This window comes from Vibrio sp. 10N.261.51.A3 (assembly GCF_041471965.1).
GTDB lineage: Bacteria > Pseudomonadota > Gammaproteobacteria > Enterobacterales > Vibrionaceae > Vibrio > Vibrio crassostreae_C.
In genome coordinates this window covers 1-57,671 of the sequence record NZ_JBFRPK010000052.1, presented here as the reverse complement: position 1 = coordinate 57,671, position 57,671 = coordinate 1, and the positions used below count along the sequence as shown (strand labels likewise).

Here is a 57,671-nt window from a genome sequence, read left to right as displayed (position 1 = left end):
TCGCCAGCACGTAGGTCTCGGCTAAAGTTCAGCTTATCTTTAAGAAGAGTCACAATATGGTCAATCTCAAGACTGCTCAGGCCAACCTTGTTCGCCGACATAGAGAAGCTGCCTTGAATATCACCCACTAAAGGTTTTTGCTTCCATTCACCAGGAATAGAGATGTCTTCGAATTCGTAGCTGCCGTCATCAAGTAATCGGTAAACCACTTTGTCCGCGACGCTAAATTGAAGTTCCATTTTAGAAAGGTCGCCGGTCGCTTCATCACGCCAAAAGCGTAATGTATTACCCGGACGAAGCGTATCTAAAGCAAGGAAGTTCAAATCAGTTTCCATCACGCTCATCATCGATTTGTAAGAAAATCCAAGCTGAGTGAAGATGCTACTCAAGTTATCGCCAGATTGAATTTGATACTCAAATGTCGGCGGCTCAATAACGGTAACAGAAGATGGTGACAGAATTGACTCAATAACGGTTGAGTCGGGCAAATCAAGATCGATCGTTTTCGTCAGATCCGATTGTGACGATTGCAAAGCAACACCAATCGCAGCAATAAGTGGCAGTCCCAAAATAGCTACTTTTTTTACAGGTGAAAGCTCAGCAAACGGAGAGGGAAATATTTTTGAATACACGGTAAACAGGTCTTTCTACGATATAAAGGCATAGGATATGCTTTTCAAACGCATAAATCATCAATGCATTGTCATAATATGATGTGAATCTTCCCAACTTAGCCTAAGTCATTGAGTTGCCGTAGATGAAGAGCCACTAGATAAGAAATAAAATTAACCGCTAAATTTAAAAATAAAAAAGCAGAAACGGCTAGTTTCTGCTTTCTATTGGTTGACGTTATTCCGTTTCGAATAATTAATAAACGAAGCGAATTAGTCGCTGGTTTTAAGAAAAGATTATGCGTTTACCGTCGACACTAGGCAGTTGTCTTCACCAAATTCATTTGGGATGTAACGATCGGCATTAGCATCGTTCACCCATTGTTGGTCATCAACTAGGTAGCGGAATTGAAACTCGCCATCTTTAGGTAGACGAGTTTTAAACTTGTAAACCTTCCCTTTGGCCAGTTTTTTCATTGGGGTGGCTTTCCAATCAAGAAAGTCAGCAACGATGGATACAGAGTTCGCTTCTTGAGCTTCTAGCTCGAAGGTCACTTCAACTTCATCTTTCGTCTTAAAAAAACGTTTATTAATCATTCGCAAGCTCCATTTGTAATAATAAGCGGACACAAAGCTAACTGTGTCTAAATTTCATTCATCTAACTAAGATAATATGTAATTTGGCTCACATAAACAACAGATCCTTACATTCACGAAAACGTTATTGCTTACCAATTGATTGCGTATCAAAAGAAAAACTCATTAACACCTTTTCAGAAGGGGGTTCTGCAAATGATTGTTCCGCAGAATGCTGAGTAAAGCCGATAAAACCTTCCCCAGTAAGTTTATTCTGTGATTGCGAACCTGGCTGCTGAGCTACCTCCAATGTCTGAATTTGTATACGATCACCCAGTAAAAGTTGGTCGACTAACACCAAACGGCTTCGTTGCTGGTCATGCTTAAACAGGCCTAGATAATAGAAAACACCGCTGCCTTGGTTAGATATCCACATCGGCGCGACAAAGAAACTCGCCTTGCCCAACGTGGCGGCTGAAAGATTATTTGTGTCTACCGTTACCACACCGCGCTCAACACCTGAGTCATAGCGTCCAAACGCGATGGCTCTAGGCTCATCAACTTCATTGATAAAAGCGTAGGCGTTAGTCTCAGGAACTTTAATTGTCCATGGATTGGTCGTCTTCAAATCAAAAACGGTTTCTACGACTGGATCATAACTCACTTGAGAAGAAGGAAACTTCGCCAAGATCTCTTCATCACTTAAGCTAAAGCGATAAATACCCGCTACTATCACCACAACCAGCATGACAATTGGAATCAGTAGAATCAGAGGGATAGGTAAGATTTTCTTTTTCATGGGCAATTATATTCTTTTGTTTTCATCCAGTTGTGCAGACCATAAAGGGCTTTAGTATAATTATCAATACAGGGTTAACCAGAAGTGGAGCATGGATGGATATCAATCATATTAAAGATAGAAATATCAGAAGTTGCGAATGCCGCTGTGGAGCAGTCAACCTAGTATGCCGCGGTGAACCTCAACGTACATCTGTCTGCCATTGCTATGAGTGTCAGAAACGCACCGGAAGTGTGTTCGGCGTTCAGGCTCGGTTCCCAATAGAACAAGTTACACTCAGCGGTGAAGTGACCTCTTTTTCACGCATCAGCGATACGGGTAATGAAGTCACCTATCAGTTTTGTCCCAAGTGTGGCACCACCATGCTTTTGCAGTCGGTTGCCGCCGCTGATTTTTATATCGTCCCGCTCGGATTATTTAAAGAGCAAGACTTCCCACTGCCGACCTTTTCGGTTTATGAAGAACGCAAACACGGTTGGGTTAAGTTCGACCACCAAATGAGCCATTACAACTAGTTCGTCATTGAGCGTTATCTTTATATAGCAACAGTATTAAAACAAACTGCAATACTGTTGCCTAAGATCAAATATCACCGCTTCACAGCGCTAGCGTATCTTTTGTCTAGCGTTATAATCTTGCTCCTCTATTTAACCCAGGGTGAACCACATGATTTCTAAGTTACCTCGCTGGGTTGAAGGAGGCGCCCTTTTGTTAGCTGGTCTTGCTGGCAGTGTTAATGCTATCGGCTTACTTGGCTTCCAACATCAAGCTATCTCCCATATCTCCGGCACCATGTCTTTGCTAGGCAGTAGCCTGCTTACACCGACCTCGGCTTCTGTTCACCTCCTATTGGTGATCATGAGCTTCATGTTAGGTGCGGCGTTCAGCGGGTTCTTTATTGAAAACCAAGCATTGAAGTTAGGACGCCGTTACGGTGTTGCACTATGTATTGAGGGTGGATTGCTGTTTTTGGCGCTGTGGACACTGTTGCAAGGCTATACTTCAGGTCAGTATTTCGCTTCAGCCGCGTGTGGTTTGCAGAACGCGATGATCACCACTTACAGCGGGGCAATCATTCGAACAACACACATGAGCGGGATCATTACCGATCTTGGGATCATGATTGGCGCTCGCTTAAAGGGGATGCCTTTTGACTGCCGTAAAGCCAAACTGCTAATTTTCATTGTGGTTGGCTTCCTGTTTGGCGGCTTAATTGGCGCTTGTCTGTTCCAACGCTTCGAAATCTTGGCATTGGCTTTCCCTGCCTCTTTTGCTTTCATTATTGCGTTTAGCTACTGGTTATACTTGACCTATCGAACTGAAACCCCAGTCAATTTATAAATATCTGGCAATATAACCTCAAACTACGTAACATCCGCAACACTTTATTCTAAACTCTTAATACGTTGCAGAATAACCAGTATGAATATTTAGCGATATTTGATGAATAGTATTGCAAGCGATATTAATACTGGGTAATCTTGCACCCAATGAGAAAATACGGACGTTTAGTGAATAAAAATGCCAAGGATGTGGCTTTTTTACGTGTAGAAATTCGAGAACAATAACATGTCTAACAACAAGAATACTGCTCAAACAGAGAAATCTAAAGGCAGTTTCTGGGTTTTCTTAATCCCATCATTGATTGGTTTATTCCTTTTCATGGCGCCAATCAGCTATCAAGGTGATCTAACCATCCCTGTAGCTATCTTAGCCAAATCAATTCAAGCGGTTTTCGGTGAATATCTAGTCCCTATCATCACTGCGATCGTTGCTTTCATGTCTGTAGCTTCAGTTTTAAGCACCATTTTTAAGCCTACATTCATTACATCAAATTCATTTTTAAACGGCCTTTTCAACCCATCTCCACTGTGGTTGCTGGTTCGTTTAATTGGTGGTGCTGCAGCCGTTATGGCTTTCTTCCAAGTTGGCCCTGAGGTTATTTGGGAAGAAAATACTGGTGGTCTGGTTCTAGAAGGCCTGCTTCCGACACTGTTCTCAGTATTCATCTTTGCTGGTTTGCTACTTCCGCTTCTACTTAACTTTGGTCTACTAGAGCTGTTTGGCACGCTACTAAGTAAAATCATGCGTCCAATCTTCAACCTACCAGGCCGCAGTGCTATTGACTGTATGGCTTCTTGGTTGGGTGACGGCAGTGTTGGTATCCTGCTTACAAGCAAACAGTACGAGAAGAAATTCTACACTCAGCGTGAAGCTGCGGTTGTTGGTACGACTTTCTCAGCAGTATCTATCACATTCAGTCTTGTGGTTATTGCTCAGGTAGAACTAGAGCACCTGTTCCTACCTTTCTACGCAGCAATCTGTTTAGCGGGTATTGTGGCAGCGGTGATCATCCCTCGCCTTCCACCACTAAGCATGAAGAAAGATACTTTCATTGATGGCAGCAAGCCGCACAAAGACGCTGACGCGATCCCAGCAGGTCACTCAACGTTCTCTTGGGGTCTTGAGCTAGCGGTAAATAAAGCATCTCAAGTAAAGTCGGCTAAATCTGTATTTGGCGAAGGCGCTCGTAACGCCGTAGATATGGTATTTGGCGTACTGCCTGTTGTTATGGGTTTAGGTACAATGGCACTGGTTATTGCGGAATACACGTCTGTGTTCTCAATCCTAGGTCAGCCTTTCATTCCATTCCTAGAGCTACTTGGTGTTCCTGAAGCGGTTGCAGCATCTGAAACGATTGTTGTTGGTTTTGCGGACATGTTTATCCCAGCAATCCTTGCGGCTTCTATCGACAACGAGATGACTCGCTTTGTTATTGCAGCAATGTCGGTAACTCAGCTGATCTACATGTCTGAGGTGGGCGCTCTACTTCTAGGCAGTAAGATTCCAGTGAACATCTTAGAACTGTTTATTATCTTTATTCTACGTACGTTAATTACGCTTCCAGTTATCGCTGGTGTAGCGCATCTAATATTCTAAATTAGATACTACTTATGTAACTCAATAAAGATTCAGTTTATAAAGCCTCACTTTTGTGGGGCTTTTTATTTGCGAAAATATATACACAGTATTATTTGGAGTTCAATTAATTTATAAGCTCTGCATGTCATTTGATTTCATATCGTTTGTTCACCCCGCCTCTTTTTAATAGAAAACTGAACGCATAACTATCAAATTAATACATTCTTAATTCCTCCTTAAACTCCGTCTAGCCCCATTCCCCAACTCATTGAACCAAATACTAAAAGCAACAAATATGCGCTTTAGTGAATTTTGCATTGTTTAGGTTGTTGTATTTTTGTAGTCTATTTTGTGAAATTACATTCAAGTAAAATCCAATCTAGTCGATATATATAATTACAAAAACACGATTAACTTTAGTCTTCGCAAAGCCTGTGAGAAGGGGAAAACTCAATGAAATTTAGCCATAAGGTGGTTGCTGCATCATCAGCCTTGCTGCTAGTGACAGTATCATTGCTTTCAATACAACAACTTTACACTGTAAGAAGTGCAGTAGAAAACCACGTCAATGCGAGCCTGAAAGAGATGGTCTCGGGCGTGAAAAATACCGTCGTATCGGAGATGAACGCCAAGAAAGCGTTGGCTCAATCGACGACTGAAGTCATCGAGATCAACCCTGAAGATCGCGCTTACGTTAAAGAAATCTTAGAAAAGCCAAAGCTTAAAAACAGCTTCCTAGCGGTTGGTTTTGGTTATGAAGCAAACGGTTTCGTTATTGAAAATGATGATGGTTGGGATGCCGGTCCAGACTACGACCCACGAATTCGTCCTTGGTACATTGATGCTAAATCCAAAAACAGTTTAGTTGTTACCGCTCCTTATGTGGATGCATCAAGTAAGAAAGTCATCATATCAGTAGGTACTCCAGTTAAAGACAACGGCCGCTTTACTGCGGGTATGTTCTACGACCTAGAATTGACGAACCTTGCTACCTTGGTCAACCAAGTGAACTTGTTTGATGCGGGTTACCTGTTCCTAGTAACAGCCGACGGCACCACGATTGCTCACCCAAATGCGAAAAACAACGGTGAAACGCTATCAAGCTACATGCCACAAGCGACTATTCGTGAAGGCTCTCAAGAAATTGAAGTCGACGGCAAAATGTTCCTAGTTAATTTCACCCACATCCCTAGTGAAGATTGGTATATAGGTGCAATCCTCGATGAAGAGATCGCGTTCCAAACCGTTGAAGAATTGAAGAACAGCTCAATGATCTACTCGTTAATTGCAGTTATTCTCAGCATCATTGCACTGACTGTTCTGATTCGTGTGTTAATGCGTCCACTGGATGCGCTTAACCAAGCCATTCAAGATGTGGCGAGCGGTCAAGGTGATTTAACTAAGCGCCTAGATACCAACACAGACCAAGAGTTCTCTGACCTAGCGAAAGGTTTCAACACCTTTACTGAAAACCTGCAAAATCAGATCATTCAATCGAAAGCGATTGGTGTTGAAATTAAGCGTGGTACTGAAATCACGGTTAAAGGTGCAGGCGAATCAGCGAAAGCGATGAATACCCAACTGGAAGAGCTTGAACAGTTAGCGACTGCAATGAACGAGATGGCGGTTACTGCAACTGAAGTTGCAAACAATGCTCAAGGCGCAGCAGCGGCAGCCCGTGAAGCAGACGAAGCAACGCTAGACGGCACATCTGTCGTAAGTGACACCACTCAAGCGATTGATAACCTTTCAGCACGTATCGACCAAGCGGTTGCCGAAGTACAAGTACTTGAATCAGCAACAGCCAACATCGAAACAATTCTAAAAGTAATCAACGATATTGCAGACCAAACCAACCTACTGGCATTGAATGCGGCTATTGAAGCGGCGCGTGCTGGTGAATCAGGCCGTGGTTTCGCAGTCGTTGCCGATGAAGTTCGTACTCTGGCACAACGTACTCAAGAATCAACTACGGAAATCCGCAACATGATCGAGCAGCTCCAAGCGGGTGCAAGCTCAGTATCGAACGCGATGAACCAAAGTAAAGACACAGCCACTGACGCCGTTGAACGCGCTCAGCAAGCGAACTCTTCACTTGACCGTATCCGTGACGCGATTCAACGCATCTCAGATATGAACATCCAGATTGCTTCAGCGGCAGAAGAGCAGAGCTTAGTAGCGGAAGAGATCAATAACAACACTGTTAAGATCAAAGACCTTTCAACACAAGTATCAACAGCGGCCCAAGAAGCGAATACCGCAATGCAGCAGCAAACTGACAATGTTCGCCAACAAGACGAGCTATTGAATAAGTTTACGGTTTAACCAAGGTTTGGCTCAGTTGCCGTTTGGCTGAGTCGCCATTTGGTTTAGTTACCGAGCAATAGCTTAAAATAAAAAGCCCCGATTACTGATTGCCAGTAAGCGGGGCTTCTCTTTCTAGTCTATCCAAGTTAACTCGTGACAGGCTTCAATTCATTCGTCGTTAACATCATACATTGGTTCGATTCCACCTTGATGGTTAAATCCTTACCAACACATTCAAACACATCATCCGACAGTAAATCGGTTACCGCACCAGTCCAATTTAATGAGGCTGTTTTGCTTCGCTTCGACTTGTTGATCACCACAATGCCTTTATCGCCACGGACAAACACCAACAAATCATCATTCGCTTCAACCACACGCATCGCTTCGCCATGAACATGGTTATGGAATTGAATCATGCTTTTCATGTAAGGCGCTTGCCAGTCGTTAAGCCAACGAGGCTGACCGCTCTTGTCCAGAATACCGCTGGTGCTCAGTTCACTGTAAACAAGCGGCACACCGCCGTCTCGACCAAGAATGAAAGCATGAGCCAATCGCTCATCCACTTCATCCATCACATGCTCCAAAAACACCTCGTTATTGGGAATATCATGAGTGACCGCAAACGTGATCGCTCGCATATTCGACAGAGCCTGACCAAAACAGTATGGGTTAATCAAAGACTTAAAGCTGCCCTGCTCTTCAAATGCTTTGAAGATGGTGTTGAACAACGGGAAATCGTAAGCGCCTAAGCGAGTGTGTTTAAGATAAGGCTCAAGGAACAGCTCATACTCTTCTTCTGTCGCGCCGCCATCGGTAATGATCTCACCGAAGATGTGCATTTCTTCGCAGATGTCATCCGTCCACACCTTGCGTAGGTGTGCCAGTGTCATATGCTTTGCCGCATCAATGCGAAATCCTTTCACACCAATCTCTTTCAGTGCTTTTAGGTAGGCTCTTTGTTGTGCCACCACATTATCGTTATCGAGTAGCGTTGGCAGGCCAGGGTCGCTCGCGCCACCGGTAATACGCCCGTTTTGCACTTCCCACGTGTCTTTCCAGTTCTTGATACCAAACGCTTCCACGAAGTCGTTCTCATCAAAAAGAGGCTCAGAAAGGTCACCAAACAAACGTATGGATTCATAATAGTCAGCATCTTTTTGATAAGACGCCATGTCTTGCTGATTGGGATACGTTAGATCACCGCGGATACCCGATTCGTTGGCCATGTGGTTAAACACCACATCCACATAAGTACGAAGCCCATGTCGCTTTAACGTGTCGACCATCGCTTTAAAATCTTGTGTGTCACCCAACTGATTATCGATCACACGATAGTCTTGGGGCTGATAGCGTTGCCACCATTGAGTACCAGAATTTCGATCGCAACCTTTAGGGCCGCGCAGCGATTTCATCGCCGGTGATACTAAAACAGATTTATAACCCAACTCTTGGATCAGTGGGGCGTTCTTCATTACGTCAGCGTAGCACCAGTCAAAGGCATGCAATATGACATCTGTCGCTGGTTTGCTTAACATAGCTGAACTCTCCATGTTGTTCTCCTACCAAACTCGTTTACAGCTTTTTAGAAAAGGCAAAGGCTAAAAGGCAAAGCTGCAATAAATTTCCTCAAGAATGGTATTTATTATATGAGTTACTCATTAAAAACCCTCCTCCTCCTACCAATTACTCACGGTGGATGGTTGAGGGCGTAGCACCAATTATCGCATAACGTCTGGGATGAACACTCAACCGTAGTGCTTTAAAACGCGCACAAAAGTCACAAAAAAGGAGCGTATATACGCTCCTTTTATTCAATCTAACACATATTTATAACTAAGTTCTGTAAAGAACCTTCACGACGTGCCAGCCAAATTTTGTTTTCACAAGGTGTGGTACAAGCGTCTCGCCAGAGAAACAAACCTTATCAAACTGAGGCACCATTTGACCTTTTTTGAACTCACCTAGGTCGCCGCCCTTTTTACCAGATGGACAGGTTGAATGTTTCTTCGCTAGCGTTTGAAATTTAGCGCCCTTTTTAAGCTGCGTCATGATGTCTTCTGCTAGTTCTTTATGCTTCACCAGAATATGAAGCGCTGCTGCTGTTCTTGCCATGATAATTCTCAGTTTGTTGCTGTCTGCTTGTCGACTAACCATCGACAGCGAGTATTTAGCGTGATTTTAACCCAAGAACCGCTATTCTTCACTCTATAACCGAAAACAACTGCCTTAAAGGCCATTAAAAACCGCATCGCGACTTGCTGCGGCTTCCATTTCCCTTTAAATTAATCCTTATAAATTAAGCGCGTATTAAGTAGGAGCCACTTATGGCCAAACCGATCAGTAAAGCGAGTCAGTCACAGGGAATGTTGATGTTCAAGTTGTCCCTCACTCAAAGTTTTGCGATTGGCACGCTTAAGGTCAGAGAAATCGTCCCTTTTCAGCCGATGACTCAGATCCCCTACTCCCATCATCACGTGATTGGTACAGTGACTATCCGCGACCTTACAGTTCCTGTGATTGATATGTCCGCTGCGATTGGCTTCCGTCCGATAACACCCGCTGAATACCAAGATTGTGTACTCATCGTTACTGACTGTTTGAGAACAGTTGTGGCGTTCTTGGTTCGTTCAATTGATAAAATCATTGAATGCGACTGGAAGAGCATTGAATCTCCACCCACCAGTGTGGGTCGCAATGTGTTTGTAACGGGTATTACACGTTTTGAAGACCGTATTGTGCAAATGCTCGATGTGGAACTGCTGCTTTCTAAGATCTACCCAGCTTATGAGAATGCTCATATCCCGATGCTGACCGATGTAGAGAGGGAACGCCTCAAAGCATTGAACATCTTATTAGTGGATGACTCTTTGATTGCACGTAAACAGTTATCTGATGCCTTAGACAGCATCAACATCCCTTACAGCATATGTAACAACGGCTTAGATGCCATCGACCTAATGCGACGCCAAGCCAGCGCTGGCAATGCCATTGATCTTCTGGTGAGTGATATCGAGATGCCGGGATTAGATGGTTATGAGCTTGCATTTGAAGTGCAAAACGACAGCGCTTTAAGTCACGCTTACTGTATTTTGCATACCTCACTGTCCAGTGAGATCTGTGTCGACCGTGCTAATCAGGTGGGGGCGCATGAAGCGCTTGAGAAGTTCAACGCGGGTGAATTAATCGAAGCTATGCTACGCGGCGCAAAAGTCTTAAACGGCGCCTCTACGGCTGCTTAGGCTCTGTTATAGAAGCTAAACCTGGCATAGTGCTCAATGGTTTAGCTTCTTAGTCTCTTCTTTCTTCAAATCTTAATAAGAATAGAGCTAACCGTTAGTCTTTGTTTTCTGGCATAGACTTTTTCGGCATAGAGTAGCTCTTACTCACAAATTCCACTTCCTCGACTTCATTCACATGATTGGTAAAAGAGGCCAATGCATAGAGAGTGTTCGCCACTAGGTTTGCGTATTTAAAAAGAATCGGGGCTGGCGACTTTTTGCTTTCATGATGTTCAATACTGACCAGCGATCGCACGACCTTTTTAGCCTGACAACGACACAAGTGAAGTTCACTAGATACTCGGTGTCCACCGGGTAAGACAAAACCTTTAAAACCACCTTCTAGCTGATCGCGGATACGATGATAGTCTTGCTTGAGCTCGACCAATTCAGACTCGGTGATGGCAAGCTTACCGCGCACAGAGCCATTCAAATGGTAGATGTTTGGCTGCAAGCGTTGCAGGATCTCACGAACCTGAGGCTCTAGCTCTAAAGACAACACCAATCCAACTCGGCAACAAAGTTCATCCGACAAAATCTCAAAATCACAGATAGGACTGTCTTCATAGATAAACGGATAACAAAACTCGTCCCAATCTCGACTTACTGGTTTCACGTACCGATCCTTACACATAAATAATCATCAAACGCCAATATACCAAACTCTTTGATTTAGACATAAAAAAGCCCTCACATTGGAGGGCTCCTGAAGAAATCGGTTAAACGAGATTATTCGTTAGACACTTTTTTGTGGCCTTCTTGTAGGTGAACGAAATCCACCAGATCGTCGCCTGACACTTGGTATGCTTGACCAAAGCCTTTAACGAATAGGCCGTTCTCTGCTTTAAGGTTGAATAGAGAGAAGTCTTGAAGTTGGCTCAAACCATCAATGATTTCACCAAAACGCTCTTGCATCTGGCCAATCACTTGAGTCCAAAGCTCTGTTTCACGCTCCACAACACTTGCTTGAGCATCAAACGTTAAACGTTTACGTGCGTAAAGTTGCTTCGAGCTCTCTTCGTCTTCAATCATCATCAAAGAGACTTGAGGGTTCGCTTTCAAGTTACGAGCATGACGAGCAATATCAGAAATTAGAACAAAGTAACCTTCTTGGTTCTGAACGAAAGGTGCGTAACTTACGTTCGGGCGACCTTCTTCATCAACCGTTGCAAGTTGAAGGGTACGGCGCTCTTGGCGAAACTCTTTGATTTCTGGACCTAGGCGACCTTGTAGACGTTCTTGTTTTACTTGCTGTTCCATGGGTAATTCCTTTCTTCACTTTCTCTGATTTATTATTTTTGCCCGAGGTTGAGCGATCATTAGCGAACTAAACGATCCTCGAGCATTGATGTCTTGTTTAAGCCAGTTGGCAACCCTATGTCAGATTGCTGCTGATTATTTACTATTGCCTGTACTTAAGCTTGTTCTTTTAACGCTTTGAAGCGTTCTACTTGGTCGGCAATAAGCTCACGCTTTTCGTTGCGACCTAGGTAGATCTTAAAAATGTTCTCGCCCGTTTCACTGAAGAAACCGAAGTAATGACTTTCACGGCCCATGAACGCTTTGCTCACCAAACCGATCTGTTTAACGTTGTCGAGTTTCAGGTGACCATGAAGCTCGCCTTCTTTACCCATAAGGTTGTAGTAACCACGTGCTACTTTACCTTTAGGGAACGGCGCTTTAACTTCAAAGATAGAACCAAATGAATGCACGATAGTGGTCACAGGGCCCCAACCCACTAAACCTTCTAGAATCTCTTGAGCACGGCTGCCATCTAGCATTACCGCCATGTCGTTTGGAAAAGCAGCAACCACTTCAACCTCTGAAACTCCGAGCTTCTCAGCAATTGCTGTTGGCAGTAGTTTTGGCTCTTCTTCTAAAATTAGAGCTACGCGTTGTTCTAGAGTTTCTGTCATTTCTAATGTTGTATCTGTCATTGAATATGTTCCGTATAAACGAGTAAGTTATAAACTAAAAATTCGATATTAAGCGTGCTTCAAACTTGCATGCGGGTGTACGCCCGAACCTGACGCTTTAGGCGCTGGGTGCATAGCTTGGTATTCAGCGTTAAGCACTTGAATCACACTCTGAGCGAGGCTTACTGCCCAGAAGCTGCCTGCAATGGTCAGGCTCAAGTAATCTTCCGAAAGCTCAACTAAACCGTTCTGTTCCCAATGCGCGAACAAAGGCTTGAGGTAGTCGAACGTATCTTGCCCCATAAATCTCGGTAGCGTACTTCTTCTAACAACACCAGAATCGAAACCTGCCTTTAATGTTGAGAAGATAGGCTCTAATGAGCTTTGCTTAGTCATCATGGCAATAGGTAATTGACCTTGCTTTATAGACTCCATGTAGCTGTCTATAGTTCGATGCTGCATCACACCATGACCGCCGATGTTGCCACCAGCGCCACAACCAATGGGTAGAACTTCGGCATAAGTTTTCGCTAAGCTGTTGTAAATGCTGCGTTCGCGGTTATCACGAGTCCAGTGGTTTACGCTCAGTTGCTTGACCTTATTTTTTGCCATGAACTCCACAGCCGCCAAATACATGCTCGCCTTATCTGGCGTATTCGCAGGCGGTGGGATTTTTCCTTTCTCAACAAGATTAAGCATAGGTGCATTGCCCGCAACAATCAGTTGGTAGAGGTCAATGCCGTGTGCGCCAGTAGACATGTAGTCTTCTAAATCTTGTTGGAACACTTCCATAGATTGGTGTGGTAATCCGTATAACAGATCAAGAACGATTGGCGCTTGCTCGGTGCGGCTTAGTGAACTGATACGTTCTAGCACAACCTCTCGGTCATCTAGGCGCTTAGCACTACGTCGAACCTGAGTATTGAAACTTTGAATACCGAACGAGAAACGATTGAAGCCACCTTCAAGCGCACGATCAAACATCTCGTCACCAAATCGATTGATGCGCCCTTCCAATGTCATCTCAACATCGTTTGCTAGTGGGAAATATTGACGAATCGCTTTACCCAGCTGCTCAACTTGTTGAGACGACAAATCGGTGGGAGTTCCGCCACCAATATAGACGGCGTGAAATAGTCCAGACTGAGCCCAAGGTGTTTTGGCTTTCTGCTTTAGCTCGACCATCAGTGCATCGAAATACTCATCCACTAATTTACGGCTTGCGGCATTTTGGAAGAAATTGCAGAACGTACAACGCACACGACAGAAAGGAATGTGGATATACAAGCAACGCGTATCCTGTTTTTTCCCTTCACTCAGCATCAGTTCGTCAAAGAGTTCTAACTTCTTACTGGGGTCGACCGGAATTGAACTTCCTCCGGCGTGTGCAGAATGCTTTTTCGCAAACGCAAAACGAAGCGGATCAGGGCTAGAAACGCCCAAGATTGATTCGTCAAATTTATAAATATTAAGACTCATATAATCTCTCTAAACACTTACATAGCAAAGTCTGGAAGACTATTCGCTAAAAACTGAGAGAATCATAAATACACGCAAATGATAATGCAATTGATAATTGATCTTATTTAGATTCTAAGCAATAATCCGATACGGAATTTTGATTTGGTAAAGGATTGATTGTGAACGTTCCTAGATATGTTATTGCAGGCGGTGCATCGTTAGTGATTCATGCCGCGTTGTTGTTTGTCGCTCAAGAATCCAAAGTATTTGCGATGCCTGCAGGTAGCCAATCGAACACGGTATCGATCAACTTCACTCCTAAGAGCGTTCCTTCACAAGCTCAGCAAAAAACAATCACAGAGCCAGTTAAACCTGAGCCAATAAAAGAAACCGTCTCACAAGCCGAACCAAAAACGGTTGAGCCAAAGCAAACTAAGCCAACCCCAAAGAAAAAAGCGATCACCAATAAACCTCAACCAAAGAAAGTTGAGAAAAAAGTGATTGAAAAGAAGGTTGTCGAGAAAAAGCCTGTTCAAAAGAAACCAGTGACTGAGAAAAAGGTGGTGAAGAAAGAACGCCCAGAGCCAGCCACTCAACCAGAGAAACTGGCCGACAAGAAAGTCGATAAGAATATGGACGAATCTGCCAACCAGTCTCAGGAAGTAAACCAAGGCGTATCAAACCAAGAGCCGGTTTTAGTCACTCAGCCTTCGTTCTCTGCGCGTCCTACCCCACCGAATTACCCTCGCCAAGCAAGACGTCGTGGCGTTGAAGGTGTCGCGACTTATGAGATCTGGCTAGACGCTGAAGGCAAACAAATTAAACAAGCATTAGTAAATTCATCAGGCGCGCTAATGCTCGATAACGCCGCATTAGATGCCATTAAACAATGGAAATTCTCACCTCACACTGTCAATGGTCGAGCGATTGCTCACCGAGTACAAATACCTGTTCGTTTTAGGTTGGATTAATCATGCAACAAATCAGTTACTTACAAGATCAACTTGGCTTAATGACTTGGCCTCTTCTTATCTGCTCAGCATTAACAGCAATGATCATCGCTGAACGTGTCTTCCAAGTCATGCTCAGCATTGGTGTGGGCAAACGTGCCATTCGTCGCGAGTTAAACCAAACCTCACCAACCAACAGCAAAGAGATTGAAGCGCTTGCTCAGTCGATTTCAGGTAAACGCCCGCTCTTGTACAAGGGCGTGTCAATGTTGCTTGCTCACCACTCTTTCTCAAAAGGGTTACGTGAAGATGCCGCTGGGATCTGGCTACAAGAAAAACGCCACCAGCTTCATGCAGGTTTAAGACTGCTTGGTTTGATCGGCGTGATCAGCCCACTCATCGGCTTGCTTGGTACGGTACTTGGTCTTATTGAGATGTTTAAAGGCGTTGCCGCGACAACAGGCAGCATCACGCCTAATGATTTGGCAGACGGTCTTGGATTAGCAATGCGAACCACAGCAGCAGGTTTGATGATTGCGCTTCCTGCTATTTCTGGTGCTCAGCTACTAGGGCTATGGGCCGATCGAGTGCTGGCTCAATTGGAGCATACATTGAACTATGTGAATGTGTGGCTAGAAGGCATGTCGATTCAAACCAATCAGTCTGATGATACTCAAGGTAAGCCTATCAACAAAACCTCTATCGGTGATGTGAGTCAAGCATGATTAAAACGCCCCACTCATCTCACACACAGAGCCTAGCGCCAGACTTAACACCGCTGCTCGACATCATTTTTATCGTGATGGTTTTTCTATTGCTTACGGCATCGGTAAAGCTGGAATCGCTAGAAGTTGAGCTGCCAAGCTCGGATGTTAAAAACGTTTCTGAAGTCCACAAGGATTCAATTAGCGTCAATATTTTAGACCGCGAACCCTACTGGGCAATTAACGGCCAAGAATACATCGACTGGGAAAACTTCAAGATTGCGCTGTTAGAAGAGACTGGTTCAACGGATAAAAAACCGATCATCATTGGCGCAGATAAAGCCGCTAACGTGGAGAACCTAGTGAAGTTGCTTTCATTCCTTCAAGAAAACGGAATACCAGCGACTCAATTGCTCACGGACGATGGCTAGAGCGACACTCAATTTTCACGAGGTTTGGCTTCTGGTTGATAAAACTAAACAAGCAGACTAAGCCTCTCTATCGATTCGAACTCACAATGCGAACGGACTGCTCACTGAGTATCTTCGCGATACAAAAAGAAAATATAAAGAACTTATTATGAACAACTTAAACGTGCTCAATAAATTAAAGACCAAGACACCTCTTCTTTCATTAGCTGCAATCAGCCTGGCACTTAGCGCACCCGCAATGGCCAACGACGCTGAACAACCTCGAATCATCAGTGCTGGCAGTGCCGTTACTGAATTGGTTTTGGCATTAGGTGCCGAAGAGCAGTTAGTCGCGATTGATGTGACCAGCCACTTCCCTCAAGGAGAAAACCTGCCAAAGATTGGTTATCACCGAAACCTGTCTGCGGAAGGCTTACTTGCCCTAGAACCAACCACATTGATTGGCTCGGATGAAATGGGACCAGACAACGCTATCTCTCAATTAAAATCGGCAGGCGTCGATGTAGAGATTGTTAACACTGAAGCAAACGTGGAAGGGCTATTAAAGCGTATCGACCAAATCGCAAAGATCACCCATACCGAAGACCACTCGCAGCAAGTGAAAACCGATGTGAATCAAAAGATCGCAGCACTGAAAGCGAACCAAGTACCAAGCAACGAAGCGAAGAAAGTTCTATTCCTGTTGCTGCATGAAGGTCGCCCTGCCAACGTTGCTGGCGGTGAAACATCACCAAACGCAATCATCGAGTTAGCTGGCGGTATCAACCCTGCCGCTCAGAGCTTAACGTCTTACAAGCCACTTTCAATGGAATCACTCGTTGAGATGCAACCTGATGTCATTTTAGTAAGCGGCCGTAGTTATCAAAAAATGGGCGGCGCAGATGCCATCCTGAAATCACTGCCTATGCTAGCGGCAACGCCTGCAGGTATGAACAAGCAAATCATTACCGTAAATGGCAGTGCTTTGGTTGGCGGGCTTGGCCTAGAAAGCCTCTCTGAAGCAAAGCGTCTAAACGCACTTATCTACCCGCTATAACTCAACCACCCTATTTCTGCTATCGCTAATTCGCTTCCCTCACCAACTGACTCACGCTGTTGTTGAAGGAGGTCGAAGTTAGCGATAGATATTGAGGCCCTTTATGTTGTTACGCTCCGTCCCACTGAAAACGTCGATGTTAGCTCTAGGTGCAACCCTAGCTTTTGTCGCGCTGTACTCGATCACTGTTGGGCCAATGAACATTAGCTTAGCGGACAGCGCCACAAGCTTAATTAAACCAAACAATGACTTAGCACCTCACATCAACTTAGTGATTCAAGAGATCCGCTTACCTAGAACCATCTTGTGCATGCTGATTGGTGCGATCCTCGCCTTGTGTGGTGCAGTGATGCAGGGTTTGTTTCGAAACCCACTTGCAGAACCTGGCATCATAGGTGTGTCTGCGGGCGCAGCATTAGGTGCTGCACTGGCTATCGTTTTGTTCTCTGAGCTATCGCTTCGATACCCTGCTTTCATGAACTTTGCTGCGGTTCCTGTGTTCGCTTTTCTTGGCGGCGCTTTAACCACGCTGCTGGTGTATAAGCTGGGTACAGGTAAATTCGGCACCTCTGTCACCATCATGTTGTTGGCGGGTGTGGCGATCAGTGCGCTCTCTGGCGCAGGTATTGGCTTCTTGAATTTCATTGCTGATGACCAAATGCTGCGCGATCTTTCATTGTGGTCGATGGGTTCATTGGCGGGCGCTAAGTGGTCAGGAATTTTGCTGGCAGCTGTCACGCTCGTTGGCTTGTTTGTTGTTTTCTACCGCCAAGCGATGTCTCTAAATGCTCTATTACTGGGCGAGTCAGAAGCGCAACACCTTGGTATCCCAGTTCAAAAGCTGAAACGAAAGCTGATTCTACTGACGGCTGCGGGCGTTGGTATCACAGTTAGCCTGTCTGGCATGATTGGTTTTATTGGATTGGTTATCCCACATTTAGGTCGCATGTTGGCAGGCCCTGACCACCGAGTTCTGTTGCCACTATCAGCGGTACTAGGTGCACTGCTGCTAACCGCCGCAGACATGTTCTCACGTGTGGTACTTGCTCCGGCTGAACTTCCTGTTGGTATTGTCACTGCGATTATCGGCGCCCCATTCTTCTTATATCTACTATTTCAACAGAAAGGGAGAATCCTTTAATGTTTCCTTCAGCTTTAAAAGCGACCGATATCGAAGTGAAGTTCGGCAGTAAAGTGATATTAGATGGCGTTTCTATTGAGATTGAAGCGGGAAAGGTAACTACACTGCTTGGGCCAAATGGCGCAGGTAAAAGCACGCTGCTTAAAGCTTTATGCCAAGAGATATCAAGCAACGGCGATATTCAATACTTTGGACACAGCAAAGACAAGTGGCCTTCTCACAAGTTAGCTAAGCACCTTGCTATGCTTCCTCAACACAACACCTTGACCTTCCCATTCTTGGCACATGAAGTTGTCGAGCTTGGTGGGATTCCTCTGCAAGAATCCAACAAGAAGCTGACCAGCATTGCTAGCCAAAAAATGGATGTTGCTGATGTGACTCACCTGAGTGAAAGACTTTATCCTTCGCTATCAGGCGGTGAAAAGCAGCGAGTGCACTTGGCTCGAGTGTTAACTCAGCTTCACCACTCTGGTGACCAATGTATTTTGATGCTTGATGAACCAACCTCTGCACTGGATCTTGCCCACCAGCACAACACCTTAAAGATTGCGAGAGAATTAGCCGATAACCACAATGCCGCGGTTATCGTGGTTTTGCATGATCTCAACTTAGCCGCGCAGTATTCCGATCGATTGGTGGTATTGAAAGATGGCAATTTGGTGTGTGATGGCAAGCCTTGGGATGCACTGAAACCTTCGATGATAGAAGATGTGTATGGTTACAAAAGTATCGTAGAAAAACACCCAACCATGAGCTTCCCTCAGGTTCACCCCGCACAATAAGTCCGATTAAGGAGCGACTCGTTTTGAGTATTCGTTCTTGATAACAATGACGTAATCCTAAGCCTCGATTTTTTCGGGGCTTTTTATTGGCTCACAGCCACTATCTCGGCTTAAACTCAATTTTATTAATAACCACAGCAGCAAGCACCAAAACGACTCACCTTGAGCATTTGAGGCTCTAGAAATGAACACTACCCGTTAGGGTTACTTAGCTTTTAACACTGAAGAGTAAAACAAGCCGCGAGCGTAAGCATATAAAAAGAAAGGAAATAACATCATTCAGCATCAATCAACAAGACTGCGACATCGATGTGGGATTGAGAGAAAAACGTACAAGAAGTGAAACTGCAAGCACAAAAAAAGCCCCCGTAGGAGCTTCTTTTATTGAGTACTGATTATTGGCTCATACGAATCAATGATTTACCAATCAGCCACTCTAGTTCTTTACCGCTAGTATCGCCAAACTGAGTTTCAGTCAGCTTGTATAGACGATCAATACCGTTTGCAGCGAACTCATGCGCGCTCTCAGCAGTAACGATATGATGGAAAAGTAAACGTAAGATTGCTAGGAACTCAGCGTCTTCAAGTGCTGCAACCCAGCTAGCTGAAAATGCGTCAAGGCCATTTTCGAAGTCAATGTGTTCCACGAACATCTTGAAAATACGACCGTCTAGAGCAGCAGTAAAATCCGTTTTCTTTGGAAAGTGATGACTTATACCTGTACGAGAAACACCCGTTTGTTGACTCAACGTCGTGTATGACATCTTGTCGTAACCCAATCTTAGTAGCTGGTCTACAACGGCATCCATGATTTTCTGGATCGTGATTTCTGTATCTTCTTTACTACGCTTTGGCATATTCAGGCTCTTCTCTTTGTAAATCCATCTAACTCAATCAAATGAAGTCAGAATGAAAATCGTTATCAGCATTATGTGAGCAAGGTATTTTTTCGCAAGTATTTATAACTAAATTCACACAAATACTATGTACGAACAATTTTACAGTGATGCCTCTTTGGACACTTTGTCTAATTATTCTTCGAAAATCACCTTACAATCCTAAGTCGATAAGTTTAAATAACTACTTAGAATATGAAATACCCAACGAAAAATTCATTGTATAAATACCTATCAAGCGATAGATAATCTTATAAAATCATTTCTGGCGCAACTAAGTGAATGATATTCTGACATATTAATAACATTCCTTTTCAACAAAACGTGAGGTAAATCACATACATATTTGGCGGCGCGAATATAGATATTCATCAAACACCTTAACAAACAACATAGCATACCAGTATAAATTAGTTCAAAGGTTTTAATTTTTGTAGATACAGTTCAAATTGCTCGTTAGAATAACCTCAGACTTTGTAAGAGGATTATTTATGAGCCAAGATATTGGTAACAACGATGTATGTGAGGCTTGCGGCTGTGCAGGCGAAATCGGGTTCATCATTAAAGAAGGCGACGATGTTGCTGAAGTAACGGTTTACGGAAACTCAAAAGCACTGATTGAAGCTGAGTTTGCTAAGTATGTTGAACTTGCTAAACAAGTGTCTAGCAACGTTGAGTTCGAAGCATCAGAGATGACTGAAGAAAGCACAGAGTTGCACGCTCGCTTTAAATTTGAAGTTAGCGCTGAGAAGATTATTTTTGAACTTAAGACTCGCTCTCTAGCGCGTTAATATAAGCATTTATATGCTTATTAAAAGACGAGTGAATTACTCGTCTTTTTTTAATTGAACCCAAGCCAGTGACCCATTTTGCTCAAAATCGTTTTCTGCAGCGCACTGAATCACTACGCCCCCCACCTCTAACACTGCCCCAATGCTATAAGCCTTGTCATCGTAATAACAAACTCGTTGCTGTTGACCGCCTTGTGTCACCACCACCGCAGCTTTACCGGGCGTTGAAATTACTTTGTTGGCACTCGCAGACATTGAGCCAAACACTGAAGCGGCTATCAGAAAGACCTTAATAATTCGTATATTTACTCTAATCATTAATTTACCTATCATCTTTGCTCCATTCCTCGTTAATCTACCGCCAAATGGGTAAAACACTATGCGAGATTAATTTTTCCATTATAGTGTAAGCGTCTATCGTAATAAGAAGCCTGTTATGCTCAGAATAATTGCACTTATTATTGGTTCCTTAACCATAACAAATGTCAGTGCTGAACCACTCGATCACTATCAAATATTGAACCATCTCGATAATTACGGAAACTTATATCTACGAAATAAGCCTTATACATCACTTCCAACTGGCTTGGTGGTAGATGGTAATCTCAATATAGAGAATACTGCGATCACACGCCTACCCAAAGGGTTAGAAGTGAACGGCAGCCTTAAAGGCTCTAACAGCCAACTCGCTCGAGTCCCGAGCGGGGTTAAGATAAAAGGTTACGTCGACTTGATTGGCAGCCAAATCACCAGCTGGCCAAGAGGTGTAAGAGTGGGCGGCTTTATCAACCTCACCGACACTCCACTGGAAAGGCTACCGAATGGCTTTAGAGTAAAAGGCGATCTGAGCGTGATCCGCACTCCTTTAACCGAGTTACCCAACGGGATCGTGATTGACGGCGACCTTTATATAGGTGGTTCTGGGATTACAACATTCCCCGAGACCATGACAGTCAAAGGCAACATCTATCTGGGCGGCAACACCGTAACCAAATGGCCAACCAATCTAGATCTCGGTGGTGCAGTCGCTCGCTAATTCAGGCTAATGCTCTAATGCTCTAATGCTCTAATGCTCTAATGCTCTAATACGTTAATGCTCGATCGCAGCAACAAATGGTGATTCAGAAACAAAAAAGGAGCCCAAGGCTCCTTTTTCAATTCAATCAAGTTGCTAATCAACTAGCAAGCTAACTAACGCTCGTTAACCAATGTTCTTCACTGGGTTGGCGTAGCTATCGATCAAGTACTGACGCGCACCTTGTGGCAGGCTCGACAGTTTAGCTTCAAACTCTTGTTTAACGGCCGCTGTAATCGACTCATCTTCTTTTTCTGCTGCCAGCAAGTTTACTGGGAACAGTTTGTAGTTATCGTGGATCTGACGATCGATCTCTTCAGCAAGCGCTTCAGGCGTATCAAAATCTTGGTCGATAACCTGACCGAAACCAACGTGAACGCGTCCTTTATCACCGATGATGCCTTGAATGATACTTTCGATATCTTCAAACTCACCCTTTTCGTAACTGCCGTTTACGTCTTTTTCGAAAAGCTCTATCGCTTTAGCCGTGTCACATGGGTCGTTCTCGTAAGAAATAGCCACAGGAACAATCTTCAATGACTTCACGTATTCAGGGAAAGCAATTTTTTGCTTACGTCCTTCAACGTGGAACATTTTCAAAATTGCTGGCTCAGTAAAATCGTTACCGTCTTTCGCACGACCTTCCTTTTGAGCGATCCAGATTGAGTTGCCCGTTTCTAGAGAGTGCTTAATGTAAGAAGACAACTGCCCTAGCGCTTTCATCATCTCACGCGGTCCTTTCAAAGAACGCTTTACGATGAAGCTCTTGTTTAAACGCATCAATTCAGTCGCACATGGCTTTTTCAACAGGTTGTCTCCGATAGCGATACGACAAGTCTGATGATTATTTTGATGCAGAGCGTAATTTACCAACGCAGGATCCATAGCAATGTCACGATGGTTTGATACAAACAGATAAGCTTGGTTCGCATCCAGTGACTCGATACCAGTGTACGTCACACCGTTAGTGGTTTTCGCTAACGTGTCGCGTAAGTACTTTTTCACTTCAATCTGAATGGATTCAACGCTAGTCAGCTTGCTCCACTTCATTTTTAAGTACACACGCAAAATCGGGCTCATTAATGCTTTGAACCAAGACGCATGGTTTGAAAAACGGTAGTGCAAGATTGCACTGATAAATTCTTCATCATTAATAAGACGGTTTAGTGCCGCTGGAATTTCATCATCGCCGTAAGGACGAATATCAACATATGGATCGGTTGGAGAGGTCATTTTTTAATTCATATAATAAAAAGCTGGCTCATTCTACGCGTTGTTTTGACTTCTCGCAGCTACAGAGCCCATACTTTTGACAAGGTCAGACCAGAAACATTGAAAATCCCCTGTTATTGTTGGCATTCTTTAAGATTAACGGTAATCTTGACGCCCCAAAATTAAGGTACTATCTATGAACTTCGCTATTGAATATACATCGGCTTACTTTTCACACTTGGTGATCACACCACGCAAGAAAGTACTTAAACATAGCCTTGTATCGGTTCAAAGTGGCTTGGTTTTGATTAAGTTAGGCAAACAAGAGTATGCCGTTGAACCAGGACAAAGCGTCTGGATTCCACACGACTGCCTAACGTCACTGACCTACTTTCCAAACACTCAGGTTAACCGCGTCGACTTTTCTGTTCGTTTGACGGATTCATTTCCAAGACAAGCGGGTTACATCACGCAAACTAACCTCTCTTCGGCACTACTAGAAAAGCTAGAACAAACCAAAGCTCGTGCTTCCAATGCCAATAATACGGAACAAGCGTTTAAAGATATGCTTTCTGTCTTGAAGCAAGAAGTGTTGTCGTTTAAACCACTGCTTTGTGAAAGTGCTCTTTCTCAGCGATTCAATCAATGGAACATTGATGATTCAAACCTGCCACAAGAGCACACTCTGGTGATGGTGATGCGAGAAGCGAAGAAGCGCATGCAGTCAGGTCAAAAACGTTCACTTGTGATTGATGATCTGTTCTCAGGTAAAGAAGAAGAGTTCGAGCAACTGTGTATGCTTGTTTTTGGTGAAGATTTATAGCTTGGCGGAAAGTGAGTGCTGGTATTAAAACTCGCAAGCCAGATACTGAAAAGCCGCAAAAACTGAGTTTTTGCGGCTTTTTTAATTCTTACTATTTAGACGTAGATAGCAATCTATCTGTGTATCTGCCTGTCTAAAATGGCAACTCAACCTGCATCATTAGGTCGGCGTCACGTGAGTCGTGCCAACGATAATCAAAGCGCATACGCGGCTGCCCTTCGACTTTCTCGCCAAAACCGATGCTGAGTTGAAGACCATGATTCATCAACCACTCCTCTGTAGACATATCATACTGCTCATCTTCAAGGTCTTCTGGAAACCACATACCCAAGCCAACATAGTTTGACTCAATGCTTTGTGTCAGCAATGGCGAGTCTTTGGTTTGAAGAACCCAGTCAGACCAATAGTCCGGTGTGCTTTCAGGTTCATCATCGCTCAGCCCACTGATTTCCATCATACGTTGGCCAAAAGACTCAATGCTGGTCGAGAAATCTAGACAATTGTCATCTTCATCAGAAGTCAGCATGATTGAATCTAAGCTAAAAAAATCACACTCAGCATACGCAGGCATACTACATGCTGCCATGATCAACGTCGCTGATATCGCGCTCTTTAGCATAGTCCTCTGACCTCTTGATTAGTGAACTTACATTATCTGATACAGTCCACTATCTTGCAACATCTTTGTAACTGACTTTGTACTCAGTTTTGCAACATCGCTTCCACTTATCAGTGCATTACGTATGTCTGTGCTGCGAATTTTCACTTTTTCAGGGCAAGCCATTACAGACCACCGCTCGGTAATATCATCTGATTTATAGAAAGATGAGAACTTAAAGAAGTTATCTGGGCCAATAACAAATGTCAGTTCAGCGTCACGATGTAACTTTTGGAGTTCACTGAGCACTGCATAAGTCGTGACGCTTTCACCTGGAGTAAATAGGCTCTTTTCGATCAAAGAAAGCTCCACTTGATCCAGTGAAAGATCGCTAATAAATGCGTTAACTAACTGACATCTCGTATCAAAGTCTAGCATCTCTTTTCCCCAAGCATGGGCAATACTTGGAACAAGTAGAATTTTGTCAAAGTGAGCCAACGAATCAATCACACTTTTGTGCCCTAAGCTCGGCGGATTAAACGCACTACCGAAAATGGCTATTTTTTCCATTATTTATTACTGCCTTCTCTTTCTAAGCTTGTGCAAAGAGGTTTTTAAATCGGATGATTTAGGTATGATAACACTAGATTTTTAATTTGCTTGCAGGAAAGGAATACGAATGGAACAGTTAATTCGTGACGAAATGCGCGTACTACCTTCAATTGACCCTCACTTCGAAGTGACTCGCCGTGTGGACTTTATCAAAACTAAACTTCAGCAGTCAGGCTGCAAGTCTCTGATCCTTGGTATCAGTGGCGGTGTAGACTCAACGACCTGTGGCCGTTTAGCACAAATGGCCGTTGATAGCCTGAATGAAAGCGCTGGTAGCGACAACTACCAATTCATCGCCGTTCGCCTACCATATGGTGAGCAAAAAGATGAAGACGAAGCGCAACTTGCGCTGTCTTTCATTCAGCCTTCTCAATCTGTTTCTGTAAACATTAAAGCGGGTGTTGATGGGCTTCACGCTGCATCTCACGTTGCTCTAGAAGGCACAGGCTTGCTACCAACAGATTCAGCTAAAATCGACTTTGTGAAAGGCAATGTGAAAGCTCGCGCTCGCATGATCGCACAATACGAAATTGCAGGTTACGTTGGCGGCCTTGTAATCGGTACTGACCACTCAGCGGAAAACATCACTGGCTTCTACACCAAGCACGGTGACGGCGCATGTGATTTAGCACCGCTGTTCGGCCTGAACAAACGTCAAGTTCGTGAACTAGCAGCAACACTGGGCGCTCCAGAGCTACTGGTTAAGAAAGTACCAACTGCTGATCTAGAAGAGCTTGACCCACAGAAAGCCGATGAAGCAGCATTGAACCTTTCTTACGATCAGATCGATGATTTCCTTGAAGGCAAAGCCGTTTCTCAAGACGTATCCGATCGTTTAGTGAGTATCTACAAAGCAACACAGCACAAGCGTCAACCTATCCCAACGATCTACGATTAATTAGTTTTTGAATTAGTCTCAGAATCAAAAAGGCCGGAAGCTCATTCACGAACTTCCGGCCTTTTCTATTTAGTGCTTTTCCTTTTGACCGAACGCGTCGTTAATCAACAACTTCGATATCGGTTTGAGGCACACTACAACACGCCAGTATCTGACCCATATTACGTTCATGTTCTTGCAATGCAGGCACATCCGGTTGGTGAACTTGCCCTGACTCAAGGGTCACTTTACAAGCGCCACAGAAACCAGCACGGCAACTTGAAGCGATAGACACACCCGCCGACTCAGCTTGCTCTAGCAGGGTTGATTGGTTATTACCTTCAAACAGGTAGCCGTTCACACTTAACTGCAGCTGCTTCACCGCCTCTTCGGTAGACTGAGCAACACCAAACGCTTCTTGATGATAATGTTGAGGGTTAAGCCCCATTTGAATCAGTAGTTTCTTGGCATTGTCCATAAAGCCGTCAGGGCCACACACGAACGCTTGACGCTTGTGTAGCTCTTCAATTTTAGCGACATGCGACACGCTTAGACGCCCAGACAAACCATCCCACTCTTTGGTTGGTTGGCTTAATGAATAGATCACACGAAGACCCGCGTGCTCACTGGCGATCTTATCAATCTCAGCTTGATAAGGGATATCTTCTTCGCTGCTGCATTGATGATAGAAAACCACATCATCAATTTGACCATGGTCTGCCAAGTAACGAAGCATCGACAACATAGGGGTAATGCCGCTGCCTGCAGACAACAGCAGTAATGGGTGAGTTGGATTCGCTTCTAAGTAGAACGCACCATCTGGGTTTTGAGCAACTAGCGTATCGCCCACTTGGAAATGATCATTCAACCAATTAGAGATCTGGCCATCGTCCACTCGCTTCACTGAAATCGCTAAACGACCCGCTCGTGAAGGGCTAGAAGATAACGTGTAACGACGAGAAAACTTCTCGCCATCAATCACCATCTCAATCGGTAAATGTTGCCCTGGCTGATAGCTTGGTAATGAATGGTTCTCTTTCGCTGGCTCTAGCCAAAAGGTTGTGAAGTCGCGAGCGATCTCTTCACGCTCGACGCAAGTTAAGTGCAGTGATTCTACCCAAGTGTCTTCGTAGTGCTCTTTCTCTTTGGTTTCAAGTACCTCAACCACATCACCCGCTTTCACCAGACCTTCATTTTTCGCCACTAGATTCTGGCCAAAGAAGACTCCACCACGCTCGTTGGCTCTGAATGTAGAGAAGGTATTAAGCGGCTCTTTTGTTGATCTAAATTCGCCACTCTCAACATCGACTGTCGTCAGGATACAGCGCTCACAAGGCTTCACCGCTTCGAATTCAACCTCACCAATTCGGATACGCTTCCAGCCGTCTTCGGCAAAGGCTTCTGTATTTGAAACAACAAAGTTAGTGCGGAACTGATCCATTGAATGAACTTCAGGGCTGCGGCGATTGAGCTCATCTAGAGAGGCTTGGCTAATCACCAACATTGGATAGCCGTCAGCGAAACTGACATTCTGACCAAGCTTTTCTCGAACACGATTCGACTGCTCACCACAGAACAGCAGTTCTACGCGAACACCAAGCACATCGCTGAACCAATCATCCGCCTCGTCGTTGGTGGTATACGCAGTGAAGCTATCTTTCCACACCGTTGCAGGCGCTTCTTGCATCTTGAAGTTTGTATATTTCAGGCGCAGCGGCTCTTTACCTTCATAAGTAAAAATCAAACCGTCTGGCTGCAAGCTTGAAGACACCTTGACCATTTTAGGGTACTTACGCGCCGTCACCATTGAGCCGTCAGCCAACGCCAACATAAAACGTCTGTCGAAGGTAAGGCCCTGTTTTTCGACCCAAGCAGAAGAGAGTGCAATCCCGCCTACTGATTTAACCGGAAACACGTTGATTTGAGATAAGGAAGGAGCTTGCTCTAAAGCCTTTCGATCTATAGGTGACTGCGACATAACGATTCCAATGTTCTGTTGTTTGTCCCAATGCTAACAAATGGTTATAAATAGATAAACTGGCAGGCATTAAACACTTGATACTAAGCTAATATCTTGAGATGTTTAAATCACTGCCTTGTATACATTAAGACAGCAATGCATTAACACTCTCCATACGTTCTATAATGTGAACACGGTTATCGCATTGAACTTTCATTGAATAAAAAGGATTTATCATGAACAAACTCGTCATTATCATTTTATGTGTACTGCTTCCGCCTGTTGGCGTGTTCTTCGCTCGTGGTGCAGGTAAAGATTTGCTGATTAACATCGTCCTGACCTTCTTCTTCTGGGTTCCAGGGATGATTCACGGACTCTGGGTGGCGACTCGCTAACCCGTATCCAAAAATAAATACCGAATTAAAAACCCATAAAAACAAGCTCCTAGCCCTGAAGAGTTAAAAATAGGATGAAATCAAAGTGCTTTTCCACTATCATCCTGTCGCCTAAACGTAAGCGATTGCTTTCACAGATTTCGCCGAGTTTAGGCTCCAACTACATAACACTTCAAATGGTGGGAGCCTTCAATGACACAACTTACGATTACTCGTCCTGACGACTGGCACGTTCATCTACGCGATGGCGAAGTATTAAAAGATACAGTGCGCGATATCAGCCGCTACAATGGTCGAGCGTTAATCATGCCAAACACCATCCCACCGGTAACCGATACCGAAATGGCTTTAGCTTACCGTGAACGCATCATGGCAGAGCAGCCAAGCGAGCAATTCCAGCCTCTAATGGCACTTTACCTGACAGACAACACAACACCTGAAGAAATTCGCAAAGCGAAAGAGTCTGGTGCAGTAGTGGCAGCAAAGCTTTACCCAGCAGGCGCGACGACTAACTCGGATTCAGGCGTAACGTCAGCACAAAAGATTTACCACGTATTAGAAGCAATGCAAGAAGTGGATATGTTGCTACTGGTTCATGGTGAAGTTACCACTCACGATGTTGATATCTTCGACCGCGAGAAGCAGTTCCTAGACACAGTGCTAGCACCGATTGTGAACGACTTCCCTAACCTAAAGATTGTTCTTGAGCACATCACAACCGCTGATGCAGCAAACTTCGTTAAGAACGCGAATGACAACGTAGCGGCAACCATCACCGCTCACCACCTACTTTACAACCGCAACCACATGTTGGTTGGCGGCATTAAGCCACACTTCTACTGCCTTCCTATTCTGAAGCGTAACACGCACCAATTAGCGCTTATCGAAGCTGCGACAAGCGGCAGCAAGAAGTTCTTCTTGGGTACAGACTCTGCACCACACGCAAAAGGCGCAAAAGAGTCAGCATGTGGTTGTGCAGGTTCTTACACAGCGCACGCTGCCGTTGAACTGTACGCAGAAGTGTTCGACTTAGAAGGTAAGATTGAGAACTTAGAAGCGTTTGCAAGCCACAACGGCCCTGACTTCTACGGTATTCCACGTAACACAGACACCATCACTCTTGTTAAAGAAGAGTGGAACGTTGCTGAAACCATGCCTTTCGGTTCAGACATCGTTGTGCCAATCCGTGGCGGCGAGACGATTGCTTGGTCGGTAAAATAAGAATTTGGATGGTGGAGTAAATACGTCGTATATACCCCACACCCAACTAAAAAGGGTCACCAGCTTATGGTGACCCTTTTTGTTTTGTATGAAAGGAACGCTTTGCCTAATAAAACGTTCTTTGAGGCCTACTTACCGCGAATTTTTCCAATCACCCTCCAAACAGCAACGACGATCAATCCAGCTAAGACGCCGATAACACCGTTCAATAGCGTTGGAACCACCGCTGTCGCTATCGTATGTCCACGAAAGTCCATAATAATCGGATCAATTAAGTGATGAATCGCAGGAACGTTGTGCACCACAATACCGCCACCAACCAAGAACATCGCGGCAGTGCCGACCACAGCAAGCGTCTTCATTAACTTGGGAGCAAACGCGACTAACCCGTTACCCAATTGAGTCTTAATGGCACTGCCATTCGATGTTCGTTGCAGATAAAAGCCTAAATCGTCCAACTTAACGATCCCTGCCACTAAGCCATAAACACCAATCGTCATCACAACCGCAATCAAACTCACGACAAGAATCTGAGTAACGATGCTTGTACCTGTCACAGTGCCCAACGCTATCACGATGATTTCCGCGGATAATATGAAATCGGTACGAATCGCGCCAGCGACCTTTCTCTTCTCATATTCCTCTATGGATTCACCAATACTTGTGTCCTCTCCCTTTTCAGCCTGTTGATGAGCATGAGGAAAGAGCTTCTCTAAGATTTTCTCTGCCCCTTCAAAACAAAGAAACAAGCCACCAATCAAAAGCAAAGGCATGATCAGCCAAGGAATAAAGGCACTGATCAATAATGCCGCGGGCACCAAAATCAGCTTGTTTTTAAATGATCCTTTGGCAACCGCCCAAACCACTGGGATCTCTCGTTCAGCAGAAACACCGGATACCTGCTGAGCGTTCAGCGCTAAATCATCCCCCAATACACCAGCGGTTTTTTTCGCTGCGACCTTAGACATCAGTGCGACATCATCCAACACAGTTGCAATGTCATCCAGTAGCGTTAATAAACTTGCTCCAGCCATTTTATGGTCTCTTTTAAGGGATTAAACAATTGATAAAATGTAACACCATCAATCCACTCATCAAAGTTATGAGTCTGTAAAAAATAGAGTCACAAGTTGTGTTTTCTATTGCCGTCTCAGCTAGACAGGACTAGTCTGTCTTCATCTTTCGCGAACATAAAAGAAGAAGTATAGATGAAAAGTGAATACTCCTACCCAATTGGTGAGCCAGGACACAAATGGCAACAAGCAGAACGTCAAGCATGGTTCGCTCAAAGAACCGTTAAGCGTGAATACCAGCAAGAAGTCGTGCCAAAAATCCAAGCATTGGCAGACCGCTTTGACATCGAGCAATACGGCGCACTGAGCTACGATGAAGCTCGCTTCCCGCTTTTTGCAATCAAAAGCAAAAACTGGGACGCATCAAAACCGACGATCCTTGTAACGGGTGGTGTTCACGGTTACGAAACCAGTGGTGTGCATGGCGCGATCAAGTTCGCCGCAACTCAAGCAGAACAATACTCAGCGCACTTCAACATTGTTGTTGCGCCTTGTGTGAGCCCTTGGGGTTATGAAGTGATCAACCGTTGGAACCCAAATGCTGTCGATCCAAACCGCTCTTTCTACGACGGTACCCCAGCAGAAGAGTCAGCAAACCTACGTGCATTAGTCGCTTCTTTACCAGAAATCTTAGTTCACGTTGACCTACATGAAACGACGGATTCTGACGAAACAGAATTCCGACCAGCACTCGCAGCCCGTGATGGCATTGAGTACATCGAAGGCATGATCCCAGACGGTTTCTACACGGTTGGCGATACTGAAAATCCACAGCCAGAATTCCAAGCGGCGGTGATTGCTTCAGTAGAAAAAGTAACGCACATTGCGCCAGCAGATGACGAAGGCAAGATCATTGGTTCTGAAGTTACCCAACATGGTGTGATTAACTACCCAATGAAGAAGCTTGGCTTATGTGGCGGTGTGACTGATTGTAAGTACGGTACAACCACAGAGGTTTACCCGGACAGCGACAAAGTGACAGACGAAGAGTGTAACGACGCTCAAGTTGCTGCGGTAGTCGGTGCTTTGGATTACGTAATTCAACACGAACTAAACGCGTAAGCTAATAGCTAGAACTAATCTCTAAAACTAAAAAAGAGCCACAAGTGACGATTCGCTTGTGGCTCTTTTTTTGTCTCTTTCTCTTACCGTTCATTTCTTCTCAGGCATAAAAAAGCTCCCTTACACACGGTGCAAGAGAGCTTTGAAATAACGCTTCCTCTGGAATAAGTCGTTAATTACCTAATGACTTACTCAGCGGCTTCGTGACTTTATTTTGCTGTTTCACTAACGCTTGTTTGTCCTTTGTCTACTTCAGTCAGTAGACCTTTCAACAAGCTGAAACAACCAATCAGAAGAATGATCGTAAACGGCAGTGCAGCAATGATAGTGATCGATTGCAATGCTTGGATAGATTGCGTACCACCAATCCACAACATCACCATTGCGATAGCACCTGAGATAACTGCCCAAACCACTTTCTGTTTAACAGGAACTTCAAGCTTACCGCCCGCCGTCATGCCATCGATAACGATAGAACCTGAGTCTAGGGTTGTAACGAAGAACACGATGATCAGTGCTACAGCGATAACCGATAGAATGCTACCAAACGGGTAAGCGTCTAGCATGTAGAACAAGCTTAGAGACACGTCTGTGATGCCTTGGTCGAGGCCAAGTTGCCCCACATGACTGATCACTTGCTCGATAGCCACACCACCAAAGATAGACATCCAAGCAGACGTTACCAGTGTTGGTATAATCAATACGCAAAGTAGGAATTCACGAACCGTACGGCCCTTAGAAATACGCGCTACGAACATACCGAAGAATGGTGCATACGCAACCCACCATGCCCAGTAGAATACAGTCCAGCCATGCAGCCATGTTGTGTCTTCACGGCCAGAGCTTTGGCTCAATGCAATGATGTTTTTCGCATACCCCGTCACAGCAGTCGCGACAGAATCAAGCACAGTTGTGAAGTTCAGAACAGCGATCAGACCAAGGAATACGAACGCAATAACCATGTTCAGGTTACTTAGGAATTTAACACCACCGTCCATACCACGTAGTACAGAGATGATCGCCAAGCCCATGATCAGAACGATGATAGATTGCTGAAGGAAGATGTTGTTGTCCAAGCCAAACACGTGGCTGATACCACTTGCAGCTTGTGTACCACCTAAACCTAGTGAAGTCGCAAGACCAAACAGAGTAACCAGTACCGTTAGTACATCGATCACATCACCCGTTTTGCCCCATACTCGCTCACCCAAAATTGGGTAGAACACAGAACGCATTGATAGCGGTAAGCCTTTGTTGTAAACAAAATACGCAAGGCAAAGTGCCGTCATGCCATAGATAGCCCAAGCATGGAAACCCCAGTGGAATACGGTCGCACCAAGTGCCAATTCACGGCCAGCTGCTGTGAAAGGTTCTGCATCGAGTGGCGTTCCGAACCAGTTCGTAAAGAACGCGGTTGGCTCTGCAACACCCCAGAAAATAAGTCCAATACCCATACCTGCTGCGAATAACATCGCAATCCAAGATGACATTGAATAGTCCGCAGTCGCGTCTTCGCCACCTAAGCGAACTTTACCTAAAGGTGAGAATGCAAGAATAACGGCAAAAACTAACATGATGTTGGCTCCCCACATAAAGAGGAAGTCAAACTTTGATAAAACAGCACCCTTGATAGAATCAATCGCAGCTTTGGCATCTGCAGGAGGAAGAGCAAGAAGAGTGATGATGAAGAGAAGAGATAAGCCTACTGAGGCTACGAAGACTGTGTTATGGACATCCATGCCCCATTTACTGACGTTATCTTGACCAACTTGATAGTCAGTAGAATCAATACTGTATTTTTTTGATTTAAAACTCATAAATTATGATGTTCGCATATCCGAATCAACGAATATAAGGACGCTCTCCGTATCCAATTACTACTTGATTGGCTCGCCGAACCGCCTAAATAAAAGGCAATAAAAATCACAATAGTTAGTGATAAATGGACTTACTGGCTCAATCCCAAGGCGCACATTATAGCACAGCTCAAAGCATTTTGACTGAGTTTCAGCTCAACAGTCACCCAAACCACCGTTGATAGTGATAGCTAACCCAATAAAAACAGAATAAAATAAAAGAATAAAAACCTTCAAATACAACAATTTAAATTAAAATGACGCACCGTAAAATTACATCCAAACTTTTTTCAGATAATTTTAATAATCACCCAATTTACTTATAGCTCTAATAAAAAAGCCCCGCTATAGGGGCGGGGAAAGTTACCAAAGGTAAAAGAGAAATCAGTGCTCAAATGTCAGTGCTGCGTCTCACAGATCAGCACTGCACATTTCAAAGACAGTTCGTTAGATTGCGAAGCAAAAACCTAGGTTATAGTCTTCACCATTTTTCGCCGTGAACTCTTTGTCTTCACTTGATGCATTCGGGCGGCCACTTTCATCGCCTTTTACTAAGCTCACCCAGTGACGGATGCCAGAAGAACGGCTCGCCTCAGTTTGACCAAACGTAGTGCACGTCTCTAATTGGATATCTTGAATATCAACCAACTCCAGACGGCCTGTGCCTTTACGAGCGCCGATTGTCACTTCAACGTGCGTACCGCTTTCATCACGGAATAGGATTGCTGAAGGCTTAGATTTATCACCTGTGTAAGCCACAAAGTGTTTAGCGCGTTTCAGTCCAGTATGTTCGCCATTCTTGAAGTAAACCTGAACATGTCGGTAATCGATCTCGTAGCTCACTACATCTTCATGTGAACCCGTCTCTAGAGGAAATAGAGTATCAAGCAACTGTTTCGCCATTTTTTGTTTTTCGAGTTGCTTGTCTGCTTTCACCATTTCGACGGCAAAGACAGCTTCAGCAATAAATGTTGAATGGTTTCTGTGAAGTTCTGTTTTGTCTAGTGTCAGCATATTCATAGTCTATCCCTCGTACGGCTTTAAATTTCATTTAGGTCAAACATCCCAATAGACCCTTTTCAAAATTGTTCTTTACTGTGTGGTTTCCATGTTTTTCATACTACTGTTATTTTTGAAACAATTTCACAACAAAAATTACACAGTGTGAATTTTACTAAATTGCTTTTTTACACAAACCGGCATTTCGAGCCCCCAGCCCTTTATTTAACTGGGTTGAGGGTTCCGTAGAAACGCGTTTACGTGTTGTTTAAATTTGTGTAATAACCCACCCCAACCAACTTATTGTCGATAACTCGATAGTAAGTGTGCTTAGTTTCCACTTTGCTCGACAGCGGATTTAACCATCGATAGGTGTAAACGCCACGACCATTTTCTTTGGCTAGGTTTAACATCTCAGTGAGAATCGGCTTATCGTCAGGACTTAGAATTTCGTCGTGTGAACGCCCAACAAGCTCAGGGGACACGCCATGCGCGAGCAGCATTCCAGAGCTCATATCCATCACAAACACATACAGGTCCCCTTCTACAAAACTTCCTTCGGCGTCATTGAACTCCGTTAAACTCTCTTGTTCTGACTCCACTATCGCGGTCATCGCTCTCGCCAATAAATTCTTAGCCTCAGCAGCACTCGAACGTTCTGGGTAATAACCCACAGCGACAATCACATCGCCCACACGCTCAAAGAAAGTCGTTTTCGGCTCACCCATACGATCAGTCGGATTAGTCCAGTGATACTTCACTTCACCAAAACCCTTGTGTACCGCTTTGGTGATCATTTCTCGGAAAAAAGGATTACCGTAAACGTCTTGGGTATCCAACACACTGTCGCCCACCAGCACCATCGAAGAACCGCCACTGGCAAGGAATTGGCCATCAATACCAAGAGCAAACACGTAGAGCTCACCGTCTATATATTCGGCATCACTCATGAAGTCTTTCACGCTGTCGTCACCTTCTTTTTGAACGTGCACCACCGCTTTCGCCAACAAGATTTTGGCTCTCCTTTCAGCGTCACTGACCACATGTGGCTCAGAGATATCGAGCACATTGACTGGCTTAATCTCTTTCTCGACTTCTGAATGCTCGGCACGCAATCCAATGCCGCTGATCACAGCAAACAAGGCGCAGCCAATAAGGATTATTCTGGATAGATTCATCGTTGTGTCTCCTAATAGCCGACTAAGGACGGTAGCCAAAGCGTGATTTGTGGGAAGAAAGCAATAACGAAAACGCCTACGACAGATGCAAGTACAAAGGGATGGATCTTCGCGGTGATCTGCTCAACCGTAGAGCCACCAATCCCCGAGGCGACAAAGATATTTTCCCCAAGCGGCGGCGTTGCAAAACCTATCGATAAGGTACACACCACCACGATGCCCACGTGAGTTGGATCAGCGCCCAGCATGTACATGATTGGCAGTAACACTGGCACGATGATCATGATCGCCGCTAAGGTTTCCATAAACATGCCGATGAACAACAACAAGGTAATGGTTAGCGCCCACACCATGTACATGTTGTCGGTAAAACTGAGTAATGATTCAGCCACGACAACCGGGATCTTTTGCTCGATCAACAGACGTCCGAACACAGTGGCAGCAAAGAGGATTAACAATACGCGTCCGGTGATCCATGTGGTGGTCGACAAAGATTTCATCACGCTTTTGAACGACAACTCTCGGTGAATAAACACACCCACAAATAGCGAATAGAAAATCGCCACAACCGCAGACTCTGTTGGTGTGAACATACCGCTGTAGATACCACCCAGAATCAAGAATGGCGCCAATATCGACCATAAACCTCGACGCAGGTAATGCCTTACATCACCAAACGACCATGTTTCGGTAAGCCCTTTATAGCCTTCACGCTTAGCAATAAAATAGTTAGTGACCACTAGCGTCGACGCCATAATGAAACCCGGCACAACCCCAGCAACAAACAGTTTTGGAATAGACAAAGAAGCAAACTGCCCATGCTGAGCAATGGCTTCTGGCGGTGCCATTAATCCCATCGCAGAAATGCCGAAAATAACCAAAGGTATGGATGGAGGAATGATGATGCCCAAGCCACCTGATGCAGCCGTTACTGCCGACGCGTAGCTCTTATCGTAGTCACGCTTAACCATAGCGGGCACCATTAGCATGCCTACCGCTGCGGTTGTTGCAGGGCCAGAACCCGAGATAGCGCCAAAGAAAAGACACGCCATAACTGTAGCCGCGCCAAGGCCACCTGTTACGGGCCCAGCTAAGCTTTCGGCAATATCAACCAAACGTTTGGAGATCCCAGCCGCCTCCATTAATGCGCCCGCAAGCACAAAAGCAGGCAGAGCCATGAGCGGGAAGTTACCTACCGAAGTAAATGCAATTTGTACTAAAGCGATGGGATTTTTGTCGAGCAACATATAGGCCGCCATTGAAGCGCCAGCCAGTGATACTGTGATTGGTGCACCCAGAATTAACAGGGTTAAGAAGCCACCAAATAAAATTAGAGTTAAATAGGATTCCATTATTACATCTCTCTATTACGACTATTCTCTGTGATGACTACTGCGCTGACTTTTGTGCCGTCATTTTTCGCAGTTCTTTGACTTCTGGATCTTCGTTGGTTGCGCCTTTGAATAAACGCTCGTAGTTGTTCCAGATAATTCGAATCATCATCAGGGAAAACGCGATAGGTAAAATCATGTAGAAATACTTCATCGGGATACCTGTGGTCTGAGACTTCCAAAACAGGTTCATTTTGTTGAACACGAAGTCATAACTGAGATAGACAAAGTAACCGTTGAAGCAGAGCCATAAGAAATCAGCGATGGTTTCACTGACGGTTTGCACGATTGGCGGAAAGAATTTGAAGTGAAAACTCACTCGGTTGTGTGCCGACATCTTGGCCGCCACAACAGCCCCTAGATAGGCGAACCAAACGAACATGTAAGTAGCGACCTCATCCCCCCACGGGATAGAGTAGTCGAATAGCTGACGCGTCAGGATTTGTGTAAACAGCAATAGGACAAAGCTTGCAAGCAACAAACAACAGGTATATTCCTCAATGTTGTTCAGGTGTTTTTTTATTGTTTTAGCGACTGACATATAACCTCCAATGTTGATTTTCACATGACAACCAGTCGCTCACGGTCCTAAAAGATCAGGTACAGAACAGCTCAACGAGTACAGCCATGTAAATGCCCTATCTCACTGTTCTGTCGCTAGGTGATTAAGTCGCGGAGAACAGCAGATAGGGCGAATCTAATCGTTACTTTCTACCTAGTAACTCAAGAACGTCGTCTAGCTTGTCTTTGCCTCCAATGCTTGAGTAGAACTTAGGCCAAACTGACTTAGTCACCTTGCTGATCCACTCTTGCTCATTATCTGCTGGGTCGGTGAATACCATGCCCTTCGCTTGTAACTCTTCACGAATTTGGTTTTCCGTGTTTTCTAGATAAGCGAAGCTGTGCTCTGTCGCTTCCTGACCTGCTTCAAGAATGATCTTCTGCATTTCAGGTGTTTGCTGTTGGAAGACCGTTTCACTCACAATTAGAGGTTCTAGAGAGAAAATGTAGCGAATGTTGGTCACGTACTTTTGTACTTCGTTGAACTTCATCGCATGCACTGTGATGTAAGGGTTATCTTGACCATCTACCACGCCCTGTTGCAGGCCAGTAAAGGTTTCAGACCATGCCATTGGCGTTGGGTTTACACCCCATGCTTGATAAGAAGCGATCATAATTTCGTTACGAGGAACGCGAATCACTAACCCTTTAAGGTCTGCTGGCGAAGCCACTGATTTTTTAGAGTTGGTTAGAACCCTAAAACCAGAATAAGCCCAACCTACGATACGAACGCCTGCATCACGAATCGTGTTATCGACAAGATCTTGGCCCACTTGGCCTTGAGTTAATAGCACCGCTTCTTCTGCACTTTGAATGACGTAAGGCATGGTCAATAGACCAACCGTTGGAGAGAAAGGCGTCACGTTGTTGATCGCCAACACAGAGAAATCGAGAAGACCGATTGCCGCGTCGTTCACGGTGTCTTGCTCATTACCCAATTGACCATTCGGGAACAGGTCGATTTTGACTTTACCGTCTGTTTTTTGCTCCATCAATTCAGAAAATGATGTCGCTAATTCCCACTGAGTACCACCAGCAGCATCGCCGATAGCCATTTTGAAATTTGCTGCTGCCGCAGTATGAGATAGCATCGCTGTTGCTACAATTGTGACGCCAGCAATAATTTTATTTTTAATCAATTTCATAGTCTTAACCTTTCATATCATACAGACGTCCTGCCTGTACTTTGCTCACAAGGTGACCTGGTACAACTTTCCTGGTCGTAGTTCTATTTCCCTATTTTGGAAACAATGTTCGAGTAGCTAAAGCACTTCATCCTTTAACGAATACCACTGATAAAGGAACTGTTGCCCTACTCTTCGAAATGGTGCAAACATCTCAGATTCCACCACTTCCCTCACGTTGGGGAACGGAAGTTTTGATTCAAATATTGGCAAGTCAAGCTTATGACCTTCACCTGCGATCCACTGGGCAAGGCGCTTGCCTGCTTGAGCGGAGTACATCACACCATTGCCGCCATACCCTAGCGCGTAGAATATGGACTGCTTTGAATTCGGCTGATAGATTCTTGGCATCATGTCGTGGCTAACATCAACCCAACCCCACCATGAATAATCGATTTTGATCTGGTCGAGAGAAGGGAATTTTCGAGTAAGATCCGCTCTCAACATATCTTCGTATTTCTTTTCAGGTGCATTCTTGCCACTGATGGCACTGCGTGTACCAATCTGCACTCGGTTATCGGGTAACAAACGGTAGTAATGACGCAGAATTCTGGTATCAGTAATCACCTGATTGGTTTTGAAGTTACACGCGGCGATTTCGTCTTGAGTTAACGGACGTGTCACCATCGAGTTAGAAAGTACAGGTAATAGGCGATTCTTAAGCTCTGAATGCAAACCTTGGCTGGTGTAACCACCGGTACAAACACCGACAGAGCGAGCCTTAACCACACCACCTGGTGTTTTTAAGTAGTGCACACCGTTGCGTGTTTCCCAACCCATCACAGGGCTTGCTGGGTGAACTTTTACGCCGAGTGCTCTCGCCTTTCTTAGATAACCAAACGCCAGTTTCCCTGCATGGATGCCAATGCCTTCTGGTTCGTGCATTGCGCCTGCCGCTTCTTGATCACCAACGTAATCACGTTTTACGGTTTCCGCATCTAAGATCTGCGCATCGTAATCGAACGTGTCACGCAGCAACTTGGCTTCTTTTTCAAGTGTTGCCATCACTTTGGGACGATGGGCAACGTATAAGTGGCCGCCCGGCTGTGGGTCACAATCAATGTCTTTGATCAGAGACTTAAAGGTGTTCATACCATCGACGCATTCGCGGTGCATTTTTAGCGCGGTTTCGAGCCCCCAACGTTCAATCCACTGAGAGCGCTTCAAACGTCCTGACGCACACTGAGCTTGACCACCATTTCGGGTACTGCAGCCCCAACTCATACGGTTAGCTTCAATCACAATCGCTTTAATGCCGTACATTTCAGCAAGGTGTATCGCAGTGCTTAGGCCTGTGTAGCCTGAACCGATTATCGCCACATCGACATCCATATCCGACGTAATTGGGCCATCATCTTCAGGTGGCGCGCCTGCGGTATCTACCCAATAAGTCGGGGCGTATTCCTTACCGTGACCTGGGCTCTTGTCTTTAAGTGGATCGTATTTTGGATCATATCTTTCTTTTGCTTGGGTACTTTCTTGTGCTTGGGTGCTTTTCACCTTTGGCGGCACATCGGCTGCCGGTTGTTCCATTACTAAACTCATAATTCGACTCTCCTAGTCATAACACGTGGACTGATTTTGGTTTCGTGTCTAGCTCTTGGGAGTGTTGTTAGGAGTCAAAAGAGGTCGTGTTTTACGGAAGGCATTTTTTACGCTGATTTTTCCATCTTTCAGGGTAAACACATCAGCCATACGAGCTTCGATGACGGTGCCATCTGGGTTAGTCGCAGAGAACGTTGATTCGCTTACTGCGCGGTCACCACACACAAAGTGGACAGGGTCGCTCCAGGCTGCATCTGGAAAGTTCTGCCAAACCAATTCAAAGCTATTGCGAACGGCTTCGTACCCTTCGATAGTGTTTCCAAGTACGCCTTCTCCTGCCACGGTGTGGAAGACACAGTCTTCGGTCATAAACGACATTAGCGCTTCAATATCATGGTTATTCCATGCATCACTAAAAGACTGTAAAAAGGCGGTGTCGACTTGGTTTTCCAGCACGAATGTCGTTGCATTGGTTTGCATATTCATATTCCAGAATCCTTTATGTTTTCGTTATTGGTTTAAATTTCAGTAGCTTTGCGCCACTTTTTTATTAGAGTGTTTAAACTAGATCTGTGAAATTTAACAACTTGATAACAAGCTTCGCCACTCTAACTTCGAGTTACTTTATAAACAATCTTTAAGCTCACAGATTTCATCTTTTTATAAATTAATTAGTGTTCTAATTTTATTTACACAGTCACTCACTAGATTTATACGAGGTCTAAATAAAATAATTAGAAATATTAGACTTTAGTCGAAGTCAAAATCTTGATGGTACTTCCGGCCATACTGTTCAAGCTGGCGATCATGAGTATTAACTTGTAATTCGATATTACCCTCACCTTTATTAATTGCTTGATTGTTATCTACATGGGCTTCATTTTTCAAATCAGCCAATTTCTCTTCAATATATTCTGTCGGTTCATTTAAAACATTCATGGAGGTTAATTCCTTTATCAGGTTTACTTTCGCTGATGGAAGAATATGAACGGACACTAGACCGTTTGAATATTCTTTCTCATCGTACAAAGGCTGAATGGCATCATTGCCACCTTCCTTAAATGGGTGAATGGAATACCACTTATCTTTTCGTTGCTCTTGCTGATCACAATCAGCCACATTGAATATCTGAGTTCTATTCAGGTCACATGGTGAGTTAAAAACACTAACCTTATGATAATCAATGGCTTTAATAATATTGATACAGTCTTTGCTTTGGCTATGACACACAGACCACAACGCATTGACCAGGTTATCTGTCCACTCAAGTAAACGGGTTGGAAACCCCTGTTTCTTGGCTAAACACATCAATAACCAATCGTTTATCTCGTGTGCACTCAACGAATGCCCGCCATAAACTCTCACGGTCGAAAGAAGCTCTTGTTCGACACGGCGAATATTCTTTCGATTTGAGCGACCTAAGCTTGGCATCAGGTTATGATTTTCATAGTCACACACGTTATAAATCAAACCACGATGCCCACTACACTCTGTAATAAGTGAATCGATTATTTTATACAGCTCTTCGAGTGAGCTTATATAATATTTATTTTCCACAACATGCATACTACGATTCACTTAATTTAAATCCGGTAAACCTAAATATCAACAACCCTATCAATCGATGATAAAAATCAACTAATAATAACGATTAACCAATAGTCAACGAGTGTCGTTATTGTATTTTTCTAAAATAACAATAAGTATATATCTTCATAAACAAGTATCAGTATTAGAGCCATTCACTAAGTAGCTATGAGTTAATGGTCGATTAATAATAACGAGTAACAAAGTTTATATAGCTATAACCACTTATTTCCCTAATGAACATTTAATTAGTGTTCTAATGTTTAACTGGAAATTATTGAACTAAGCGTTTACGTTCTTCACCTAAGTACTTGCCAATACCCGTTGGTATTGCCCGACCACATTCTCGATAGCACTTTCTCTAACACTCTCGAGATATCTGCGGCCGGACAAACTTCCTACGACTTATACGTAATCTTTATATTTATCTAAGAAACGAACCGGTGTTGATAGTGCATCTCGGCGGAACGGGTCGCCCAATTCCTGAGTACACATGATTTCAATGATGGTTGTTTTGCCTTCATTCATCTGCATGTCGATGGCTTTTTGCAAGGTTGGACCTACATCTTCTAGCTTATCAACCGTTATACCTTCAGCGCCCATAGCTCGTGCAATCTCTGCAAAGCTTTGGTTTTCAAGTTCACCGGCAACAAAGCGTCGGTTGTAGAAGTCGACTTGGTTCTTCTTCTCTGCACCCCATTGACGGTTGTGGAATACCACGGCTGTCACTGGAATGTTATGGCGAACACATGTCATGGTTTCCATCAAGCTCATGCCCCACGCACCATCGCCTGCATAAGAAATAGCTGGACGATGAGGTGCCGCTGCTTTCGCACCAATGATGGTCGGGAATGCGTAACCACAGTTACCGAAACTCATTGCAGCAAAGAAGCTACGTGGTTTTTCAAAGCGTAAGTAGCTGTTTGCCACTGAGTTGATGTTACCGATATCCGTCGAGACCATTACGTCTTCTGGCATCGCTTTTTCTAGCTCACGCAATACTTGGCGTGGGTGTAGATATTCGCCACCAGAGAACGGAGTCTCGTGTGAGTTTTCCTCAATCATATCCAAGCTGAAAGAGTCACGTTCGTGTGTCCATTCATCAAGCTCTTTTTCCCAAAGTGCTTTCTCTGTTGCGACTGTGTCTTGACGAGCGCCTTTGTTGTCATCACACAACAGTGCACGACCTTCCAATCTTTCAGATAGAGCAACCGCAGCTGCTTTCGCATCACCACAGATACCAACCGAAATCTTCTTAACCAGACCAAGCATCTTGTTGTCAGCATCAATCTGAATGATTTTCGCGTTCTTCGGCCAGTAGTCCATGCCATGTTGAGGCAAAGTACCAAATGGACCAAGACGTGTACCCAAAGCGATAACCACATCCGCTTGAGCCATCAATTTCATTGCTGCTTTCGAACCTTGGTAGCCTAAAGGACCACACCATAATGGGTGACTAGCAGGGAAAGAGTCATTGTGTAGGTAGCTGTTCACTACAGGTGCACCTAGTCTTTCTGCTAATGCCGCACACTCTTGAACTGCATCAGCCATGACCACGCCGCCACCGGAAATGATGACTGGGAATTTCGCTTCAGCTATCAAGTCTGCTGCTTCATTCAGAGACTTTTCACCACCTGGACCTCGGTCTAAACGCGCAGGTTTAGGGATCTCGGTTTGAGTTTCGCCGTAGAAGTAGTCACGTGGAATATTCAGTTGAGTCGGACCCATTTCGCTCATTGCACGATCAAAACATCGGCCTGTGTATTCCGCCATACGGTCTGGGTGCGTTACGTGTCCTTGATACTTAGTAAACTCTTGGAACATTGGAAGCTGGTTACATTCTTGGAAACCACCTAAGCCCATTGTTTTAGTGCCTGTCTCTGGCGTCACAATTACGACCGGGCTATGTGCCCAGAACGCAGCTGCAATTGCTGTTACACAGTTACTGATACCTGGGCCATTTTGCCCGATAACCACGCCATGGCGACCAGATACACGAGAGTAACCATCTGCCATGTGGGCAGCGCCTTGCTCGTGTACTACTGGAACCAATCGAATGCCAGCAGGAGCAAAGATATCCATTGCGTCCATAAATGCCGACCCCATGATGCCGAACATATCGGTAACATCATTAGCAACCATAGTTTCAACGAACGCTTCTGATGGTGTCATTGTTACTGTGCCGGAAACAACCGTACGTTTTTCTTGCTCGCTCATTCTTCCATTCTCCTTGAGTTAACCAAAATTTCATTTTTCGGAATGAATTGTCTCTTTTTCGAATTCATTTTCACTTTAGTAGTAGAATTTTTGCGCGTCAACTTTTTATATTAAATTGGAACAATTCATTCTAATTAATAAAACTGGATCACATTATTGGTAGTTTTTCGTACAAAAAGTGCCGTTAACTTAACTGGAGCTGTTAATAATCGATGACATATCGCGATAGCAGCGACAAATGATGAGCTATATAGAGGGAAATATGATGAAAGAGGCGGAATTGGTACCAACGCAACAGGTAAGTGTGAAAGAACGCTTTGGCATAGACAGCAACCTAACGGTGATGGCATTTGAACATCCAGGTGAATATGTGCCGAAAGTCGACCCAAATTACTGTTTTGATCCTGAAGTGACGCTGGCTATATTGGCAGGGTTCACCTCCAATCGTCGCACGCTGATTCAAGGCACACACGGAACGGGCAAGTCATCTCACATTGAACAAATCGCCGCGAGATTGAACTGGCCATGCTTGAGGATCAACCTAGACGGACACTTAAGTCGCTTGGATTTCATTGGTAAAGACAGCATCGTCATTAAAGACGGAATGCAGGTAACAGAGTTTAAAGAAGGCATTCTTCCTCAGAGCATTCAACAACCCATCGCACTGGTGTTAGATGAGTACGACGCTGGTCGCCCTGACGTGATGTTTGTGATTCAGCAGTTATTAGAGCAAGACGGAAAGTACACTTCTTTAGAGCAAAACCGAGTGATCACACCTCACCCTTCTTTCCGCCTGTTTGCTACCTGCAACACGCTTGGCTTGGGTAACTTTTCAGGTTTGTATTCGGGTACTCAAGTGCTTAACCACAGTCAGTTAGATAGATGGAACATCATCGCTACGCTTAACTATTTAGACCCACAACATGAAACCAAAATCGTGTTATCTAAGCTTCCGGAACTGAATAATGAAAGTGGCCGACAACTGGTCGAGAAAATGATCGCCACCGCAGGATTAACGCGCAACGGGTTTCGGGCTGGCGACCTTTCAACGGTGATGTCTCCGCGAACGGTGCTCACTTGGGCCGAAAACATCCAAATATTCGATGATGTAGCCACCGCATTTAGGTTGTCATTCTTGAATCGCTGTGAAGACGAAGAGAAAGAACTGGTTAGCGAATACTATTTCCGTTGCTTTGGTGAAGCCTTGGAAACGCATACTCAAAACTATTCGCACTCGGAGTCGTAAACCATGGCCAATGTTTCTTCCCAGCAGAAAAAGATCCTCGATATTGGTGTGTCTGTCGCCAGAGCAATCAGTGGCGAACTCAATCTGAACTATCGGGGAGAACGTCTCTATAAAGGCAATAAGCCCTGTTATTACCAGTCAGCACATACTAACGATCTCACCTTTGTGTCTCGCCACGAGCTAAGAAACAGCAAGCTATCGATGCAGGGCAAGATCGATTCATCGGCACTGCGATTATTGCTTTCAGACGCTAATCTCCATTATTCATTGCGCCCTCAAAACGAAATAGAACGTCTGCTTTACGACTTCTGCGAACAGGTTCGAGTTGAATCTCAAGTCCCGCCTTATCTAAAAGGCGTGACCACCAGCATCCAATTCAACTTTGCGTATTGGAGCAACCAATATCATCAAAATGGCTTTACCGAATCACGAATAGGCATGTTGCTGTTTACACTGATGCAAGTCATCTACACCCGCTTAACTGGCGTTCCGGTGTCTGAGCCTATCGCTGAGACCATTGAGTCGACTCGCGCCGGCATCGTGCCTACTTTCGGGTACAGCCTGAAGCGCTTAAAGCAACATAGAACCGACCAACAACAGTTTGCTCACTGCGCCAATGAGCTTGCTGCCCTTGCACAAGAGCTCATCAACCAAGAGCAAGAGAGCGATAGCTCGGCTACGCCAACGGTTGAAGAAGACATAAAAATCCTTGCGCAGCTTGCCCTTATCGTTGATGGAGACATTCAAGATCAAGGCGTCGATACTGACATCACAGGCAGTAGTAAGGTGTTCGTGCTTTCGGGCGCGAATTATCAGGTCTTTAATTCAGAATTTGATCAAGTCATCGCCGCAGATAAACTCGTCAGGCGCGCCCTATTACTCGAACTGAGGCAGAAACTCACCGATGACATCATGGCGAGACAAGTAAACACTCGCCGTTTAGCCGCTATGCTCACCAGCTTTGTCGCCACGCCACAAAGGAACCGACGTCAGGACCATTTAGAAGAAGGCATTGTTAACGCCACTACCATCACCAAGCTCATCACTGCGCCATTGGATCGCACTGTCTTTTATCAACCTGACATCGGCGCATCTCATCAATGTGCCATCACGTTTTTGATGGACTGCTCAGGTTCAATGCAGAAACACAGTCACAAGCTAAGTCTACTGATAGATACAATTCTCAAATCCGTTGGACTGGCCAACATTCCATTTGAGATTATTGGCTTCACCACCAACAACTGGAATGGTGGCAAGGTCTATCGACAGTGGCTTAAACAAGGCCAACCAAAGCACCCAGGCCGCTTGAACGAAGTTCGGCACATCGTGTTTAAGGATTTTGATACGCATTGGAGACGATCTCGCCTTGGCATTGCGAGTCTTCGTAAAGCAGACGTCTTTAAAGAAGGGATTGATGGCGAAGCGGTGCAGTTCGCTAGCCAGCGGTTGCAACAGCACACTGCTCAACGAAAGGTTTTGATCGTGTTCTCAGACGGCTGCCCAATGGATACCGCCACCAGCACCGCCAACGATCAGTTCTATTTGGATAACCACCTAAAACAAGTCATTGAACGTGAGTCGATCAAAAACGGAATTGAGATTCATGGCGTGGGGATGGGCATCGATTTAAGCCCGTACTACCGCAGTAACATCACCTTAGATGTGCAGGAGAGCTGCTTATTTGGATTATCTAAGAGCGTATTTGAGATGCTAAAGCGCTGACGTGTCAGTGAGGAGGGTGTCATCAAGCATTAAACGAGAATCAAGCCCTCCTCCTTCAAAGATAATTTTGATAAAGAAAACGTTCTAAGCCAAAAACAACGACCATACAGAGACCGCCATCAAATACCCGCCTATCAACATCAACACAATAAACACTAACTTTCTGAGTTGATCATTAGACAACGGCGGTGGGAAACGTCGAGCAAACATCGTGACAAGCGCTACCAAGGGAACAGCAATAGCAGATAACCACAGTATGCTCTGTTCCATGTCGCCTGCAGCGTAGACATTGACAGTACGCGACATCGACGTACAAGCGAAAACCATCAGCAGTGTGCTTCGCACCAGATCGAGCGTAAAAGGCTGCCGATAAAGATGATAAACAATCGGTGGACCTGCCATCCCAAACAACCCACCCGCTAACCCAGAGCTAAAGCCTGAGACAAGGAAAGATACGGTTGTCGAGCGATCCTTTCTGGTTTTGGGTTTGAACATAAAACTCAAACCTGCGAATAGCACCATCGCACCCAATAGTCCTCGGAGAATATGCGTTGCCGAATCGCTTAACTCGTCCAGCAAGTACACCCCCATCGAAACGCCGGGAATAATACCGATGACCAACACCACCAGAATCTTGAGTTCCCCAAGCAGTGGCTTACCCATCAATGCGACCAAGCAATTGAACAAGGTCACAATACTGACCACAGCGGCTATAACGGGTAAGGAAACCAGATTAAGGCTAACCGTTAAACCAATCACGATGATACCGAGGCCAAATCCGGTGACAGTTTGAAAATAGGTACCCACCGCAATAGTGGTAAGAATGGCGAGTAAAACAGGTAACTCCATTAGCTATCCTAATTTGGTTGTTTGGGGGTTGGATATGAGTGCGAATTTGAGTGCTAGATTCAGGAGCGAGATGTTAATACCTAAAATCAAACGTCGACTCTTGTCTTTCTTCAACCTCAGCTTCAGTATCAGCCTTAGAGTCAGACACTTTCCCTTGCTGCGCTTGTACCGCGGTCACCGCGATCACATTAAAGATGTCTTGTGCGCTACACCCTCTTGATAAGTCATTCGCAGGTTGATTCAACCCTTGTAACAGTGGACCAATCGCAACTGCCCCGCCTAACCTTTCCGCAAGCTTATAACCAATATTACCTGCTTCTAGATTGGGAAATATCAACACGTTCGATTGACCTTTCACCTCTGAATCTGGCAGCTTTTTCGCGGCAATCTCAGTCACAATCGCGGCATCGAGTTGAACATCCTGATCGACGGCGATTCCGGGACAACGTTGTTTCACGAGTTGAGCCGCGTTACGAACCTTATCGACCGATTCGTGCTTGGCACTGCCGTTGGTCGAAAACGACAGCATTGCGACTTTAGGTTCTTCCATCAATAGCGTTTGAGCGCTGTTTGATGCGGCCACTGCAATCGATGCTAGCTCGGTTTCATTGGGGTTAATCACCAAACCACAGTCACTGAAAATCATGCCGCCTTTAAGATTATGGAAAGGCTCACACAGCATCATCAAGAAGAAACTCGACACCAATTCGCTGTCCGGTGCAGGGCCGATAATCTGCAGCGCAGCTCGCACCACATCAGACGTGGTATAAACCGCGCCATTAACTGTGCCGTCTACCAGTCCTTCCCTTACCATCAAATTGGCAAAAACAAGTGGATCTTGAACCAGCTCTAGGGCGTCATCATAAGTCATGCCTTTAGCTTTTCTTAATGTATACAGCCGCTCAGCGAGCACTTCTTTGAGTGACGACGCCTGTGGAGAAACAATATGAATGCCAGCGAGGTTAATGTGGTGAAGTTCTGCAGCAGCGATGATCGCCGATTCATCGCCCACAAGTGTGATGTGAGCGAGCTGTTTATCGATTGCTATTCTTGCAGCAGCTAGCACTCGCGGGTCCTCCGCTTCACTCAAAACAACGCGCTTACGATCTAAATGAGCTTTATCAATAATCCGTTCAATCGCCTTCATTTTAAAATTCCATTTATTGAGATCAATTGTTCCATAATTTATATTTATATTATTAGAATAATAAAAAAGGTCAAATTTTATTCAGATAATTGAAGAATAATGATTTGGTATGTACACTCTTAGGCATAGACATATCGCAAGGATGAATCACTGTATGCAAACAGAAACACCGCAAGTTCAAGGGGATACACCGACCCTCCGACTTTTTGCACTATTAGAGGTGATAGCGCAAAAAGACGAGTTTATTTCTCTGCAAGGTTTAGTCGAAGAGACCGGATTGCCAAAACCCACGCTGCACCGAATGCTTCAACAGTTAGAAGCGGCGGGCATCATTCAAAGAGATGGCGACGAAAAGCACTACAGCTCAGGTATTCGACTCAGAAAACTTGCCGAAAACCTACTTTTGAATAGCACCATGCACAGCGCGCGACGCACTATCCTTGAGAACCTGAGAGCAGAAGTCGGTGAGAGTTGTAACCTGACCGCTCTTTCAAGTGGCGAAATCATCTATCTCGATCGTGCCGAAACTGAAGCCCCCCTTCGCTTTCACCTGCACCCCGGCTCTCGCGTTCCCGTGCACTGCTCGGCTACCGGCAAACTGTTTTTAGCACACATGTCTAAGTCGCAGCGCAGACGATTAATTGAAAATGTGCCGCTGACTCAATACACAGTAAACACGATTACCGACTATTCGACTCTAGAGAAAGACATTGAAGAAGCGAAAATCCAAGGTTTTGCTATTGATGATGAAGAGTTTTTACCAGGCTTAGTCTGTATCGCTGTGCTGATACCCTCACCAACTGGTCAATCAAACCTAGGCCTAGCGATCCAAGCACCTGTGATTCGAGTGAAACCGGATGAAGCAATAAAATTCTTGCCCGCACTTCAAAAAGCAGCAAAAGCGCTGGCGAAAATCGAAGCTGATAATTGGAGTCAGCAGTAAGCACTTTCTTAAAGAATTTCGAAGTCCATGACTTAACTGATCATGGATTTCGAAAAACCTACTTTGATAGACATGATTTGGTAAACAATGCTTGCGCAAACAAGGGCTTCAAAACTATCGAATTAACAACGACAATCTGCGACTAATCAACATTTGGTCGAAGTGATCTGAACACTCGCCAACCCGCACATCAGCAACACGTCTAAAGTAATCACGACAAAGGAATCACGATGCTAAACATTGATAACCAGCACTTACTCTCTTTTATGGTGACAGAAGCGAACAACGCAGTTGCAGTCACAAACCCAGCAACGGGTGAACTCATCGGGCACGCACCGATATCATCAGAAACAGAGTTATCGAGCGCGATTGAACGAGCTCATGTAGCGCAAAAAGAGTGGGCAAAAATCCCTGCTAAATCTCGTGCTGCACTACTTCATCGCTGGCACCAGTTGATCCTCGAAAACAAGAATGACCTTGCTCGAATCATGACGATTGAACAAGGTAAACCGTTAGCCGAAGCGGCAGGCGAAGTGGTGTATGGCGCGAGCTTCATTGAGTGGTTTGCAGAAGAAGCAAAGCGCACTTATGGTGATTCCATTCCTAGCACAGTCGCAGGCAAACGTTTGGTGACCATCAAGCAACCGATCGGAGTGGCGTGCGCGATTACGCCATGGAACTTCCCTATTGCAATGATCACTCGTAAAGCGGCTCCTGCCTTAGCTGCGGGTTGTAGCTTTGTCGTGAAACCTTCGGATGAGACACCGCTTTCCGCGTTTGCTGTGGTTGAACTGGCTTATCAAGCGGGTATCCCTAAAGATCTACTTCAAGTGGTGCTTGGTGAAAGCCCTGAACAAGTGGGCAACCTATTCACTTCGCATCCGCTTATCAAAAAAATCTCTTTCACTGGGTCGACCCGTGTGGGCAGTATTTTGATGGCTCAAGCAGCAAAAGGCATCAAACGCACCTCAATGGAACTTGGCGGTAACGCACCATTTATTGTGTTTGACGATGCCGACATCGATGCAGCCGTTCAAGGGGCAATGGCGTCGAAGTTCCGTAATGCAGGTCAAACATGTGTCTGTGCAAACCGATTCTACGTTCACAGTAAAGTGTACGATGAGTTTGTGGCTAAATTCGATCAAGCGGTTCAGCAGCTTAAGATTGGTAACGGCTTAGATGAAGGTGTCACGATTGGCCCTGTTGTCAGCCTGAACGCAAAGAACAACATCCAAGCTTTGGTAAACCGAGCGATTGAACAAGGTGCCACGCCTGTCACGCCAACTCAGGAACTTAATGGGCTTTTCATTCAACCTATTGTTCTTAAAGATGTAAAACACAGCATGGACATCGTTCAACAAGAGATCTTTGGCCCAGTCGCGCCCGTGATGAAATTCGACACGGACGAAGAGCTTATCGAGATGGCCAACGATACGATTTATGGTTTGGCGTCTTACTTCTACAGTCAGAACATCCACCGAGTGTGGAACATTGCAGAAGCGCTTGAGTACGGTATGGTCGGCATTAATGATGGTCTAATCTCAACCGAAGTCGCGCCTTTCGGTGGTGTGAAACAATCAGGTATTGGCCGTGAAGGTGCGAAAGAAGGCATCGATGAGTACATGGACATTAAGTATCTTTGCTTTGGCGGAAAATAAGGTTGGTAGTAACTAAGTTCTGGCAGTGATTAGGGCTCGGAAATAATTAAGTCTTAGTGAGCACTAACCTGCCCCATTCTCCCCCCTTCCCACCACAAAAATGAATCAAAAAAAAGCCGCGCTATAAAAGCGCGGCACCTTGGGCTCGGTTAAAGGGGGTTTCTTTTTTTAGTATTTTACATTCTCTGTTTTTGTTATTCGGTTGCTTCACTATCCCTGCGCTTTCAGTTTTAGACGCATCGCGTGCAGCACTGGCTCGGTGTAACCGCTCGGCTGAGCACAGCCTTCGAATACCAACTGACACGCCGCTGAAAATGCAATGCTGTTTTCAAAATCAGGCGCCATGTTACGGTAACTCGGGTCGCCAGCGTTTTGCTCATCCACCACTGCGGCCATACGCTTCATGGTTTTCATTACCTGAGCTTCCTCGCAAATGCCGTGACGTAACCAGTTCGCAATATGCTGGCTTGAAATACGCAGCGTCGCTCGGTCTTCCATTAACCCTACATCGTTAATATCAGGTACCTTCGAACAACCAACGCCTTGGTCAATCCAACGAACCACATAACCCAAAATACCTTGGGTGTTGTTATCCAGTTCACTTTGAATATCTTGCGCGGTAAGCTTTTGATCGCCCAGTAACGGGATAGTAAGAATATCATCGACATTGGCTCTCACTCGCTCACGAAGCTCTTTCTGACGGCTTGGTACACTCACCTTATGATAGTGCAGCGCGTGCAAAGTCGCGGCGGTTGGAGAAGGAACCCAAGCGGTATTGGCACCCGCTTGTGGATGTCCGATTTTCGCGTCCATCATCTTCGCCATATTATCCGGCTCTGGCCACATACCTTTACCAATCTGGGCTTTACCTTGCAGGCCACAAGCTAAGCCAAGATCAACGTTTTGATCTTCGTATGCGCCAATCCAAGTCATGGTTTTCAGCTGTGTTTTAGGAGCAAAAGGCCCCGCTTCCATACTGGTGTGAATCTCATCACCCGTTCGGTCTAAGAAACCTGTGTTGATAAACACAACACGATCTTTAGCTGCACGAATACATTCTTTAAGGTTAACCGAAGTACGACGCTCTTCGTCCATGATGCCGACTTTTATCGTGAATCGATCTAGCCCTAATGCATCTTCAATACGGCCAAACAATTCATTAGTAAAGGCGACTTCTTCAGGGCCATGCATCTTAGGTTTTACGATGTTGATACTGTTCGCAGTCGAGTTTTGGTACGCGCTGTTGCCTTTTAAATCATGCATCGCAATTAACGAAGTGATCATGCCATCCATAATGCCTTCAGGCACTTCATTACCTTCGGCATCAATAATCGCAGGGTTAGTCATCAAGTGGCCGACATTACGGATGAACAACATGCTGCGGCCTTTTAGTGAAATCTCACCACCCGTCACGCTGGTGTATTGGCGATCGGGATTAAGGTTACGAACAATAGTTTTGCCGTTTTTCTCTAGTGATTCTTGCAGATCACCTTTCATCAAGCCTAACCAGTTACGGTAAGCCAATGCTTTGTCTTCACCATCAACTGCAGCAACCGAGTCTTCGCAATCCATAATGGTTGTTAGGGCAGCTTCGACCAACACATCTTTAATACCCGCCACATCAACGCTACCAATCGGTGCGCTTGGGTCAATTTGAATTTCGATGTGCAGATTATTGTGTTTAAGAAGAATGCACGAAGGGGAACTTGCGTCACCTTGATAGCCAATGAACTGGTCGCTATCAATGAGAGTGACTTCTTCGCCGTTATCGAGTGTCGCTATGAGCTTATTGCCGATGCTAGCGTTACTGATGCTGTATTTGGTCACGTCTTTATGAGAGACACCGTTTAATGGCGCTGCGTCATCAAGGAACTCACGAGCATAAGTCACTACTTTAGCGCCACGAGCAGGGTTAAAGCTTCCGCCCTTTTCCGCGCCATCACTTTCACTGATCACGTCCGTTCCGTAGAGCGCATCATATAGACTGCCCCAACGCGCATTGGCTGCGTTAAGTGCAAAGCGTGCGTTCATGATTGGCACCACAAGCTGCGGCCCTGCTTGTGTTGCGATCTCAGGTTCTACGCTCGCTGTCGTCACTTGAAAGTCATCGCCTTCAGGAACCAAATAACCGATCTGCTGTAAGAACTGTTTGTACTCCACAGGATCGAGCGTTTGCCCAGCACGCTCTTGGTGCCAAACGTCAATTTGATGTTGAAGATCTTCACGCTTGATAAGCAATGCGCGATTTTTTGGAGCCAAATCTTCAAGGATGGTTGCAAATGATTGCCAAAAGTCTTCAGCGACAATGCCTGTTCCAGGAATCACCTGCTCATTAATTAATTGGTAGAGGGTGCTATCAATGTTCAAGCTTCCCTGTTGAATACGACTGCTCATAAAATCTCTCTCAAACTAATTTATGGCTACTCAATAAATTTTCGTGACTAGCTCAAATTTACTTTACTGACTTAAACTTACTTAACGGACATGAATTTAGCTAATTTATGCCGGTTATATTGGATATTCATATAAAAAATACCCTAAAAACTGTGTTATTCCGTTACTCCACTCTCGATTTCGTTAGCGACACTTTTAATCAAACGACGCATCCACTGGTGGTCTGGATTGGTTTGTAACAATGGACTCCACGCCATCTTCACCTCAAAGGGTTCAATCGCAAATGGCGCAGGCTTGATCAACAATCTAGGGTTATTGCGCTGCAGTTGAGCGGCTTTGGTAGGAATAGTCAGGATCAGGTTCTTCTGTTGTGCGAAGAGAATCGCCGACAAGTAGTGTCGCGTAAACACCGTGATGTTACGGGTTTTACCAATGCGCATTAGTGCTTCATCTATCCAACCAAGCTTTTGTGCTTCGCTTGGGTTTATCCCGACTCCCGTTCCCATACCAGTCTTACTTACCCAAATATGTTGCGCCTTTAAATAAGACAAAATATCGAAATTGTCGGCTATCGGGTTGTCACAACTAAAGAGGCAAGAAAACCCGTCGTGCCAAAGGCTCATCTGGTGAAACGACTGAGGAATATCGTCAAATCGGTTGATAATTATATCAACGGTACCTTGCTCTACATCCTGATAGCTCACATCACTTGGCGTCATTATATCCAGTCGTATTTTCGGTGCTATCTCGCTCAGTTTTTTCAATAGCGGCTGAATAATGGTCGACTCTGCATAGTCACTCGCCATGATACGAAACACGCGTTCACTGTCTTCTGCATTAAACTCTGTGGTCGGCTGCAGTGTCTTCTCTACATTCGCCAAGATGTTTCGAATCAGTGGCTGCAACTTGTGCGCGCGTTCGGTCGGTATCATCCCTTCACTTGTTCTCACTAATAGCGGGTCTTCAAACAGATCACGCAATCGGCGAAGGCCATTACTCATGGCTGGTTGAGTAATACCCAATTGATTTGCTGCTCGTGTAACGTTTCTTTCACGTAGCAACATGTCTAAATACACAAGCAAATTAAGGTCTATACGAGCAATATTCATAAGAAAAATACCGAATATAATAACTATAAATTAACAAAATTATCACATGAGTGGTTATTCTTTGTCCATAGCAAAGTTTTAATCCAAGCCAATTTGGCAACCATACCCCACGTGAAACTAAGGAATAGTTATGTCGCAAATTACACAAGATATCGAAATGATTGAAGTTGCAAAAAGCGCTGCTGGTGCTCCATGGGATGCAATTAACCCTGAATCTGCTGCTCGTATGCGAGCTCAAAACAAATTCAAAACAGGTCTGGATATTGCGCAATACACGGCAGATATCATGCGTGCAGACATGGCGGCTTACGACGAAGACAGCTCTCAATACACTCAGTCTCTGGGTTGCTGGCATGGTTTCATCGGCCAACAAAAGCTGATTTCTATTAAGAAGCACTTTGATGGCAAGACTGACCGTCGTTACCTATACCTTTCTGGTTGGATGGTTGCTGCACTTCGCTCTGACTTTGGTCCACTTCCAGACCAATCAATGCATGAGAAAACATCGGTTGCAGGCCTAGTAGAAGAACTATACACATTCCTGCGCCAAGCCGATGCTCGTGAACTGGGTGGTTTATTCCGTGAGCTAGACGCTGCACGTGAAGCGGGCGACGTTAACCAACAAGACCTTATCCAAGACAAAATCGACAATCACGTAACACACGTGGTGCCAATCATCGCCGATATCGATGCAGGTTTTGGTAACGCAGAAGCGACCTACCTAATGGCTAAGCAGATGATTGAAGCAGGCGCATGTTGTCTACAAATTGAAAACCAAGTTGCCGATGAGAAGCAATGTGGTCACCAAGACGGCAAAGTAACGGTTCCACACGCTGACTTCCACGCAAAACTTCGCGCACTTCGTTACGCTTTCCTTGAACTAGGCATCGACAACGGCGTTATTGTTGCTCGTACCGATTCTCAAGGTGCTGGCCTAACAAAAGAAATCGCAGTAGTGAAAGAGCCGGGCGACCAAGGTGATATCTACAACTCATACCTAGATGTTGAAGAGATCGATGTTGCAGATATGGCAGAAGGCGACGTTTGCTTTAACCGTGACGGCAAGCTAGTTCGACCTAAGCGTCTACCTTCAGGCTTATACCAATTCCGCCAAGGTACTGGTGAAGACCGTTGTGTATTCGACTGTATTGAAGCAATCAACGCGGGTGCTGACCTACTATGGATTGAGACTGAGAAGCCACACATCGGTCAAATCAAAGAGATGATGGACGGCGTACGTGAAGTTCACCCTAATGCGAAGCTGGTTTACAACAACTCTCCATCATTCAACTGGACGCTAAACTTCCGCCAACAAGCATACGATGCGATGGTAGCAGAAGGTAAAGATGTTTCAGCTTACGACCGTGCTAGCCTAATGAGTGCTGAATATGACGAAACTGAATTGTCTAAACGAGCTGATGACAAGATTCGCACATTCCAAGCGGATGCATCTCGTGAAGCGGGTATCTTCCATCACTTGATTACTCTACCGACTTACCACACTGCAGCGCTGTCAACCGACAACCTTGCAAAAGAATACTTCGGTGACCAAGGCATGCTGGGCTATGTTGCAAATGTTCAGCGCAAAGAGATACGCCAAGGCATCGCTTGTGTTAAACACCAAAACATGTCTGGTTCAGACATCGGTGATGATCACAAAGAATACTTCGCGGGTGAGAATGCACTAAAAGCCGCGGGGGAAGCGAATACGTCTAATCAATTTGATTAACCGCTAACGCTAAAGCCTCCCCCGTCCTTCTCTCTTACTTAGGTAAGATCCGGGGGAAGGCTTTGAGATAAAGCTTGTACTGCCAGCTTTATCTCAAAGCCTCAGATTTGTGTTCCACACCACGGTTAACCGAACAACTTCTGTTTAAGCTAACTGTATACATATTTGTTCAGATTCCTATTTGTTGAGAGTGCCTATGACTTCAATACCTACACACCTACAAGATGCAAAAACACTGTTATCAGAGAATGGTTTCGCGACGGGTGATACTTGGTATCACGGCACATCTTCCGCTTTATTGGCTTCGATTCAAGGCCAAGGTTTAAAACGTTCTGGAGACAAAGCGCTCAACGAAGCAGCTTCAAAAACTATGGCAACCATCGGCAACAACTACACCGAATCGGTTGAGCCAGTGTTTCTCACCCAGAGCAAAGAACTGGCATATTACTGGGCTCAACAAACCGTTCGTGAGCGAGGCGTTCGCTTCGAAGGTGAAGAACAGCCTATCGTATTAGCGGTAAACTTATCTGAAAAGCAACGTGCCAAAGTAAGACCGGACGTAGGAGCAATGAGTCTATTGATGATGAGTGTGGGCGAGCAATTCATGTCTCACCTCACTGAAATTTATCAAGCCAATAACATTGCAGGCCCCGACATCGAGCTTCGCACTGCTGATCGCATGGACTACCTCAATAAACTCGGTATGGCCTACATTGATGAAGACATCAGCCGTGCTTGTGTTCAGGAGTTAGCTGAGCCCGAGTTGGCCGACTGAAAACGTTCAACAAATCAGTCTTCTTAAAAACAAAAATGGCTCCCAACACGGCTGTCTCTTATACACAAA

54 protein-coding genes (1 of these 54 running past the window's edge) are annotated in these 57,671 nt (G+C 44.9%); 24 read left to right on the top strand and 30 right to left on the bottom strand.

Annotated features, from left to right (window positions below; genetic code table 11):
* The 3 genes from AB4371_RS13630 to AB4371_RS13620 all read right to left on the bottom strand — a co-directional run.
* Positions 1-632, bottom strand: the 5' portion of a protein-coding gene (locus AB4371_RS13630; protein WP_171732763.1) for a peptidoglycan DD-metalloendopeptidase family protein. Its footprint begins 679 nt before the window's first position; only the first 632 of its 1,311 coding nucleotides appear in the window; the start codon lies at positions 630-632; the stop codon falls past the left edge of the window.
* A gap of 276 nt (positions 633-908) precedes the next feature.
* Positions 909-1,208, bottom strand: coding sequence for an isoamylase early set domain-containing protein (locus tag AB4371_RS13625; RefSeq protein WP_009845720.1), 300 nt, complete (start codon positions 1,206-1,208; stop codon positions 909-911).
* Between the two features lie 124 nt (positions 1,209-1,332).
* Positions 1,333-1,986 carry a hypothetical protein gene (locus AB4371_RS13620; protein ID WP_372150094.1) on the bottom strand — a complete coding sequence of 218 codons (654 nt, stop codon included), beginning with the start codon at positions 1,984-1,986 and terminating at the stop codon, positions 1,333-1,335.
* Between the two features lie 32 nt (positions 1,987-2,018).
* Between AB4371_RS13620 and AB4371_RS13615 the strand changes: the two genes are divergently transcribed.
* The 4 genes from AB4371_RS13615 to AB4371_RS13600 all read left to right on the top strand — a co-directional run bounded on the left by AB4371_RS13615 (position 2,019) and on the right by AB4371_RS13600 (position 7,233).
* Entirely contained in the window at positions 2,019-2,501 is a 483-nt protein-coding gene (locus AB4371_RS13615) for a GFA family protein (RefSeq protein WP_372150091.1), read from the top strand.
* 151 nt (positions 2,502-2,652) lie between these two features.
* Positions 2,653-3,327, top strand: coding sequence for a YoaK family protein (locus AB4371_RS13610; RefSeq protein ID WP_372150090.1), 675 nt, complete (start codon positions 2,653-2,655; stop codon positions 3,325-3,327).
* 228 nt (positions 3,328-3,555) lie between these two features.
* Entirely contained in the window at positions 3,556-4,926 is a 1,371-nt protein-coding gene (locus AB4371_RS13605; protein ID WP_372150088.1) for a YjiH family protein, read from the top strand.
* Between the two features lie 435 nt (positions 4,927-5,361).
* Complete coding sequence (locus tag AB4371_RS13600; protein WP_017062748.1) at positions 5,362-7,233, top strand: methyl-accepting chemotaxis protein; 1,872 nt, start codon at positions 5,362-5,364, stop codon at positions 7,231-7,233.
* Positions 7,234-7,361: 128 nt separating this feature from the next.
* On the opposite strand, the gene AB4371_RS13595 is transcribed toward AB4371_RS13600, so the two are convergent.
* Together AB4371_RS13595 and ppiC are read right to left on the bottom strand one after the other, a co-directional pair.
* Positions 7,362-8,768, bottom strand: coding sequence for an alpha-amylase family glycosyl hydrolase (locus AB4371_RS13595; protein WP_017062749.1), 1,407 nt, complete (start codon positions 8,766-8,768; stop codon positions 7,362-7,364).
* A gap of 283 nt (positions 8,769-9,051) precedes the next feature.
* The gene (ppiC, locus tag AB4371_RS13590; protein ID WP_017630085.1) at positions 9,052-9,372 is read right to left on the bottom strand and encodes a peptidylprolyl isomerase PpiC; all 321 of its coding nucleotides are present in this window, start codon (positions 9,370-9,372) and stop codon (positions 9,052-9,054) included.
* 170 nt (positions 9,373-9,542) lie between these two features.
* On the opposite strand from ppiC, the gene AB4371_RS13585 reads away from it, so the two are divergent.
* Positions 9,543-10,457: a chemotaxis protein gene (locus tag AB4371_RS13585; protein WP_017062751.1), complete on the top strand. Its 915-nt coding sequence runs from the start codon at positions 9,543-9,545 to the stop codon at positions 10,455-10,457.
* A 94-nt stretch (positions 10,458-10,551) separates the two neighbouring features.
* Here AB4371_RS13585 and AB4371_RS13580 read toward each other — a convergent pair whose 3' ends face one another.
* The 4 genes from AB4371_RS13580 to hutW all read right to left on the bottom strand — a co-directional run bounded on the left by AB4371_RS13580 (position 10,552) and on the right by hutW (position 13,891).
* Complete coding sequence (locus AB4371_RS13580; RefSeq protein ID WP_372103995.1) at positions 10,552-11,112, bottom strand: ATP:cob(I)alamin adenosyltransferase; 561 nt, start codon at positions 11,110-11,112, stop codon at positions 10,552-10,554.
* Between the two features lie 113 nt (positions 11,113-11,225).
* Positions 11,226-11,756, bottom strand: a complete 531-nt coding sequence (gene hutZ / locus AB4371_RS13575; RefSeq protein WP_004731858.1) for a heme utilization protein HutZ — start codon at positions 11,754-11,756, stop codon at positions 11,226-11,228.
* 155 nt (positions 11,757-11,911) lie between these two features.
* The gene (gene hutX / locus AB4371_RS13570) at positions 11,912-12,433 is read right to left on the bottom strand and encodes a heme utilization cystosolic carrier protein HutX (protein ID WP_017087351.1); all 522 of its coding nucleotides are present in this window, start codon (positions 12,431-12,433) and stop codon (positions 11,912-11,914) included.
* A 48-nt stretch (positions 12,434-12,481) separates the two neighbouring features.
* A complete protein-coding gene (gene hutW / locus AB4371_RS13565) occupies positions 12,482-13,891 on the bottom strand; it encodes a heme anaerobic degradation radical SAM methyltransferase ChuW/HutW (protein ID WP_372150085.1) in 1,410 nt (469 codons plus the stop codon).
* Between the two features lie 161 nt (positions 13,892-14,052).
* Here hutW and AB4371_RS13560 point away from each other — a divergent pair, with 161 nt between their 5' ends.
* The 6 genes from AB4371_RS13560 to AB4371_RS13535 all read left to right on the top strand — a co-directional run bounded on the left by AB4371_RS13560 (position 14,053) and on the right by AB4371_RS13535 (position 18,917).
* Positions 14,053-14,844 carry an energy transducer TonB gene (locus AB4371_RS13560; protein ID WP_372150082.1) on the top strand — a complete coding sequence of 264 codons (792 nt, stop codon included), beginning with the start codon at positions 14,053-14,055 and terminating at the stop codon, positions 14,842-14,844.
* Between the two features lie 2 nt (positions 14,845-14,846).
* Positions 14,847-15,548 carry a MotA/TolQ/ExbB proton channel family protein gene (locus AB4371_RS13555; protein ID WP_065583702.1) on the top strand — a complete coding sequence of 234 codons (702 nt, stop codon included), beginning with the start codon at positions 14,847-14,849 and terminating at the stop codon, positions 15,546-15,548.
* Entirely contained in the window at positions 15,545-15,958 is a 414-nt protein-coding gene (locus AB4371_RS13550) for a biopolymer transporter ExbD (RefSeq protein WP_017062756.1), read from the top strand. Before AB4371_RS13555 ends, AB4371_RS13550 begins: the two co-directional genes overlap by 4 nt.
* Positions 15,959-16,106: 148 nt before the next feature.
* Entirely contained in the window at positions 16,107-16,994 is an 888-nt protein-coding gene (locus tag AB4371_RS13545; protein ID WP_017062757.1) for a hemin ABC transporter substrate-binding protein, read from the top strand.
* A gap of 103 nt (positions 16,995-17,097) precedes the next feature.
* Positions 17,098-18,135, top strand: a complete 1,038-nt coding sequence (locus AB4371_RS13540) for an iron ABC transporter permease (protein WP_102321335.1) — start codon at positions 17,098-17,100, stop codon at positions 18,133-18,135.
* The gene (locus AB4371_RS13535) at positions 18,135-18,917 is read left to right on the top strand and encodes a heme ABC transporter ATP-binding protein (protein ID WP_372150080.1); all 783 of its coding nucleotides are present in this window, start codon (positions 18,135-18,137) and stop codon (positions 18,915-18,917) included. Before AB4371_RS13540 ends, AB4371_RS13535 begins: the two co-directional genes overlap by 1 nt.
* A 395-nt stretch (positions 18,918-19,312) precedes the next feature.
* Here the strand turns inward: AB4371_RS13535 and AB4371_RS13530 are convergent, their stop codons facing one another.
* On the bottom strand, positions 19,313-19,774 hold the full coding sequence (locus tag AB4371_RS13530; RefSeq protein ID WP_017062760.1) for a TetR/AcrR family transcriptional regulator: 462 nt from the start codon (positions 19,772-19,774) through the stop codon (positions 19,313-19,315).
* 530 nt (positions 19,775-20,304) lie between these two features.
* Between AB4371_RS13530 and AB4371_RS13525 the strand changes: the two genes are divergently transcribed.
* Positions 20,305-20,604, top strand: a complete 300-nt coding sequence (locus tag AB4371_RS13525) for a YfcZ/YiiS family protein (protein WP_017062761.1) — start codon at positions 20,305-20,307, stop codon at positions 20,602-20,604.
* 36 nt (positions 20,605-20,640) lie between these two features.
* On the opposite strand, the gene AB4371_RS13520 is transcribed toward AB4371_RS13525, so the two are convergent.
* Complete coding sequence (locus tag AB4371_RS13520; RefSeq protein ID WP_017067955.1) at positions 20,641-20,937, bottom strand: YnjH family protein; 297 nt, start codon at positions 20,935-20,937, stop codon at positions 20,641-20,643.
* 103 nt (positions 20,938-21,040) lie between these two features.
* Between AB4371_RS13520 and AB4371_RS13515 the strand changes: the two genes are divergently transcribed.
* Positions 21,041-21,640 (top strand): hypothetical protein, encoded by a 600-nt coding sequence (locus tag AB4371_RS13515; protein ID WP_017062763.1) that lies wholly within the window; start codon positions 21,041-21,043, stop codon positions 21,638-21,640.
* A 165-nt stretch (positions 21,641-21,805) separates the two neighbouring features.
* Here AB4371_RS13515 and AB4371_RS13510 read toward each other — a convergent pair whose 3' ends face one another.
* On the bottom strand, positions 21,806-22,912 hold the full coding sequence (locus AB4371_RS13510; protein ID WP_017062764.1) for a 1-acyl-sn-glycerol-3-phosphate acyltransferase: 1,107 nt from the start codon (positions 22,910-22,912) through the stop codon (positions 21,806-21,808).
* A 175-nt stretch (positions 22,913-23,087) separates the two neighbouring features.
* Here AB4371_RS13510 and AB4371_RS13505 point away from each other — a divergent pair, with 175 nt between their 5' ends.
* Positions 23,088-23,714: a hypothetical protein gene (locus AB4371_RS13505; protein WP_017067957.1), complete on the top strand. Its 627-nt coding sequence runs from the start codon at positions 23,088-23,090 to the stop codon at positions 23,712-23,714.
* A 133-nt stretch (positions 23,715-23,847) separates the two neighbouring features.
* Here AB4371_RS13505 and AB4371_RS13500 read toward each other — a convergent pair whose 3' ends face one another.
* Together AB4371_RS13500 and AB4371_RS13495 are read right to left on the bottom strand one after the other, a co-directional pair.
* The gene (locus AB4371_RS13500) at positions 23,848-24,333 is read right to left on the bottom strand and encodes a hypothetical protein (protein ID WP_372123939.1); all 486 of its coding nucleotides are present in this window, start codon (positions 24,331-24,333) and stop codon (positions 23,848-23,850) included.
* Positions 24,334-24,360: 27 nt separating this feature from the next.
* The gene (locus tag AB4371_RS13495; protein ID WP_102535294.1) at positions 24,361-24,882 is read right to left on the bottom strand and encodes a nicotinate-nicotinamide nucleotide adenylyltransferase; all 522 of its coding nucleotides are present in this window, start codon (positions 24,880-24,882) and stop codon (positions 24,361-24,363) included.
* Positions 24,883-24,991: 109 nt separating this feature from the next.
* Between AB4371_RS13495 and nadE the strand changes: the two genes are divergently transcribed.
* Complete coding sequence (nadE, locus tag AB4371_RS13490) at positions 24,992-25,822, top strand: ammonia-dependent NAD(+) synthetase (RefSeq protein ID WP_065681642.1); 831 nt, start codon at positions 24,992-24,994, stop codon at positions 25,820-25,822.
* A gap of 100 nt (positions 25,823-25,922) precedes the next feature.
* Here nadE and AB4371_RS13485 read toward each other — a convergent pair whose 3' ends face one another.
* Entirely contained in the window at positions 25,923-27,779 is a 1,857-nt protein-coding gene (locus AB4371_RS13485) for an MOSC N-terminal beta barrel domain-containing protein (RefSeq protein ID WP_372150077.1), read from the bottom strand.
* Positions 27,780-27,997: 218 nt separating this feature from the next.
* Here AB4371_RS13485 and AB4371_RS13480 point away from each other — a divergent pair, with 218 nt between their 5' ends.
* A complete protein-coding gene (locus tag AB4371_RS13480) occupies positions 27,998-28,156 on the top strand; it encodes a YqaE/Pmp3 family membrane protein (RefSeq protein ID WP_008215717.1) in 159 nt (52 codons plus the stop codon).
* A gap of 192 nt (positions 28,157-28,348) precedes the next feature.
* A complete protein-coding gene (gene pyrC / locus AB4371_RS13475; protein WP_048609740.1) occupies positions 28,349-29,377 on the top strand; it encodes a dihydroorotase in 1,029 nt (342 codons plus the stop codon).
* 128 nt (positions 29,378-29,505) lie between these two features.
* On the opposite strand, the gene AB4371_RS13470 is transcribed toward pyrC, so the two are convergent.
* On the bottom strand, positions 29,506-30,411 hold the full coding sequence (locus tag AB4371_RS13470; RefSeq protein ID WP_372150074.1) for a DUF808 domain-containing protein: 906 nt from the start codon (positions 30,409-30,411) through the stop codon (positions 29,506-29,508).
* 174 nt (positions 30,412-30,585) lie between these two features.
* On the opposite strand from AB4371_RS13470, the gene AB4371_RS13465 reads away from it, so the two are divergent.
* Positions 30,586-31,512: a M14 family metallocarboxypeptidase gene (locus tag AB4371_RS13465; RefSeq protein WP_372150070.1), complete on the top strand. Its 927-nt coding sequence runs from the start codon at positions 30,586-30,588 to the stop codon at positions 31,510-31,512.
* A 209-nt stretch (positions 31,513-31,721) separates the two neighbouring features.
* Here AB4371_RS13465 and AB4371_RS13460 read toward each other — a convergent pair whose 3' ends face one another.
* The 10 genes from AB4371_RS13460 to xsc form a co-directional block, all read right to left on the bottom strand.
* Positions 31,722-33,329 (bottom strand): BCCT family transporter, encoded by a 1,608-nt coding sequence (locus tag AB4371_RS13460; RefSeq protein ID WP_048609743.1) that lies wholly within the window; start codon positions 33,327-33,329, stop codon positions 31,722-31,724.
* Between the two features lie 486 nt (positions 33,330-33,815).
* Positions 33,816-34,388 carry a malate synthase gene (locus AB4371_RS13455; protein WP_017064292.1) on the bottom strand — a complete coding sequence of 191 codons (573 nt, stop codon included), beginning with the start codon at positions 34,386-34,388 and terminating at the stop codon, positions 33,816-33,818.
* Between the two features lie 236 nt (positions 34,389-34,624).
* Complete coding sequence (locus AB4371_RS13450; protein WP_372150067.1) at positions 34,625-35,545, bottom strand: cache domain-containing protein; 921 nt, start codon at positions 35,543-35,545, stop codon at positions 34,625-34,627.
* Between the two features lie 11 nt (positions 35,546-35,556).
* Positions 35,557-36,897, bottom strand: coding sequence for a TRAP transporter large permease (locus tag AB4371_RS13445; RefSeq protein ID WP_017064290.1), 1,341 nt, complete (start codon positions 36,895-36,897; stop codon positions 35,557-35,559).
* Positions 36,898-36,934: 37 nt separating this feature from the next.
* Entirely contained in the window at positions 36,935-37,477 is a 543-nt protein-coding gene (locus AB4371_RS13440; RefSeq protein ID WP_076651792.1) for a TRAP transporter small permease, read from the bottom strand.
* 163 nt (positions 37,478-37,640) lie between these two features.
* Complete coding sequence (locus AB4371_RS13435; protein WP_372150064.1) at positions 37,641-38,642, bottom strand: TRAP transporter substrate-binding protein; 1,002 nt, start codon at positions 38,640-38,642, stop codon at positions 37,641-37,643.
* Positions 38,643-38,759: 117 nt separating this feature from the next.
* The gene (locus AB4371_RS13430; RefSeq protein WP_372150061.1) at positions 38,760-40,226 is read right to left on the bottom strand and encodes an NAD(P)/FAD-dependent oxidoreductase; all 1,467 of its coding nucleotides are present in this window, start codon (positions 40,224-40,226) and stop codon (positions 38,760-38,762) included.
* Between the two features lie 48 nt (positions 40,227-40,274).
* Entirely contained in the window at positions 40,275-40,712 is a 438-nt protein-coding gene (locus tag AB4371_RS13425; RefSeq protein WP_372150058.1) for a nuclear transport factor 2 family protein, read from the bottom strand.
* Positions 40,713-40,976: 264 nt separating this feature from the next.
* Complete coding sequence (locus tag AB4371_RS13420; protein ID WP_108150936.1) at positions 40,977-41,792, bottom strand: FRG domain-containing protein; 816 nt, start codon at positions 41,790-41,792, stop codon at positions 40,977-40,979.
* A 426-nt stretch (positions 41,793-42,218) separates the two neighbouring features.
* Positions 42,219-44,030: a sulfoacetaldehyde acetyltransferase gene (gene xsc / locus AB4371_RS13415; protein ID WP_004731917.1), complete on the bottom strand. Its 1,812-nt coding sequence runs from the start codon at positions 44,028-44,030 to the stop codon at positions 42,219-42,221.
* Between the two features lie 262 nt (positions 44,031-44,292).
* Between xsc and AB4371_RS13410 the strand changes: the two genes are divergently transcribed.
* Positions 44,293-45,276, top strand: a complete 984-nt coding sequence (locus AB4371_RS13410; protein WP_372150055.1) for an AAA family ATPase — start codon at positions 44,293-44,295, stop codon at positions 45,274-45,276.
* A gap of 3 nt (positions 45,277-45,279) precedes the next feature.
* Positions 45,280-46,998, top strand: coding sequence for a cobaltochelatase CobT-related protein (locus AB4371_RS13405; RefSeq protein WP_108185239.1), 1,719 nt, complete (start codon positions 45,280-45,282; stop codon positions 46,996-46,998).
* An 84-nt stretch (positions 46,999-47,082) separates the two neighbouring features.
* Here AB4371_RS13405 and AB4371_RS13400 read toward each other — a convergent pair whose 3' ends face one another.
* Both AB4371_RS13400 and pta read right to left on the bottom strand, forming a co-directional pair.
* Complete coding sequence (locus tag AB4371_RS13400) at positions 47,083-47,847, bottom strand: sulfite exporter TauE/SafE family protein (protein ID WP_076648825.1); 765 nt, start codon at positions 47,845-47,847, stop codon at positions 47,083-47,085.
* A 73-nt stretch (positions 47,848-47,920) separates the two neighbouring features.
* Positions 47,921-48,994 carry a phosphate acetyltransferase gene (gene pta / locus AB4371_RS13395; RefSeq protein ID WP_372150051.1) on the bottom strand — a complete coding sequence of 358 codons (1,074 nt, stop codon included), beginning with the start codon at positions 48,992-48,994 and terminating at the stop codon, positions 47,921-47,923.
* Between the two features lie 154 nt (positions 48,995-49,148).
* Here pta and AB4371_RS13390 point away from each other — a divergent pair, with 154 nt between their 5' ends.
* Complete coding sequence (locus tag AB4371_RS13390; RefSeq protein WP_017065657.1) at positions 49,149-49,937, top strand: IclR family transcriptional regulator; 789 nt, start codon at positions 49,149-49,151, stop codon at positions 49,935-49,937.
* Positions 49,938-50,167: 230 nt separating this feature from the next.
* Positions 50,168-51,595 carry an NAD-dependent succinate-semialdehyde dehydrogenase gene (locus AB4371_RS13385; RefSeq protein ID WP_372150049.1) on the top strand — a complete coding sequence of 476 codons (1,428 nt, stop codon included), beginning with the start codon at positions 50,168-50,170 and terminating at the stop codon, positions 51,593-51,595.
* Positions 51,596-51,805: 210 nt separating this feature from the next.
* Here the strand turns inward: AB4371_RS13385 and AB4371_RS13380 are convergent, their stop codons facing one another.
* Both AB4371_RS13380 and AB4371_RS13375 read right to left on the bottom strand, forming a co-directional pair.
* Positions 51,806-53,989: a malate synthase G gene (locus AB4371_RS13380; RefSeq protein ID WP_065583554.1), complete on the bottom strand. Its 2,184-nt coding sequence runs from the start codon at positions 53,987-53,989 to the stop codon at positions 51,806-51,808.
* Positions 53,990-54,144: 155 nt separating this feature from the next.
* Positions 54,145-55,098 carry a LysR family transcriptional regulator gene (locus tag AB4371_RS13375; protein WP_009845781.1) on the bottom strand — a complete coding sequence of 318 codons (954 nt, stop codon included), beginning with the start codon at positions 55,096-55,098 and terminating at the stop codon, positions 54,145-54,147.
* Between the two features lie 130 nt (positions 55,099-55,228).
* Between AB4371_RS13375 and AB4371_RS13370 the strand changes: the two genes are divergently transcribed.
* Positions 55,229-56,827 carry an isocitrate lyase gene (locus tag AB4371_RS13370; protein WP_017071002.1) on the top strand — a complete coding sequence of 533 codons (1,599 nt, stop codon included), beginning with the start codon at positions 55,229-55,231 and terminating at the stop codon, positions 56,825-56,827.
* A gap of 196 nt (positions 56,828-57,023) precedes the next feature.
* Positions 57,024-57,602, top strand: a complete 579-nt coding sequence (locus tag AB4371_RS13365) for a hypothetical protein (RefSeq protein ID WP_017067975.1) — start codon at positions 57,024-57,026, stop codon at positions 57,600-57,602.
* Positions 57,603-57,671: the final 69 nt, after the last annotated feature.

Excerpts from the sequence above, each read along its gene's own strand:
- AB4371_RS13470 (WP_372150074.1), bottom strand. The coding sequence starts at position 30,411 with ATGGCTGGAGCAAGTTTATTAACGCTACTGGATGACATTGCAACTGTG.
- AB4371_RS13535 (WP_372150080.1), top strand. The coding sequence starts at position 18,135 with ATGTTTCCTTCAGCTTTAAAAGCGACCGATATCGAAGTGAAGTTCGGC.
- hutX (WP_017087351.1), bottom strand. The coding sequence starts at position 12,433 with ATGACAGATACAACATTAGAAATGACAGAAACTCTAGAACAACGCGTA.
- hutW (WP_372150085.1), bottom strand. The coding sequence starts at position 13,891 with ATGAGTCTTAATATTTATAAATTTGACGAATCAATCTTGGGCGTTTCT.
- AB4371_RS13605 (WP_372150088.1), top strand. The coding sequence starts at position 3,556 with ATGTCTAACAACAAGAATACTGCTCAAACAGAGAAATCTAAAGGCAGT.
- AB4371_RS13520 (WP_017067955.1), bottom strand. The coding sequence starts at position 20,937 with ATGATAGGTAAATTAATGATTAGAGTAAATATACGAATTATTAAGGTC.
- AB4371_RS13540 (WP_102321335.1), top strand. The coding sequence starts at position 17,098 with ATGTTGTTACGCTCCGTCCCACTGAAAACGTCGATGTTAGCTCTAGGT.
- nadE (WP_065681642.1), top strand. The coding sequence starts at position 24,992 with ATGGAACAGTTAATTCGTGACGAAATGCGCGTACTACCTTCAATTGAC.
- AB4371_RS13525 (WP_017062761.1), top strand. The coding sequence starts at position 20,305 with ATGAGCCAAGATATTGGTAACAACGATGTATGTGAGGCTTGCGGCTGT.
- AB4371_RS13365 (WP_017067975.1), top strand. The coding sequence starts at position 57,024 with ATGACTTCAATACCTACACACCTACAAGATGCAAAAACACTGTTATCA.
- AB4371_RS13620 (WP_372150094.1), bottom strand. The coding sequence starts at position 1,986 with ATGAAAAAGAAAATCTTACCTATCCCTCTGATTCTACTGATTCCAATT.
- hutZ (WP_004731858.1), bottom strand. The coding sequence starts at position 11,756 with ATGGAACAGCAAGTAAAACAAGAACGTCTACAAGGTCGCCTAGGTCCA.
- AB4371_RS13455 (WP_017064292.1), bottom strand. The coding sequence starts at position 34,388 with ATGAATATGCTGACACTAGACAAAACAGAACTTCACAGAAACCATTCA.
- AB4371_RS13420 (WP_108150936.1), bottom strand. The coding sequence starts at position 41,792 with ATGCATGTTGTGGAAAATAAATATTATATAAGCTCACTCGAAGAGCTG.
- ppiC (WP_017630085.1), bottom strand. The coding sequence starts at position 9,372 with ATGGTTAGTCGACAAGCAGACAGCAACAAACTGAGAATTATCATGGCA.
- AB4371_RS13545 (WP_017062757.1), top strand. The coding sequence starts at position 16,107 with ATGAACAACTTAAACGTGCTCAATAAATTAAAGACCAAGACACCTCTT.
- AB4371_RS13485 (WP_372150077.1), bottom strand. The coding sequence starts at position 27,779 with ATGTCGCAGTCACCTATAGATCGAAAGGCTTTAGAGCAAGCTCCTTCC.
- pyrC (WP_048609740.1), top strand. The coding sequence starts at position 28,349 with ATGACACAACTTACGATTACTCGTCCTGACGACTGGCACGTTCATCTA.
- AB4371_RS13495 (WP_102535294.1), bottom strand. The coding sequence starts at position 24,882 with ATGGAAAAAATAGCCATTTTCGGTAGTGCGTTTAATCCGCCGAGCTTA.
- AB4371_RS13515 (WP_017062763.1), top strand. The coding sequence starts at position 21,041 with ATGCTCAGAATAATTGCACTTATTATTGGTTCCTTAACCATAACAAAT.
- AB4371_RS13380 (WP_065583554.1), bottom strand. The coding sequence starts at position 53,989 with ATGAGCAGTCGTATTCAACAGGGAAGCTTGAACATTGATAGCACCCTC.
- AB4371_RS13375 (WP_009845781.1), bottom strand. The coding sequence starts at position 55,098 with ATGAATATTGCTCGTATAGACCTTAATTTGCTTGTGTATTTAGACATG.
- AB4371_RS13370 (WP_017071002.1), top strand. The coding sequence starts at position 55,229 with ATGTCGCAAATTACACAAGATATCGAAATGATTGAAGTTGCAAAAAGC.
- AB4371_RS13610 (WP_372150090.1), top strand. The coding sequence starts at position 2,653 with ATGATTTCTAAGTTACCTCGCTGGGTTGAAGGAGGCGCCCTTTTGTTA.
- AB4371_RS13530 (WP_017062760.1), bottom strand. The coding sequence starts at position 19,774 with ATGCCAAAGCGTAGTAAAGAAGATACAGAAATCACGATCCAGAAAATC.
- AB4371_RS13410 (WP_372150055.1), top strand. The coding sequence starts at position 44,293 with ATGATGAAAGAGGCGGAATTGGTACCAACGCAACAGGTAAGTGTGAAA.
- AB4371_RS13595 (WP_017062749.1), bottom strand. The coding sequence starts at position 8,768 with ATGGAGAGTTCAGCTATGTTAAGCAAACCAGCGACAGATGTCATATTG.
- pta (WP_372150051.1), bottom strand. The coding sequence starts at position 48,994 with ATGAAGGCGATTGAACGGATTATTGATAAAGCTCATTTAGATCGTAAG.
- AB4371_RS13390 (WP_017065657.1), top strand. The coding sequence starts at position 49,149 with ATGCAAACAGAAACACCGCAAGTTCAAGGGGATACACCGACCCTCCGA.
- AB4371_RS13510 (WP_017062764.1), bottom strand. The coding sequence starts at position 22,912 with ATGACCTCTCCAACCGATCCATATGTTGATATTCGTCCTTACGGCGAT.
- AB4371_RS13465 (WP_372150070.1), top strand. The coding sequence starts at position 30,586 with ATGAAAAGTGAATACTCCTACCCAATTGGTGAGCCAGGACACAAATGG.
- AB4371_RS13600 (WP_017062748.1), top strand. The coding sequence starts at position 5,362 with ATGAAATTTAGCCATAAGGTGGTTGCTGCATCATCAGCCTTGCTGCTA.
- AB4371_RS13460 (WP_048609743.1), bottom strand. The coding sequence starts at position 33,329 with ATGAGTTTTAAATCAAAAAAATACAGTATTGATTCTACTGACTATCAA.
- AB4371_RS13500 (WP_372123939.1), bottom strand. The coding sequence starts at position 24,333 with ATGCTAAAGAGCGCGATATCAGCGACGTTGATCATGGCAGCATGTAGT.
- AB4371_RS13440 (WP_076651792.1), bottom strand. The coding sequence starts at position 37,477 with ATGTCAGTCGCTAAAACAATAAAAAAACACCTGAACAACATTGAGGAA.
- AB4371_RS13450 (WP_372150067.1), bottom strand. The coding sequence starts at position 35,545 with ATGAATCTATCCAGAATAATCCTTATTGGCTGCGCCTTGTTTGCTGTG.
- AB4371_RS13405 (WP_108185239.1), top strand. The coding sequence starts at position 45,280 with ATGGCCAATGTTTCTTCCCAGCAGAAAAAGATCCTCGATATTGGTGTG.
- AB4371_RS13505 (WP_017067957.1), top strand. The coding sequence starts at position 23,088 with ATGAACTTCGCTATTGAATATACATCGGCTTACTTTTCACACTTGGTG.
- AB4371_RS13435 (WP_372150064.1), bottom strand. The coding sequence starts at position 38,642 with ATGAAATTGATTAAAAATAAAATTATTGCTGGCGTCACAATTGTAGCA.
- AB4371_RS13400 (WP_076648825.1), bottom strand. The coding sequence starts at position 47,847 with ATGGAGTTACCTGTTTTACTCGCCATTCTTACCACTATTGCGGTGGGT.
- AB4371_RS13625 (WP_009845720.1), bottom strand. The coding sequence starts at position 1,208 with ATGATTAATAAACGTTTTTTTAAGACGAAAGATGAAGTTGAAGTGACC.
- AB4371_RS13550 (WP_017062756.1), top strand. The coding sequence starts at position 15,545 with ATGATTAAAACGCCCCACTCATCTCACACACAGAGCCTAGCGCCAGAC.
- AB4371_RS13445 (WP_017064290.1), bottom strand. The coding sequence starts at position 36,897 with ATGGAATCCTATTTAACTCTAATTTTATTTGGTGGCTTCTTAACCCTG.
- AB4371_RS13385 (WP_372150049.1), top strand. The coding sequence starts at position 50,168 with ATGCTAAACATTGATAACCAGCACTTACTCTCTTTTATGGTGACAGAA.
- xsc (WP_004731917.1), bottom strand. The coding sequence starts at position 44,030 with ATGAGCGAGCAAGAAAAACGTACGGTTGTTTCCGGCACAGTAACAATG.
- AB4371_RS13585 (WP_017062751.1), top strand. The coding sequence starts at position 9,543 with ATGGCCAAACCGATCAGTAAAGCGAGTCAGTCACAGGGAATGTTGATG.
- AB4371_RS13430 (WP_372150061.1), bottom strand. The coding sequence starts at position 40,226 with ATGAGTTTAGTAATGGAACAACCGGCAGCCGATGTGCCGCCAAAGGTG.
- AB4371_RS13425 (WP_372150058.1), bottom strand. The coding sequence starts at position 40,712 with ATGAATATGCAAACCAATGCAACGACATTCGTGCTGGAAAACCAAGTC.
- AB4371_RS13480 (WP_008215717.1), top strand. The coding sequence starts at position 27,998 with ATGAACAAACTCGTCATTATCATTTTATGTGTACTGCTTCCGCCTGTT.
- AB4371_RS13555 (WP_065583702.1), top strand. The coding sequence starts at position 14,847 with ATGCAACAAATCAGTTACTTACAAGATCAACTTGGCTTAATGACTTGG.